The organism is Reyranella sp. (assembly GCF_052439685.1).
Lineage (GTDB): Bacteria > Pseudomonadota > Alphaproteobacteria > Reyranellales > Reyranellaceae > Reyranella.
On record NZ_JBQVQG010000002.1, the window covers coordinates 56,479 to 112,639 of the forward strand.

Sequence of the window (56,161 nt, forward strand, 5' to 3'; positions counted from 1 at the left end):
ATGTTGGTGCGGCTGTCGGGAAGCCTGCGGGGGACTCTGGGAGCGCGGCGGCGGCAGCCGGCCGATGACTGGTCTCCCGGCGCCAACGGAAGCGAAGCCGAGCATCTCTTCCTGCGCGCGTTGGCGCTCTGTCGCATGGGTGACAGCCAGGCTGCGATCAATCTGCTGCGCCAGGCGACAGCGGTCGCGCCGTCCTTTGCCGATGCCGTCGAAGCCGAAGGCGAGGTGCTCGACATGAGCGGGGACAGCGCCGCGGCCAGAGGCAGGTACGAGGAGGCGCGCCAGCTCCGGCAAAAAGGCCGTGCAGGGGCGCCGGACCGGCATTTCGTGCTGCGCCAGATCGGGTCGCATACGGCGGAAATCGTCTCCTACACGAGGGTGCTGAAATCCCTCAAGAAGTACGCTCTGCCCAATCTCGCGCGTGGGAATGCGTATCTGGCCGATCGGCAGCCCGAACTGGCACTGGCAGACTATGAGCGGACCCTGAAGCTCCATCCAGGCTCCATGGACGCTCTCGCTCTGAAGGCGGAGGCCCTGTCCGCGCTGGGCAAGTATGCAGCAGCCATCGAGGATCTCGACAAGGTCATCGCCGCCAATCCGAAGTCTTCAGACTCTTTGAGTGCGCGAGGCATCGCGCACATGGCCCTTGGGCATGTCGACCAGGCCAACACAGACTGGCGTCGACAGCTCGAGTTGCTGGGGGGGCGTCCGGCGGCGAGTGCTTATGTCGCGCTGCGTCTTGCGGACTACGAACTCGCGCTCCCGAATCTCGAGACGATGGTGCGGAACGACAGGCGCGATCCCTACTGGGAGCTGTACCTGCGCACGGCTCAACTGCGGCTTGGAAAGGCCCCGAGCGCGATGCAATCCGCTGTTGGCGACGAATGGGTCGCCTCCCTCCTGGCCCTGCAGTCCAAATCGGCCTCCCAGGAAGATGTGATGGCCCGGGCCAACACCGCCGGTCGTCGCGCCGAAGCGCTTTTCCAACTCGGCGTGGCAAGCCACGCCAGCGATCGAAACGCTGCTCGTGCCTATTGGCAGCAGGTCCTGGACCTCGGTCAGCCGACGTTGGTGGAACATGCGGCAGCCCGAAACGAGTTGTCGCGTTCTGCTTCCTGAATGATCGCCCCTCACGCGAGGTATCATGTTTTCCGTCATTCTGTACGGTCGTAACGACACCCACGGGTACAACCTGCACAAGCGGGCGGCCATCAGCTTCAACGCGCTGGCCGAGGTGATGTCGGATCCGGAAGACGAGATTCTCTTCGTCGATTACAACACCCCGGACGACCATCCGACGTTTCCCGAGGCGATCCACGACACGCTGACCGAGAAGGCCAAGAAGGTTCTGCGGGTGCTGAGGATTCGTCCCGAACAGCACGCGCATCTCAAGTCCAAGACTCATCTGGTCGCGCTCGAGGCGCAGTCGCGCAACGTTGCGCTGCGCCGGTCGAATCCCAGGAACCGCTGGGTCCTCTATACCAACACGGACATGCTGCTCGTGCCGCGGACGGACGGGGAATCGCTCAGCGACATCCTGGGCGCGGTGCCGGACGGCTTCTATCAGATACCGCGCTTCGAGTTGCCCGAGATGCTGTGGGAGGCGGCCTTCGACCGCCGCGATCCTGCCGGCAACCTCGCCAAGCTGCGGGACTGGTCGGTGCGCTATCACCTGAACCAGGTCGTCCACAATTTCATGCCGATGAAGTACGACGCCCTGGGCGATTTCCAGGCCGCCCTGCGCGAGGACATGTTCGCGATCCATGGTTTCGACGAATCGATGCTGCTGGGCTGGCATTGCGATTCGAACCTGGCCGCGCGTCTGGCTCTCTATCGTGGGCGTGTGGATACGCTGATCGACAAGCTGTTCGGTTATCATTGCGATCACACCCGCGTTGCCGCCGCCAACAACAAGGGCCGGCAGACCCGGATGAACAACCAGGACGACTACATCTGGAACGTGTCGACTCCCTATGTGCCGGCCCAGGCCGACAATTGGGGTTGGCCCGACGTCGAGATCGAGGAGATCAAGCTCGATCGCGAAACGTCCTACGAGCGTTTCACGGCGGGTCTCGACGCGGCCCTGAAGCCAGCCACGGCGCCCTACACGGCGACCAGTCTCGAATGGCATCTCTACGAAGACCTGACGTACGATCTCGACCATACACTGCCCTTCGTGACCGATCAGATGTTGACCTATCCGCGGTCGACCGCGGTCATGATCGTGGCGGCGCGGCGGACCTTCGTGGACCGATTCCTGACAGCCTGGAGGGCGATGGGATTCACCGGCCCCGTCCTGGTGCCGAACGAATGCGAAGGGCTCCCGACGGATTTGCCGGGGCTGGTGAGGGGCTCGTTCGAGGAACTGCTGCCGAAATCCGAGATGTTCATCTTCGAGTTCGGCCTAGCGACACAGCATGCGGACGAGCCCGTCAGGACGGGTCGTCTGGCCGGTCCGCTCGATAACAAGCGGCTCAAGGTGATCGCGAAGCTGTTCAAGCAGGCCGCCGCGACGGAGGCCGAAACGCGGCCGCCGGGACGGCGGACGGCGCGGCGCTTCGTCGGCGTGAACGTCATCTACAACAAGTTCTGGCCGCTCTTCACCGACTATGTCGGCGCCAACATCAACCCGTTCTGCAGCCAGGTGCTGGCGGGTTTGCCGCGCATCGATCCGAGCCTTCGCGGCAAGGTGCTGCGCTTCCGTGGACGGCGCGCGATCTGACGGGGCGTCACAGCCGCGTCCAGCCTCGGTTCACCTGCGGGAGACTTCAGGCGAGCCGGGGAAGAGGCGCGATGGAGAGCCGAGGGCAGGGACGGTCGTCGTTCCGGCGAAGTTGACATGAAAAAGCCCGCTCTTGGCGGGCTTGGTCACTTGGCGGATGCCGAAATCGGGCTCAGCGACCGGAGCCGAGATAAAGAAGGTCGGCGACCGCCTCGAACTTGTCGGCGGGAAGGGTCCGCCACAGGTCGAGAACGGTCAGGCGCTGGCCTTCGCGCTTGCACCAGTCCGGCGCGATCTCCTTGTACTCCGGCCAGCCGGTCGCGACGATCAGCAGGTCGCTTTCGCGCACCGCGCCCTCGATCGAGGAGGCGCCCACAACCTTGTCGCCCAGCACGGCCAGAGCCGCATCCTGGGCCAGCGGATCGTGGACCGTGACGACGTAGCCTGCGTCGGCGAGCTTGGCGGCGAGCTTCACGCTGTGGCTCTCTTCGACCACCGGCGTATGCGGCTTGTAGGAGAGACCGAGGATGGCGATGCGCGTCCCCGCCTTGGCGAACTTCGAAACGAGGGCGGAAAGACGCTCCACCTGGAAGTTGTTGATGCGGTCGGTCGCTTCGGCCACGTCGGCGCGGGCGCCGATCTTGCGAGCGAAGGCGGCGAACGCCACGTTGTCGCGCGGGAAGCAGGGGCCGCCATAGCCCATCGCTCCCTTGAGATACTTCGCACCGATGCGGGTGTCGGCGCCCAGCGCCTTTGTCACCGCGTCGACGTCGGCGCCCGGGATCCGGTCGCAGATGTCGGCCAGCATGTTGGCGTAGGAAATCTTCGTGGTGACGTAGGTGTTCACCGAGATCTTGGTGAGCTCGGCATTCACGAAGTTCATGCGCTGGACCGGCGGCTTCTTCTCGCACATCTGCAGGTAGATGGTCTGCAGCATGTCGCCGGCCTTGGTGTCGCTCTCGCCGATCAGGATCGAATCGGGGAAGAGCATGTCGCGCACGACGCTGCCCAGCGCGATGAATTCCGGATTGTAGCAGAGGCCGAGGTCGGGACCGACCTTGCGGCCCGAGGCGGCCTCGAGCGCGTCCTTGATCTCGGTGCCGGTCGTGCCTGGCATCACGGTGCTGGTGATGACGACCATGTGGTAGCCCTGCTTGTTCTTCAGGGCCTTGCCGAGGGTCTCCATCGCTTGGAGCACGAAACGGTTGGAAAAGAAGCCGGTGCTGTCGGACGGAGTCGGGACGATCACGAAGCTGGCGTCGCTCTTCTGGATCGCCTCGTTGGCGTCCATGGTCGCCGTGAGGCGCTCCTTGCTGGCGGCGATCAGCTCGTTCAGCTGCGGCTCGACGATCGGCATCTTGCCGGCGTTCATCGCGTCGACCAGCGTCTTGTTCACATCCAGGCCGATGACGGTGAAGCCGCGGCTGGCGAGAACGGCGGCCAGAGGGGCACCGAGTTTGCCGAGACCGACGACCGAGACGCGAGGCAATGTTCCTGTGGTCATTTCCATGTCCGTTTTGAAGGCCGGTACTGATACTGGCGCTTGCGTCCCGATGCCACCCCGATTTTGCAGGGGCTTGGCGGGCAAACACAGCTTGCGCGGTCCCGTCGCAGGGGCGAAATATCGGGTCAAATCAGGCGCCAGGCGCAGGGGATGTAGATGAAAGTGGAGTTTTTGGCCTTTCCGAAGGCCTTTGCCGGCAATGTCGCAGTGTTCGTCGGGGCCGAAAAGCAGCTCCTGGCGACGGCCGAGGCCGTCGACGCGGCGGCCGACGGGGCCGTGACCCGCGCCCTGGAGGCAGGGCGCTTCACCGGCGCCAAGGGCCAGACCCAGACCGTACTCGGCCACTCCGGTGATGTTGCACGTCTTCTGCTGATTGGTGTGGGCAAGGGACAGGACCTTGATGCGCGGGCAGCCGAGGAGTTGGGCGGTGTCGTCGCCGCCGAGGCCAATGCCGCCGGCCACACCGCGGTGACGGTGGTCGTCGATCCGGTCAAGGGAAGCCGCCTGTCGCCGGCGGAGATGGCTGCGCATCTGGCCCTGGGCGTTCGCCTGCGCAGCTACCGCTTCGACAAGTACAAGACCAAGGACAAGCCGGAGCAGAAACTGTCGCTGCAGCGGCTTACCGTCGTGCTGGCCGCGCCCGCCGACGCCCGCAAGGCCTATGGCCAGCTCGAGCCGGTGGTGGACGCTGTGTTCCTGACGCGCGATCTGGTGAGCGAGCCGCCGAACGTTCTCTTTCCGGTGGAATTCGCCCGCCGCGCCAAGGAGCTCACAAAGCTCGGCGTGAAGGTGGAGATCCTGGGCGAAGCCGAGATGAAGAAGCTCGGCATGGAGACGCTGCTGGCCGTCGGGCACGGCAGTGGGCGCGATTCGCAGCTCCTCGTCATGAAGTGGATGAACGGCCCGAAGGGGCAGGCGCCGGTCGCCCTGATCGGCAAGGGCGTGTGCTTCGATACCGGCGGAATCTCGCTGAAGCCGGCCGCCGGCATGGAAGACATGAAATGGGACATGGGCGGCGCCGGTGCCGTCACCGGGGCCATGAGGCTGATCGCCGGCCGCAAGGCCAAGGCGAACGTGGTGGCGGTGTGCGCGCTCGTCGAGAACATGCCCGACGGCAATGCCCAGCGTCCGGGCGACGTCGTGAAGTCGATGTCGGGACAGACGGTCGAGGTCATCAACACCGACGCCGAAGGCCGGCTGATCCTGTGCGACGCCATGTGGTACGCGCAGGAGAAGTTCAAGCCGCAGGCGATGGTCGAGCTTTCGACCCTCACGGGTGCAATCATCGTCGCACTCGGCCACGAGCGGGCGGGACTGTTCTGCAACGACACCGAGCTGTCCAACCGGCTCCGTGCGGCAGGTGCGGGAATCGGCGAGAAGCTGTGGCGCATGCCGCTCGGCCCGAAGTACGACAAGCTCATCGATTCCGAGATCGCGGACATGAAGAACGTGGGCGGCGGTCGCGATGGCGGCTCGATCACGGCCGCGCAGTTCCTGCAGCGGTTCGTGCAGGACGGCGTCGCCTGGGCGCATATCGACATCGCTGGCGTCGCCTGGTCGGGCAAGGGCGACACCATCACGCCCAAGGGTGCCACGGCTTTCGGCGTGCGCCTGCTCGACCGGCTGATCGCCGAGAATTACGAAGGCTGACCGAGCCGATGGCGACCGAGGTCAACTTCTATCATCTGACCCGATCGTCGCTGGAAGACACGCTGCCGCGCCTGCTGACCAAGACGTTGCAGGCGGGGGAGCGGGCGGTGGTGCTGCTCGGGTCGCCGGAGCGGGTGGATGCGTTGAACACCCATCTCTGGGTTTACGATCCCGACGGCTTCCTGCCGCATGGAGCCGCCCGGGACGGTGAGGCCGACCGCCAGCCCATCTGGCTGACGCATCTCGATGAGAATCCCAACGGCGCCGGCTTTCTCTTCGTCGCCGATCGGGCGAGATCGGGGAGAGTCGGGGACTACAAGCGCTGCTTCGAACTGTTCGACGGCCGCGATGAGACAGCGGTGGACGACGCGCGCGAGCGCTGGAAGGCCTACAAGACCGCAGGCCACGCCGTCGCCTATTGGCAGCAGACCGAGACCGGCGGCTGGGAGAAGAAGGCTTGAGCTAACGCCTGTCGCGGGGGCGCAGATAGGCACGCCAGGCGGCGGCCAGCCGCTCGCGCAACGGGATCGGCCCTTCCGGCCGGTAGAAGTCCGGCGGATCGGATTCGAAGCGGGCCATGTAGCGGCGATAGTCGAGCGGCCGGGCGCGATCGCCCTGCGCCTGGGCCGCGAGCAGATCGAGGCCGCGATCGACATCGATCACTGCGGTCAGCCTGTCTCGACAGCCGAGCAACAGTTCGGCCGCGGCATCGGGCACGTCCCAGCCCGAGAGGATCGCGGCAAGCTTTGCGACCTTCTCGGCGCTCAGCGGTGAGAGGAGGGCCGGACCGTTCGGGCCAAGCAGATCGAGGGCGTAGTAGGCCTCGCCCTGGAAGGGGCGACCGGAATGGGTCTCGGCAGGCGTCGGCCAGATGTAGCGGGCGGGTAGCGCCCGCGAGGAATAGTTGCGCACGTCCAGTCGGAACAGATCGAAGCCGTGACGGCGCATGAAGCGGTCGGTGTTGTGGAAGGAATGCTCGTCGGGGGTGCCGTCGCCCACGAAGTTCACTTCCATCTGCACGGCCAGCAGGTTCGCCGGCAGCCGTCCCTCGAAGCTCTGCAGGATCTGCCAGTCGATGCCGTCGGTATCGATCTTCATGTAGTCGAGATCCGTCCAGCCGCGCGCCGCGAGCAACTCTGGCACGACCACGGGCTTCGAGGGATCGGCGAGACCGGTCAGCTCCCAGGCATTGTGCCGGAGCTGCTCCTCGGTGGAGGCCATCCTGAGTTTGGCGTCGCGAATCTCGCGTGTGCGCATGAAACTCATGCGATCGCGCATCTTCATGATCAGCGGTGCCGCGGGGCCGGCCGACAGGTCGATCGGTGCATCGGCGCGAGGGCTCACGAACGCGGCCACGTAGGAGACGTCCGGGTTTTTCTCCTCCGAGGTGAGGCGTTGGCATTCGCTGGCGCTGGCGTCGATTCCCAGCGCCTTGAGCCTGTTGCCGAAGGCACGCCATTTCGGATCGAGGCCCCCGGAACAGCCGATGTCCAGCAACGCGAATCGCTCCGCCTTCAGCCCTTGGGCGACGAACGCCGTGAACGACATCGCGACGGCCGACCTCAGACCGTGGCGACGGGAGTCGCGGGCGAACCGACGGCGCCGGGCAGGCGGAGCGGTGGCGCCGTCAGCAGGAAGCGCGAGCGCTGCCTCTCGCGCAGCCAGAGTGCCAGGTCCTTCAGCCACCAGATCTCGCCGAGATTGAGCCCCAGCTTGAACAGGCAGTGATTGTGGAGCGGCAGCGACGGATGGTCGGCATCGTCGGGACCGGGCTTCGCCGGCACGGCCTCGACGCCGTAATTGTCGGCGATCAGCGCCGAGATCTGGCTGTCGGTGATCCACTGCAGCAGGCGCTTGTCGCGGCCGTCGAGCACGCAGCACATCGCATGTGCGCGGGCCGGGTCGACGTTCTTGTTCATCTTCATGATCTCGTCGGTGAAGCCCGTGTACAGCAGCATCATGTCGCCGGGCTCGACCACGACCTTGTCGGCGTCGAGTACGCGCTTGAAATCGTCGTAGCTCACATACTTGTGGTCGCGCCCATAGTGCTTCTCCAGATCGACCAGGACGGCACGGCCCTGGATCGCCTTGGCGGCCATGTTCTCGACGCCGAGCTTGTGGGCATAGCTGAGATGGCCGCAGCCATCGCGGCCGGCGTCGGGCAGCGGACCGACCACGTCGGAGCCGGCCTTGAAGCCATTGTAGTAGAGCGGCTCGGGCACGCCGTCGCCATCGGCATCGAACAAGCCGCCGACATGGGCCAGCGTGTCCCACTGGGTCGAATACTGCAGCGTCAGGATCACCCGGTCGTCGCTCGCCACATCGACGAACTGCGGGTTCAGACTGTTGGTCAGGAAGTTGAAGCGCCAGCCGTTCTCGTCGCCGGTGGGCGACAGGACGGGCGGCAGGCGGCGCGCGTTCAAGACGTTGCCGCCCGGAAAATCGAGCGGGAGACTAAGGCAGAAGGACAGGCCTTCCTTCACCTCGGCAATGCCCTCAAGCACCTTTTTCGGCGTGATCAGGTTGAGGCGGCCGAGTTGGTCCTCGTCGCCCCAGTCTCCCCAGGTCGAACCTTCGGGGCGATGCTTCCAGCGCTTCATTTGGTACTCCCTTTTGCGGCGGCGACACTAGCGCACGCGTGCCCGACGCGCCTAGTGTCGAGAAATGTCCGACGAATTCCTCAGTCTGTCGCGCGACAAGTGGCGCGAGTTGCCAGCGGGGGGTGAAACTCTCGGCCGCACCTATTCGGGCGATCTCCTGTCGCTCGACGGGGCCTCGCTGATGGCGCATTGGCGCCGGATGAACGAGGCGGCGGTGGTCCCCGATGTCCGCGGCTGGTTTCACTGTCTCTACGGCGATGTATTCGCCGGGCGGCGTGTGGTCGAAGTGGGCTCGGGCTTCGGCTTCGACGGCATCAGCTTTCTGGCGCGCGGGGCGCACTGGACGTTTTCGGACCTCGTCCTCGACAACTTGAACGTGGTTCGCCGTGTTGTGGAAAGTCTGGGTCTGGGCGAACGCGCCAGCTATCTTCACGTCGAGAACGAGCGGTCGTTCGCCGGACTGAAGGGCGGACCCTACGATGCGGTGTGGGCGATCGGTTCACTGCATCATGCGCCGTTCGACATCGCGCGAACCGAGACGCTCGACCTGCTGCGGCACCTGAAAGCCGGAGGGCGCTGGATCGAGCTCACCTATCCATACGAGCGGTGGCTCCGAGAGGGCTCGCTGCCCTTTTCCGAGTTTGGCAAGCGCACCGACGGTGAACGCACGCCGTGGGCCGAATGGTACGACCTCGAGAAGGTGAAGCGCCGGCTGTTTCCGTCCCGCACGACCACGATCCTGGACTTCACGACGGGCGGCGGCAATTTCGGGTGGGTCGATCTGCGGGTCGACGAACTCAATCCGGAGTCGGGGCAATCGCCCGAGGTATCGCTCATGGGATATCCTGCGACGGCGCTGAACCAGGCGTCGCTCAAGGCGCTGCCGGGCGAATGGCGACTGGTCTGCTCTCCCAACATCTGGTGGTATGCGATGTCGATCGGCCTCGAGCAGGCGACGCAGAAGCTTGGCTCGCTGCCGTTCCCCGGCCTCGGCTATGCCGTCGACCTGGAGATCGATGTCCAGAGCGGGAGTGTGGGCGTCGTCCTTGCCGATGAGAATCCGGACAGCTTCGTGGGACGCGAACGCATCCTGGATGCGAGGCCTTCGACGCATCGTGTCACCGTCTTGACCTACGACGCGACGAAGCCGGTACAGCTGCTGGTCCGCAACACAATTCATGGTGTGGCAAGCCAGATGCGCATACGGTCGGCGTCCCTGCGCTTCGCCGCATAGCTCGTCCACGCAATTCCGCCGCCGTTCGCGCTGCGGATCCCCTATGATGGGCATCACGAGGTGCCCATGTCCGCAGCCACCGCCACGCCGCTTCAGCATGATTTCCGGGTGATCAGCCTGATCGGCGTCGCCCACGGGGTGAGCCACTACTATCAGCTCGCCTTCGCGACCATGCTCCTGATCGTCCGCCAGGAAGCGGGATTGAGCTACGCCGATGTCGGCCTGCTGGCGGGAATGTTCTACGGCGTTTCCGGGGTGGCCCAGACCGCAGCGGGCTTTGCCGTGGACCGGTTCGGCGCCCGTCCGATCCTCGCCGGCGGCCTTTTCGTCGTCGGCCTCGGTCTTGCGTGCATCTCGGTCGCGCATTCCTTCCTGGGGTTCGCCTGCATCGCGGTCATTGCCGGGCTGGGCAACTCGGTCTTCCATCCCGCCGACTTCGCCCTGCTGAATTCGTCGGTGAACACGCACCGCCTCGGCCGCGCCTTCAGCATTCATGGGCTGGGCGGATCGCTGGGCTGGGCCGCAGCGCCCGTGATGTACTTCCTCGACAGCATGTTCGGCTGGGTCGGGGCGGCCCTGATCGGCGCGTTGCCCGGCATCGTGCTGTCGGGACTGGTGCTCGCCCATCGCGAGCAGCTGGTCGATCACAGGGTCAAGGTGCGTGCGGCCGCGGCGCAGGCCGGCGGCCGGCCGGGGCTGGCGCTGTTCCTGCAGCCCACGCTGCTGCTCTGCCTCGCGTACTTCGCGCTGATCGCCGCCAACACCGTCGGCATCCAGCAGTTCGCCGTGCCCGCCTGGAGCGGCATGTTCGGCGTCACCGAGAACTATGCCGCCTTCTGCCTGATCGTGTTCATCGCCGGTTCGGCCGCGGGCATTCTGGTCGGCGGCTATTTCGCCGACCGCGTCCGCCGGCACGATCTGGTGGCGGCGTTCGGCCTCCTGGCGGCGGCCGCGCTCACCGTGCCGATCGCGACCCAGACCGTGTCGTCCGCGGTGCTGCCGCTCCTGCTGGCGTTGGCGGGCGCCGCCGGCGGCATCACCAATCCGTCGCGCGACATGATCGTACGCGGTGCGACGCCTCCCGGCGCGTCGGGCAAGGTCTTCGGCTTCGTCTATTCGGGGCTCGACATCGGCTCGTTCGTGGCGCCGCCGCTGTACGGCGTGCTGATGACCAGCGGCCTGCCGGCCGTGATCTTCTGGATCGCCGTCGGGCTCTACACCTTCAACGCCGGGATGGTGATGCTGATCCGCAACAGCACCACCCGCAGGCCTGCCTATCCCGCGGCCGCCGAGTAGGACTCAGGCAGCGGCTTCCAGGGCTTCCTGGGCGGACAGCCAGCGCTTTTCGGCGTTTGCGACCTCACGCTCGAGACGCGCCTTTTCCTTCTGCAGATCGGTCACGACGCTGCCGGGCCCCGCATAGATCGCCGGATCGGCGAGCTTGGCCAGGACACCGTCCAGCTGTTCCGTGAGACGCGCCAGCATCTTCTCGGCGCTGTCGACCGCCTTCTTGAGCGGCGCCTTGTTGCTCCGGTTGTCGGCGGCGGCCTTGCGCTGGTCCTTCTTGCTGCCGGCGTCGGCCGGCTTCTCGGCCTTCGGCGGACGCGCGCCGCGCTCCTTCAGAAGCTTGGCCTGGTACTCGTCGATGTCGCCATCGAAGGCCTTCACCGTCCCGCCCTGGACCACCCACAGGGCGTCCGCAACCATCTTCACCAGATGCGTGTCATGGCTCACGAGCACGACCGCGCCCTCGAAGTCGTTGATGGCGTCGACCAGCGAGGCGCGCGCGTCCATGTCGAGATGGTTGGTCGGCTCGTCGAGCAGCAGCATGTGCGGCGCGGTGCGCGTGGCGAGCGCCAGTAGCAGGCGGGTCTTCTCGCCACCCGACATGACGCCGACCTTGAGGTTGGCGCGGTCGCGCGAGAAGCCGAAGCGGCCGAGCTGGGCACGCACCTTGGCCTCGCCGGCGCCGGGTCCGAGCGCACGAGCCATGTGGTCGAACGGGGTCGCCTCGAAGTCGAGGCCTTCCTCCTGATCCTGCGAGAAGTAACCGACCCGCAGCTTCGGCGTCTTCTTCAGCTGGCCTTCGCGCGCCTCGAGCCGCTGCGAGAGCAGGCGGATGAAGGTCGACTTGCCGTTGCCGTTCTGGCCGAGCAGGGCGATGCGGTCTTCCATGTCGATGCGCAGGTCTAGGTTGCGCAGCACCAGCGGCCCGTCGGGATAGCCCACGGAGACCTGGTCGAGCGTTTCGATCGGCGAGGCAAGAATCTCGGGTGAGGGGAAGTTGAACGAGATGCGCTCGTCGATCGGCACCGAGGCGACGGGCCCGAGCTTCTCGATCATCTTCATGCGCGACTGGGCCTGGCGCGCCTTGCTGGCCTTGGCCTTGAAGCGGTCGACGAAGGCCTGCATGTGCTTGCGCTGCGCGGCGACCTTGGCTTGTTGCGCGGCGTCATTGGCGAGGCGCTCGGCGCGCGTGCGCTCGAAGAAGTCGTAGTTGCCGGTGTAGGCGACGAGCTTCTGCTGGTCGATGTGGACGATGTGGTCGCACACGTCGTTCAGCAGGTCGCGGTCGTGGCTCACCATCAGGACGGTGTTGCGGAAGCGCTTCAGATACTCGGTGAGCCAGATCATCGCCTCGACGTCGAGGTGGTTCGACGGCTCGTCGAGGATGAGGAGGTCCGGGCTGCTGAACAGCGTTCCGGCCAAGGCCACGCGCATGCGCCAGCCACCCGAGAATTCGCCGCAGGGGCGGGATTGCTTCTCGTTGTCGAAGCCCAGGCCGTTCAGGATCGACGCCGCCCGGGAAGGCGCAGTCGCCGCGCCGATTTCCTCGAGACGGGCATGAATCTCGGCGAGGCGAACGCCGTCCTGGCAGGTCGCATCCTCGGCCAGCAACGCGCTGCGCTCGACGTCGGCCGCGAGCACCGCATCGATCACCCTGATGTCGCCTCCGGGCGGGTCCTGTGGGACCGAGCCGACGCGGGTGCGGCCCATCAGGTTGATCTCGCCGCTGTCGGCTTCGATCTGGCGCTGGATCAGGCGCAACAGGGTCGACTTGCCGGCGCCGTTGCGGCCGACGAGGCCGACCTTCCAGCCGTCGGAGAAGGCCGCGGAGGCGCGGTCGAAGAGCACCCGCTCGCCGTGGCGGAAGGAGATATCACTGATGTGGAGCATGGGCGCGGGCATTTACCATGCGATTTGGCCGCAAACCAAGCGTGTTGGGCCCGCTTGCCGGGTCCAAACCCCGCGTCTATAAGGCGCGCCCAAGTATTGAAAATCACTGCCTCCAAGAGGGAATTCATGGCCGTCGAACGTACTTTCTCGATTCTCAAGCCGGACGCGACTCGCCGGAACCTGACCGGCAAGATCAACGCCCGCTTCGAAGAGAAGGGCCTGCGCATCGTCGCCCAGAAGCGCATCCAGATGAGCCGCCAGCAGGCCGAGCAGTTCTACGGCGTCCACAAGGAGCGTCCGTTCTTCGGTGAACTCTGCGCGTTCATGACCTCCGGCCCGGTCGTGGTGCAGGTCCTCGAAGGCGAGAACGCCGTCGCGAAGAACCGCGAGATCATGGGCGCGACCAACCCGGCCAACGCCGATGCCGGCACGATCCGTAAGGACTTCGCCGAGTCGATCGAAGCCAACTCGGTGCACGGCTCGGACTCGCCCGAGAACGCGGCCATCGAGATCGCCTATTTCTTCGCGGGCTCCGAGATCGTCGGCTGACGCGGGGACGCCCAGCCAAACAAAAAGCGGCCCAACCGGGCCGCTTTTCTTTTGGAGCCGTGCCCCCGATGTCAGTCCAGGACGGCAAAGCCGATGAGGAGCGCGATCGAGCCGCCGACGCCGAGCACCACGCCCAGCAGCGGCAGGTGCGCGATCAAGCCGATGGCCATCGAGACCAGGAGAACGATGATCCAGAGGAGCGTGAACGTCACCAGCTTGCTGAACGCCGAGTAGGTCGCCGCGTGAGCCGGATAGTCATCCTTTGCTTCAGCCATATCTCATCCCCGCTTGAAATCGTTGGCGATCTTATATCGGACTAGGTTTCTCGGGAAAAGAGGAGCGTGGCGTCGCAGGTGACACCTTTGACCTCGATCTTTTCGCCATTGATCGCGATCCGGCCTTCGCCGAACCAGCGCACCACAAGCGGATACAGACGATGTTCCTGGCGCAGGATGCGCGCCGCAAGCGTCTCTTCCGTGTCGCCAGCCAGAACCGGCACCGCAGCCTGCGCAATGATCGGCCCCGAATCGAGATCCGGCGTCACCAGATGGGCGGTGCAGCCGCTCACGCGGACGCCGGCTTCCAGCGCCTGGCGCTGCACATGCAGGCCCTTGAAGGCCGGCAGAAGGGACGGGTGGATGTTGATCAGCCGGTCCGCCCAGCGCGCGGGAAACCACGGGCTGAATATGCGCATGAACCCTGCCAGCACGACCAGTTCGACCCGATGGCGCTCGAGTTCGGCCGAGACGGCCCGGTCGAAGGTCTCGCGATCGGGATGGTCGCGGTGGGAGACGGTGGCTGTCGGGATACCGGCCGCTGCGGCTATGGCGATGCCTGGCGCCTCCTGCCTGTTGCTCACGACGCAGCCGATCTCGGCCGGGTAGTCTTCGGCCTTCGCGGCCTCGATCAGCGCGGCGAGGTTGCTGCCGCGGCCGGAGATCAGAACCCCGACCTTCAGCTTCGCCATAGGCTTTCGGCATGGTCGACGACGCAGTCGGCCTCGTCGGTCTGCGCCTTCTCGATCACGCCGATCTCGCTTACCGTCTCGCCGGTCTCCGTCAGCGCGTGGACGACGCGAGCGGCGTCGTCGCTGGCGACGACCACGATCATGCCGAGACCGCAGTTGAAGGTCCGCAGCATGTCGTCGGTCGGGACCTGGCCAACCTCGCGCAGCCACTGGAAGACGCGCGGCGGCGTCCACTGGCGGGCGTCGAGGCGGGCACGCGTCCCGTCGGGCAGGCAGCGCGGCACGTTGCCGGGCAGGCCACCGCCGGTGATGTGCGCAATACCCTTGATCGCGCCGGTCGCCCGGATCACCTGCAGGAGCTGCTTCACATAGATGCGGGTCGGTTCGAGCAGGGCCTCGCCCAGCGTCGCGTCGGCGAACGGCGCGCGGTCGGCATATTTCAGGCCGCTGCGCTCGACGATCCGGCGCACCAGCGAATAGCCGTTGGAGTGCGGGCCGCTCGACGCGAGGCCAAGGACGACGTCGCCGGGCGCGATGTCGGTGCGCGGCAGCAGGGCGTTGCGCTCCGCCGCGCCGACGGTGAAGCCCGCGAGATCGTAGTCGCCGTCGGCATACATGCCGGGCATCTCTGCGGTCTCGCCACCGACCAGCGCGCATCCCGCACGGCGGCAGCCTTCGGCGATGCCGGCCACGAGGCGGCGCCCGACATCGACGTCGAGACGACCGCTGGCATAGTAATCGAGGAAGAACAGCGGCTCGGCGCCCTGGACCACGATGTCGTTGACGCACATCGCCACGAGGTCGATGCCGACCGTGTCGGGAACCGCGGCTTCGATGGCGACCTTCAGCTTGGTGCCGACGCCATCGGTTCCGGACACCAGGATCGGGTCGCTGAACCCGGCGGCCTTGAGATCGAACAGGCCGCCGAAGCCGCCGAGCCCGCCCATCACACCCGGCCGGTTGGTGCTCTTCGCCAACGGCTTGATGTGCTCGACGAGGTCGTCGCCCGCATCGATGTCGACGCCGGCGTCCTTGTAGGTGAGGGGGGGCCGATTGTGGCCGGGGGCGTCAGGCTTCAAGCCGGGCTCATTCATGCTAATACGGTGCGCGAACATAGCCAAAAACCGGACCCCCGCAATGCCGATAGGCCGCGTCTTTTCCACGATAGCTGCCGTGCTCCTGGCGGTGCTCGCCGCGAACGTCACCCTGGCGCAGTCCCCGGGAGGGACCGGCTACGATGTCACCGGCGTGGATGTCGACGTGAGCGGGGCCGATCCGGTGCAGGCCCGGGCACAGGGAATCCGCGAGGCGCGGCGCAAGGCCTTGGGCCTTCTCGTCGACCGGCTGGTGCCGGCTGAAGATCGTGCACGGCTACCGCAGATCGACGATGCGCAGCTCGAAAGCATGGTTCGCGGCATCGAATTCGTGCGCGAGCGCCCGGCGCCCGGCCGCTACAGCGCCACCCTGAACGTCGTTTTCGTGCCCGATGCCGTGAAGGGGTACCTGAGCGGGGCGGGCGCCCGGGTTGTGGAGACCGTGCCGCGGCCGGCGCTGGTGATCCCCTTGTGGAAGGGGCCCGCCGGGGTGGAGCCGCTCAACGACCGCAATGCCTGGCGCGAGGCCTGGCAGCAGCTCGACAGTGCCGGCAGCGCCGTGCCGGTCACGCTGGTTCGCGGCGATCCGACCGACCAGGGCGCTCTCTCGGCAGAACAGGCCTATGTCGGCGACGTCTCCGCGCTGGCGCGGCTCAACCAGCGCTATCGGGCGCCGACGATCATCGTGGCCACCGTCGAGGGCGACAAGGCGAGCGGCGGCCTCACGGTCGGCGGCCTGCGCTACGACACGCAAACGGGCGCCCGCAGCGAGATTCCGCCCATCCCGGTCGCCAGCGCGGCGGATCTCCCGGGGGCTGTGAAGGCGATCCATTCCAAGGCCGATCAGGACTGGCGCAGCATCGGCACCGTCCGCCGCGATTCGCAGGATTCGCTGGACGTCGTCGTGCCCATCCGCGCGCTCAGCGACTGGGTCCAGGTGCGGCAACGGCTCGGCGCCATTCCCGCCGTAAAATCGGTCACGGTGAAGACGCTGGAATCCGACCGTGCGGAACTCCGGCTCGACTTCTTCGGCTCGCCCGAGGAACTGCAGCGTACGCTGGCCCAGGCGGGGCTGAACCTGTCCCAGGACATGGGGCGCTGGCAATTGCAGCCGCGCTAGTGCGCGCTCGGGAGTCAGATCGAATGGGGCAGACCGCCACGGGACGCTGGATCTTCTGGGTCGCGGCCGCTGCAAGCTTCCTGCTGCTCATGTGGCTGTTGAACGACATTCTGCTACCGTTCGTCGTCGGCATGGTGGTCGCCTACTTCCTCGACCCGGTCGTCGTGCGGCTGCAGCGGGCTCGCCTGTCGCGCACCATGGCGACCGCCCTCGTGACGATCGTGGCGGTGCTGGTGGGCGTGGGTGTCGTGATGGCGATCCTGCCGCCCCTGTTCGGGCAGGTCCAGTCGCTGATCACCAGCGCCCCCGAGTACATCGTGAAGGCGCTCGGCCGTATCCAGCCCCTGCTCGAACCGCTGCGCGACAGGCTCGGGCTGGAGCCGATGAGCATGCACGATCTGCAGTCGGAGGCAACGCAGTGGGCGGGTAAGGGGCTTGCGGTCGCGGGTGGCATTGCCGGGGCGCTCGCCGAGCGCGGCGTGGCGATCATCAACCTCCTCGGCCTGCTCTTCATCACGCCTGTGGTGACCTTCTACATGCTTCGGGACTGGGAGAAGCTCGTCGCGGCAATCGACAACTCGCTGCCCCTCGAACACGCCGACACGATTCGCAAGCTGACGGCGGAATCGAATGCCGCCATCGCCGGTTTCGTGCGTGGCCAGGCCCTGGTCTGCCTCGCCCTCGGAACTTTCTACGGGATCGGCCTCACGCTGGTGGGATTGCAGTTCGGCCTCGTCATCGGACTGATCGCGGGCGCCATCTCCTTCATCCCGTTCGTGGGCACCTTCGTGGGCGGGGTCATGGCGCTGGGCATGGCGCTGGCGCAGTTCCCGCCGGACTGGATCGGCGTCGTGAAGGTCGCGGCGGTGTTCGTGGTGGGGCAGATGCTCGAGGGGAATTTTCTCTCGCCCAAGCTGGTCGGCGACCGCGTCGGCCTGCATCCGGTCTGGATCATGTTCGCGCTGCTGGCCGGCGGCTCGCTGTTCGGCTTCACCGGGGTGCTCATCGCCGTTCCCGTGGCGGCGATCCTCGGCGTGGTCGCCCGCCACTTCATCGCCCGCTATCGCGACAGCGATCTCTATCGCGGCGGCGCTCCCAGTTGAGCTGACCCATGGCAAACCAGCTCACCCTGGACCTCGCCCTGCCGCCGCCGACCTACGCCCGGGAAGATTTCGTCGTGGCGGACGGAAACCGCGAAGCCCTGGCCTGGATCGACCGCTGGCCGGACTGGCCGGCGCCCGCCCTGTCGCTCAGTGGCCCGACCGGTTGTGGAAAGACCCATCTCGGGCGCATCTGGGCCGCGCGCAGCGGCGCGACCCTGATGGCGGGTCGCGACTTCGAGGGCAGGAACGTCGCCGACCTCACAGACCTCGCGACGGCCTCGCCTGCCATCGTGATCGAGGAGGCGGATCGAGCCCCCGAGCGCGCGCTCTTCCATCTCTACAATCTCGTGCGCGAGCGCGGCGGCCACATGCTGTTGATCTCAGGCGAACCACCCGCCCGCTGGTCGATCGACTTGCCCGACCTCGCCTCGCGCCTCCGTGCCGCGCCCGCCGTGGCCGTGGCACCGCCGGATGACGAGCTTCTGGGCTCGATCATCCTGAAACAGCTGGCGGACCGGCAATTGCACGCGGGCGCCGGCGTCGTGCAGTATCTCGTCTCGCACATGGAGCGGTCGGCCGATGCGGCCCGCCGCGTCGTGGCGGGCCTCGACCGGCGCGCCCTGATCGAGCGGCGCGAGATCGACCGCCGCTTGGCGACGGACGTGCTGGCCGACCTCGCCGGTACCTTGTGAGAGGGAGGAAGTGATGAAGACGATCCTCGCCGTTTGCGCGCTCAGCCTCGTGGCGACGGCGGCCTCGGCACAGCAGGGTACGGTCATGGGAACCTGGCTCTCGGAGTCGGGCGTGGCCCAGATCAAGATCGGACCTTGCCCGGATGCGGCCAGCGGCCCGATCTGCGGCTATGTCGCCAATCTCATCGATCCCAAGGGGCCGGACGGCGCGGCGGTCGCACCGGCTTCCGCCACCGATTATCGCAACGAGAACCCCGCCCTGCGCACGCGGAAGGTGATCGGCATGCCGCTGATCTGGGGCTTCAAGCAGGCCGCCCAGCCCAATACGTACGAGGACGGCAAGATCTACAACGGCGAGGACGGTAAGACCTACAGCGCCAACATCAGCCTCCAGCCGGACGGCAAGCTGCGCCTGCGCGGTTTCGTCGGCACGCCGATGTTCGGCAAGACACAGATCTGGACACGCGTGAATTAGGAGAGGAAACGCAAATGGACATGGGCATCAAGGGCCGCAAGGCCATCGTCTGCGCGGCGAGCAAGGGATTGGGGCGCGGCTGCGCCGAGGCGCTGGCGGGTGAGGGCGTCGATCTCGTGATCAACGCGCGCACGAAATCCGAACTCGAGGCGACGGCCGAGGAAATCCGCAAGAAGTACGGCGTGAACGTCACGGCGGTCGCCGTCGATGTCACGACCGACGAGGGACGCAAGCAGGTGCTGGCCGCTTGTCCCGAGCCCGACATCATCGTGAACAACGCCGGCGGCCCGCCGCCGGGCAACTTCCGGGACTGGAACCGCGAGGACTGGATCAAGGCGCTCGACGCCAACATGCTGACGCCGATCGAGTTCATCAAGGCGAGCGTCGACGGCATGATGAAGCGCGGCTTCGGACGCATCGTGAACATCACGTCGAGCTCGGTGAAGGCGCCGATCGACATCCTGGGCCTCAGCAATGGCGCGCGCTCGGGTCTGACCGGCTTCGTGGCCGGCGTCGCGCGCACCACGATCCGTCATGGCGTGACGATCAACGGCCTGCTGCCGGGACCCTTCGACACCGACCGGCTGCGCGGCACGACCAAAGCGCGTGCGGCGAAGGCAGGGCGCAGCTTCGAGGAAGAGTACGCCGCCGGCGCCAAGGCGCATCCCGCCGGCCGCTTCGGCACGGCCGAGGAGTTCGGCATGATGTGCGCGTTCCTGTGCAGCGTCCACGCGGGCTACATGACCGGCCAGAACATCCTGATGGATGGCGGCCAGTATCCTGGTACCTACTGACGGAGTCGGCGTCGGTCGAGACGTACGAGCAGAGAGCCTCGCCCTCAGTCTATCCGTAAAGCTCCGAAGCGGATGGGGGCTCGACACCTCGGCGACAGGAATCATTATCCAAGGCCCTGTCGCCGGGGCTCCATTGCTTGCGCGCATCACCAACGAAGCGCCTCCGCAAATCTGGGCGGCGCCGGTTGGCGGTTGGAACGCTTTGACGATCGCATGAACGACTTCGTCGCCCAGGGGCGAGCACCTTTCACACCAATTACAGCTACAGCTACTGAGTAGGAGACAACTTATGGAACGTATCAAAGTCCGTGACTTCGACGATGGCGTCACGCTGTTCACGATCAATCGCCCGGAACGGCGCAATGCGATTTGTTCGAAAACGGCTATCGAGCTTCAACAGGCTTTCGCCAAGTTTGATAAGTCGACCCAGCGCGTTGCAGTCATCACGGGCGAGGGCAACGAAGCGTTCAGCGCGGGGGCCGACGTCAACGATGTCCCGGAGCTCTGGCGCTGTATTCCGACGGCAGGCGTGGGGACCGAAAAGCCCGTGATCTCCGCCGTGGCGGGTTGGTGTGTCGGCGGTGCGATCCTGCTGCCCATGATGAGCGACCTCGTCGTGGCGGCGGACAACGCGAAGTTCTCCTATCCCGAAGCAAAGCTCGGGTTGACGCAGGGAATGATCGTCGCAATGGCGGCCCGCATTCCTCATAAGATCGCAATGGAAGTGATCATGCTGGCGCGCATTCTCGATGCCAAGCGTGCAAAGGAAGTCGGTTTCATCAATGACGTCGTGCCTGTCGGGCAACACGTAGACGCGGCTTTGTCCATGGCGCGAGAGCTTGCTGGCATGGCGCCGCTCGTCTTGAAGACGCTCAAGCGCTTTGTGACCAACTCCATCCTGCCGCTGGGACCCAGCGAACAAATGGCGCGTGCCCGGCGGGACCTGGAGGTCGTCAGCAGCAGCCATGACTACCAGGAAGGATTCGCCTCCTACAAAGAGAAGCGTACTCCGGTCTTCGAGGGGCGGTAGCCGCCGCGAGTGACGACATCCCTTTAATGGGATGTCAGCGACTGTCGAAGTCGCGGGGCCGGACAAAGGCCAGTAGTTCGCAGGTTCCCGGACAGAGGTTGGTCCAGGGGCCCGAGGGTAGGCGGAGGGTGGCCAGGGCGCCGGTGGGATACTTCTCCCGCAGGCGCTCCAGCAGGTCCCGCGGGCCGTGTCCGGCAAGGGTGACTGCCAGTTCGCCGATGCCCTCGTTGTGGCCGATCAGCAGGACGGTTTCGACATCCTCGGGCAAGGCCTGCAGTCGCTCCAGCAGTTCGCTCTCGGAAGCGAGGTAGAGTTGCTTCTCGAGCGAGATCGGTGGCGCTGGACTGCCGAGAGGCTTCACCAGCGGCGCCAGGGTCTGGCGTGTCCGCGCTGCCGTGGAACACAGGATCAGATCGGGGCGGGGCGCCTTGGCCGCAATGTGGTCGGCCATGAGCCTGGCCGCGCGTTCGCCGCGATCGTTGAGCGGACGGTCGTGGTCGCTCTGGTTCGGCGTGTTCCAGGCGGATTTTGCGTGGCGAAGGAGGAGAATGTTCTTCACACTCGTCATTCCAATAAACGCAGTGAAAACAATGGTTTAGTTAAATGCCATGACAGGGTCATGTTGAGGCGCTACCGTTCCTGTGCATAATTTCAGGGAGAGTGCCCCTTCAGGGGTTCACATGGACGCGCTCAACTCCGCCGATCCGGCTTCGCTCGAAATACCACCCGACAGCCCGCGACGCTTCATCAATCGTGAACTGTCTTGGCTCGCCTTCAACACACGGGTGCTGGAGGAGGCGACCAACAAGCGCCATCCGTTGCTGGAGCGGGTGCGCTTCCTGTCGATCTCGGCGGCTAACCTCGACGAGTTCTATATGGTCCGGGTCGCGGGACTGGTCGACATGCTGCAGACCCGGTCCACGATGCTGAGCGATGATGGCATGACGCCGGCCGAACAACTCGTGGCGATCCGCGAGCGCGCCTCGATCCTGATGGCCCATCAGCAGGATGTCTGGGCGTCGCTGCAGGACGATCTCCGCGAAGCGGGGATCGCCGTGCTGGACGCGGGCGAACTCACGGAGGCGGAGCGGACCTGGCTCGACACCTATTTCATCGACCAGGTCTTCCCGATCCTCACGCCGCTGGCGATCGACCCGGCGCACCCGTTTCCGTTCATTCCCAATGGCGGCTTCTCGGCCATCCTAAAGCTGCAGCGGCGTGACGATCGCCGTCCGCTGATGGCCCTGCTGCCGTTGCCGCCGCAGGTCGACCGCTTCGTTCGGCTGCCGGGACCGGACATTCGCTTTCTTCCGCTCGAGGATCTGATCGACATCTACCTGCCGCGCCTGTTCCCCGGTTACGAGGTGATCGAACGGGCCTTCTTCCGCGTGATCCGCGACAGCGATGTCGAGATCAACGAGGAGGCCGAGGACCTTGTCCTGCTCTACGAGAGCGCGCTGAAGCGCCGCCGGCGGGGCGACCTGATTTCCATCTCGGTCAACAGCGCCATGCCCGCCGAGCTGCGCGACTTCCTGTTCGACCAGCTCGAGATTCCGGAGCAGACCCAGACCGTCCATGTCTTCCACCTCGACCGCATGCTGAACATCGGCGACGTGAAGGCGGTGATCGTCGACGACCGCGCCGATCTGAAGTTCGCGCCCTACAATGCCCGCTTTCCCGAGCGTATCCGCGATTTCGGGGGCGACTGCTTCGCCGCGATCCGTGCCAAGGATATCGTCGTCCATCATCCCTACGAGAGCTTCGACGTCGTGGTGCAGTTCCTGCGCCAGGCGGCGCGCGATCCCGCGGTCGTGGCGATCAAGCAGACGCTCTACCGAACGAGCGCCGATTCGCCGATCGTCAAGGAGCTGATCGCGGCGGCCGAGGCGGGCAAGACGGTTTCCGCGCTGGTCGAGCTCAAGGCCCGCTTCGACGAGGAGGCGAACATCCGCTGGGCGCGCGATCTCGAGCGCGCCGGCGTGCAGGTGGTCTATGGCTTCATCGACCTGAAGACGCACGCCAAGGTCTCGATGGTGGTCCGCCGCGAGGCGCAGTCGATCCGCACCTACGTGCATTTCGGGACCGGCAACTATCACCCGATCACCGCGCGCATCTACACCGACCTGTCGTTCTTCACCTGCGATCCCGCGATGTGCCGCGATGCGGCGCGCCTGTTCAATTACATGACCGGCTATGCGCGGCCCGAGCAGATGGAGAAGATCGCGTTCGCGCCGGTGACGCTGCGACCGACCCTCTACGGCCTGATCGATGCCGAGATCGCCAACGCCAAGGCGGGCAAGCCGGCGGCGATCTGGGCCAAGCTCAATTCCCTCGTCGATGGCGCCTTGATCGATCGCCTGTATGCGGCATCGAACGCCGGCGTGCAGATCGATCTGGTCGTGCGCGGCATCTGCTGCCTCAGGCCCGGCGTTCCGGGCCTCAGCGAGCATATCCGCGTCAAGAGCATGGTCGGCCGGTTCCTCGAGCATGCGCGGATCATCTGCTTCGGCAATGGCCGCGCTCTGCCGTCGATGGAGGCCAAGGTCTTCCTGTCGTCCGCCGACTGGATGCCGCGCAACCTCGACCGTCGCGTCGAACTGCTGTGTCCCGTGGAGAACCAGACCGTGCGCGAGCAGGTCCTCGACCAGATCATGGTCGCCAACCTCAAGGACGACGGCCAGAGCTGGCTGATGTCACAAGACGGTAACTATCATCGGCCGCCGACCGGCAAGGAACCGTTCATCGCGCACCACTATTTCATGACGAATCCGTCGCTCTCCGGGCGCGGCAGCGCGTTGAAGCTGAGCGGAGCCGTGCCACGGCTGGTTCTGAGCTCCTGAGCGGCCAGCGGCGTCGGGTCGCGGCCGAATTGGCGCTGTAATCCATCCCGGTTTCGGCTAGAGGGAGCGCGCATGGACGGCCACCCGACCGCAGGCGCCACCGCCTCGCGCACCCCTCTCCGGAAGGGCCGCGTTGGCATCATCGACGTCGGCTCGAATTCGATCCGGCTCGTGGTCTACGAGCGGGCGAGCCGCGCCCCGCTGCCGGTCTTCAACGAGAAGGTCCTGTGCGGGCTGGCGCGGGGCCTCGACGCCACCGGGCGCCTCAATCCGGAAGGCGTCGAAATGGCGCTGGCCAACATCGACCGCTTCGCGACCCTGGCGCACAACATGAAGGTGACGTCGCTCGACCTGCTGGCGACCGCCGCCGTGCGCGATGCCGCCGATGGTGCGGATTTCATGCGCGAGCTGGCCAGTCGGCCCGGCATCGTCGCCCATACGGTGAGCGGCCAGGACGAGGCGCGCTATTCGGGCTATGGCGTTATGTGCGGCATGCCCGGTGCCGAGGGCGTCATGGGCGACCTGGGCGGCGGCAGTCTCGAACTGGCCTCGCTCTCGCAGGGGCGTCTCGGCTCTTCCACCACCTTGCCGGTCGGTCCACTGCGGCTGATGTCGTCAGGCAAGGGCGACCCCCGCAAGGCCGTCGTCGATGCCATCGAGGGCGTGCGCTGGCTGCGCGAGGAGCAGGGCAAGACGTTCTACGCGGTCGGTGGCGCCTGGCGTGCCTTCGCCCGACTCCACATGGAACAGGCGGGTTACCCGCTGCACATCATCCATCAGTATGAGATTGCGGCCGACGAGGCGCGGGCGGTGGCCCGGCTGATTGCCGTTCAGAGTCCCAAGTCGCTGGAGAAGATGCCGGGGGTGTCGCGTCGCCGCGTCGACACGCTGCCGCTGGCCTGTCTGGCGCTCGACAGACTGCTGGCGGTCCTCAAGCCCAGGGCCGTGGTCTTCTCCGCCTTCGGCCTGCGCGAAGGGTTCTACTATTCGCGGCTGAGCGAGCAGGAGCGGGCGCGCCATCCGCTGATTGCCTTCGCCGAGGAGCAGGGCGAGAGCTGGCATCGCTTCGATCTCTCGCCGCGGGAAATCTTCGATTGGCTTTCGTCCGCCTTTGCCGACGAGAGCGAGAGCGAGCGGATCCTGCGCACGGCCGCCTGCCATCTCAGCGACATTTCATGGGACGACCATCCCGACTACCGCGCCGACCAAGCCTATTTCCGCGTCCTGCACCTGCCGGCGCCGGGGATGAGCCATCGCGAGCGCGCGATCCTCGCGATGACGCTGACCTACCGCTACAAGAGCGAGCCCAAGGCGGCGATGATCGATACGGCGCTGCGCCTGACCGACAGCAAGGGGCGCAGCTTCGCCCGGCGGCTCGGCGCCTGCCTGCGACTGGCCTACAATCTGAGCGGCGGTGCGCCCGGGCTGCTGCCGCAGCTGCAGCTGCGGCGGACCGAGCGCGAACTGCGCCTCCTGGTGCCGACGGCGCTGAAGCGGAGCCTGGGAGACGTGACCGCGCGGCGGCTCGAGACCGCCGCGCAGGCCTTCGACCTCAAGCCGATGATCGTGACTGCCTGAGGAAGGCCCTTACTCGTTCGGAGGGAGCTGGATCAGCTTGGGCTGGTCGCCATTGAGCGCCAGCGCCAGCCGGCCCTCGATCAGGTCCACCGCATCCGCCCCGAAAACTTCGTTTCGCCAACCCTTCAAGGCCGCGATGTCGCGCTTGCCGGCGGCCAGCCGGTCGAGTTCGTCAGCGCTGGCCACCAGCCGGCCCGCGACGCCGGCCTGTTCCGCCTTCAGCCGCAGGAGGGTGCGCAGCAAGTCGACGATGGCGCCGGGCGCGCGAAGTTGCTCGGGGGCCTTGTCGCGGACCGGTAGATCGGACTCCGGCAAGGCACGCGCACGCTCGATCGCTTCCATGAGCTCGCGTCCCTGCCAGCCCTCGGCGAAGCCTCGCCCCAGCCCGCGGGTCGCCGCCAGTTCGTCGATCGATTTCGGGGCGTGGCTCGCGATCTCGAGGAGCTGCTCGTCGCGCACCAGCCGCTGGCGCGGAATGTCGATCCGCTGTGCCGTCCGCTCGCGCCACGCCGCGATCTCCTTCAGCACGGCCATCATGCGCGGGGAGGCGCCCCGGGGCTTCAACCGGCGCCAGGCCTGTTCGGGATCGGCGCGATAGATGCCGGGATCGCTCAAGACGGCCATTTCCTCGGCGATCCAGGAGAAGCGGCCGGTCTTGTCGAGCTGCTTCTTGAGCTTCTCGTAGACCACCCGGAGATGGGTGACGTCCGACAGCGCGTACGTGATCTGGCGTTCGCTGAGCGGCCGGCGGCTCCAGTCGGTGAACCGGCTCGACTTGTCGATCTTGGCTTTGGCAAGACGCGTCGCGAGCGATTCATAGGAGGCCGCTTCGCCGTGGCCGCAGACCATGGCTGCGACCTGGGTGTCGAACAGGGGACCCGGCACCTTCTGCAGACGCAGATAGAAGATTTCTAGGTCCTGGCGGGCCGCATGGAAGACCTTGAGGACCTTGGGATTGAGCATCAGCTCGTCGAGCGGGGCGAGGTCGATGCCTTCGGCCAGCGTGTCAATCGCTGCCGCGTCGTCCGGACCGGCAACCTGGGCCAGGCAGAGCTTGGGCCAGTAGGTCCGCTCACGCATGAACTCGGTGTCGACGGCAATAAACTCGGTATCGGCGAGGGGCTTGCAGAATGCCGCCAACTCGTCGGTCGTTGTGATGAGCTTCATTGGGAACGATCTATAGACCCCACAGCGCGTTCGGCAAAGTTGTCGTGAACGGAAACCGGCCGTTCCCTTGACTTGCCTCGGCTTTCGGTGCCTTTTGCCGGGCCTCCAAACCCGGAAAATACGTCATGTCTTCAGTCTACCGAACCCATACGTGCGGCCAGCTTCGGCCCGAGCATGTCGGCCAGCAGGCCCGTCTTTCAGGCTGGGTGCAGCGCAAGCGCGACCATGGCAATCTGCTGTTCATCGACCTGCGCGACCATTATGGCGTGACCCAGGTGGTGGTGGACGTCTCGAGCCCGGTCTTCAAGTCAGCCGAGGCCGTTCGCACCGAGAGCGTGATCACGGTGACCGGCAAGGTTGTGGCCCGCGAGGCCTCGACGGTGAACGCGAGGCTGGCGACCGGTGCCGTCGAACTCGATGCCGCCGACCTGATCGTGCAGTCCATGGCCGATCCGCTGCCGATCCCGGTCTACCAGGAAAACGACACCACCCCTGAGGAACTGCGGCTCAAGTACCGCTTCCTCGACCTGCGCAAGGAAAAGCTGCACAAGAACATCATTCTGCGCAGCCAGGTGATCGCGAGCCTGCGCCGGCGGATGATCGACCAGGGCTTCACCGAGTTCCAGACGCCGATCCTGACGGCCGACAGTCCCGAAGGCGCGCGCTCCTATCTGGTGCCGAGCCGCCTCCACCCCGGCAAGTTCTACGCACTGCCGCAGGCGCCTCAGATGTTCAAGCAGTTGCTGATGGTGTCGGGCTTCGACCGCTACTTCCAGATCGCGCCCTGCTTCCGCGACGAGGATGCTCGCGCCGACCGTTCGCCAGGCGAGTTCTACCAGCTCGATTTCGAGATGAGCTTCGTCACCCAGGACGACGTGTTCGAGGCGATCGAGCCGGTGTTGGGCGGCGTCTTCCAGGAATTCGCTTCGTTCAACCGCGAGACGCCGCGCAAGGTCTCGGCCTTTCCGTTTCCGCGCATCCCGTTCGCCGAAGCCCTCCTGTCCTTCGGGACCGACAAGCCCGATCTGCGCAACCCGCTGCGCATTTTCGAGGTGGGCGAAGTGTTTGCCGGCTCGGAGTTCAAGGTCTTCGCAGGCATCGTCGCCAAGGGCGGCGTGGTCCGCGCCATCCGCGCACCGAAGGCCGCCAGCCAGCCGCGCAGCTTCTTCGACAAGCTGAACAGCTGGGCCCAGAGCGAGGGCAAGCCGGGCCTCGGATACATCACCCTGGAGAACGGGGCCGGGAAGGGGCCGATCGCCAAGTTCGTGGCCGACGAGCGTCTGGCCAAACTAAAGGAGCTGACCGGCGCCGAGGACGGCGATTCGGTTTTCTTCGTGGCCGACACGGCCGACACCGCGTGGAAGTTCGCCGGACAGGCGCGAACCAAGGTCGGCCAGGAGCTCGGCGTGATCGACGAAGACCAGTTCGCTCTGTGCTGGGTCGTCGACTTCCCGATGTTCGAGTACGACGACAAGCTGAAGAAGATCGACTTCAGCCACAACCCGTTCTCGATGCCGCAGGGCGGTCTCGAGGCGCTGGAGACGCAGGATCCGCTCACCATCAAGGCTTGGCAGTACGACATCGTCTGTAACGGCATCGAACTGTGCTCGGGCGCGATCCGGAACCACAAGCCGGAGATCATGTACAAGGCGTTCGGTATTGCCGGGTACAGCAAGGAAGAGGTCGAGGCGCGCTTCGGCGGCATGCTCAACGCCTTCAAGTTCGGCGCTCCGCCGCACGGCGGCGCCGCGCCGGGCGTGGATCGCATCGTGATGCTGCTGGCCGACGAACCAAACATCCGGGAGATCATCACCTTCCCGATGAACCAGTCGGCGGTCGACCTGATGATGGACGCACCTGCCGAGGTGCCGGCCGAGAAGCTGCGCGAATTGCATATCGGATTGCGCCTGCCGCCGCCGCGGAAGGACTAGATCCCGCAGGGAAGAGTGCAAATTGACTGAGCCGGCAAGGTTCAGTACAATCAATGAGTTATAGTCTTTTTATAAAGAAGATTATGAGCTCATTTCAGCTCTCTTCCCTGTTCCTGCTGCCTCTGGTGGCGGGAATGGCGCTCCTCACGAGCGCTTGCGGGGTGCCCGTCGCCGTTTCGGCGGCGAGCTACGCCGCCGATGGTGGACTGCTGGCAACTTCCAACAAGACCTCGACCGACCATATCGCTTCGGTGGTCACCAAGAAGGATTGCGCAATCTGGCGCGTCTTCCGTGGCCGTCAGATGTGTACCCAGCGCGCGGACGGCGAAGACCCTTACGATACCGACTATACCGAGCCTCAGCGCTCCGTCTCGGAAAGCGGCGTCTCCTATTCCTCGCCGCTGCGGCCGCAGTCCGACATGCCGGCCGTGAGCTGGGATGCGGCGACCTACGAGGCGCCGGCGGCCGCCCCGCCTGCACCGACGCCGGCCGCACGACAGGAACCCGTCGCGGCAACCGTCGAGCCGGTCCCGGCGCGGGTTACGCCTGCGCCAACCGTATCGTCGACTCCGAGCAAGTCCAAGAAGGCGAGGACAGCCCAGCGTTCGGCTAAGAAGCCTTCACGAGGTCCGGCGGCGCCTGCCCCCTGAGCAGGAAGGCCTCGAGATTGTCGAGCGCCTTGAAACCCATCGCGTTGCGGGTTTCGACGGTGGCCGAGCCCATGTGCGGCAGCAGGAACGCGTTCTCGAGCCCGTAATAGCCCTGATGGATGCGCGGCTCACCGTCGAACACGTCGAGACCGGCCGAGGCGAGATGACCGCTCTTGAGGGCCGCGATCAGCGCCTCGTCGTCGACCACGCCACCGCGAGCCGTGTTCACCACGATCGCGCCCTTCGGCAGCCTGGCGATGCGCTCGGCATTGACCCATTTTGTCGTCGCCGGCGTCATCGGAGCGTTGATCGAAAGGAAGTCGCAATGCGGCAGCATCTCGTCGGGATCGGCATGGAAGATCGCGCCCTTCTCGAGTTCGGGCGCCAGCCTGCTGCGATTGGAGTAGTGAATCTGCATGCGGAAGGCGCGGGCGCGGTCGGCCGTGGCCTGTCCGATACGGCCCATGCCGAGGATACCCAGTCTCTTGCCGGTGACATGGGTGCCCATGAGCTGCGTCGGCGTCCAACCGACCCAGTTGTGGGTCCGAAGCATCGTGGAACCCTCGTGCGCGCGGCGCGCGGCTCCCAGCAGGCAGAGCATGGTGATGTCGGCGGTGGCGTCGGTCAGCACGTCGGGCGTGTTGCTCACGACGATATTGCGCTTGGCCGCAGCCGCCACGTCGACATGCTCGTAGCCGACGGAGAAGGTGGCGATCATTCGGACCGAGGCGGGCAGGGCGGCGATGGTCGCGGCATTCAGGGCGTCGCCGGCGGCGCACATGATCCCGTCGAAACCGGCTGCAGCCTTGGCGAGTGCCGCCCCGTCATACAGCCGATCTTCCGGGTTGAGCTGCGCGTCGAAGTTCGCCGCCAGGCGCGCCTCCACCTCGGGTGGGAAGTGGCGTGTGGCGATGACCCTGGGCTTGCCCTTGCTCATTGACGATTTCCTCCCTGTGCAGCCCTGACGCAGGCGATCATTCTGGTGTTCCGCGCGCATGGATATTACGCTTGCCAGCCCGGCTACAAGGTCTGGCATTTCAAGCCATCGTCAGTTGACCACGTATAGTATTCGCCGTCCTCCCATCCAAACAGCGGTTGTCGTCGCCGCCGTCGGCGTTCTCCTGTTGCTGGGCCTGTGGATAAACCACGCCGATGCGCAACAGCAGGACCAGCCGCTGGTGCCGCATCGCGCGACTTACGACATGAAGCTAGCGGTGGCCCGACCCAACAGCGGCATCGTCGAGGTCAGCGGCCGGATGGTGCTGGAGACCGTCGAGGCTTGCGAAGGCTGGGAGGTCAAGCAGCGGATCAAGCTCACCTTCCTGCGCAATGACGGCGACGAGTTCACCACCGATTCGAGCTTTACCAGCTACGAAACGAAGGACGGTCTCTCGCTTCGCTTCAGCGTCCGCAATATTCAGGACAACGAGGTCGAGGAGGAGTTGCGCGGCCATGCCGATCTAGAGGCGCCCGGTGCGAAGGGGCGGGCGAGCTTCACCTTGCCGGAGGCCCGGAGCTTCGAACTGCCTGCCGGAACGCTCTTCCCGACGACGCATCTCATGCTGGTCCTTCGTCATGCCCGCGACGGTGACAAGTCGGCCTCCTATCTGGTGTTCGATGGGGCCCGCCTCGACGGCGCCTTCCAGGTGAATGCCGTGATCGGCCGGCCACCGCGCCAGACGGGTGCGCCGGTAGTGCGCGGTGATGTGGCGCTCCTGCGCAACCAACCCGCATGGAGCGTGCGGTTCGCCTTCTTCGCCACCGGTGACCAGGGGGCCCCGCCGGAGTACGAATTGGCCCTCGACTTGCTGGGCAACGGTATCGCCCGTTCGATGCTGCTGGACTACGGTGACTTCGCCGTGGATTCCCGTCTCGTTCAACTCCAAGCCCTGCCGAGGCCACGATGCTGATTCGCCGCCTGCTCGCGCCCGTTACCGGTTTCCTCGTTCTCGCGGCTCCGGCGATGGCGCAGGAGATGGTGCCTCATCGCGCCGTCTACGAAGTCGGCGCGATCGAGAACGGCAAGCCGACCGGCGGCGCGCCCGGCACCTATGCCTACGAGTTGAAGCTCACCTGTGACGGCTACGTCATCTATCAGCGTCTGCGCCTGGAGACCGCCGGCCAGCGGTCGACGGTGGTGAGCGAGCAGCAGACCCAGATGACTGAAAGCAAGGATGGCCGGAAGCTGACCTTCGAGCATCGCACCGTTACCGGCGGAAAGCAGACGAGCCTGATGAAGGGCGAGGCGACCATGTCCGACGACGGCACAGGGGAGGCGCGCTTCAGCGATCCGCCGAACCAGACGGTCGCGCTGCCGGCGGGGACGATGTTTCCGGTCGCGATCGCACGCGCGACCATCCGCGCCGCCAAGGCCGGCGAGAACGGCATCGATGCGCGCTTCTTCTTCGGCGACAAGGTGAAACCGCCCCAGCAGGTCAATGCCGTGATCGGCAAGGTGCCGAGGCGGCTCGCCGACGTGAAGATCCCGGAGGGAGCGGAGGAACTGGTCGACGGCCGTACTCGCATCTATTACCGCGCTGGCTTCTTCGACACCGAGGCGAAGGGACAGGGCGAACCCGCTTTCGAAATGAGCAGTGTCACGCTGGATAACGGCATCGAACTCTACGGCACACACGAGCAGGGCGAGGGTGGCATCGAATACCGTATCACCCGCCTGGAGCCGCTTCCCAAGCCGGAATGCAAGTAGGCTTTGCCTGGAGGCGCGCTACTCCAGTAGCGCGTTCAAATGATCGGCTGCGCCAGCCACTTCGAGTCCCGTAGTTCCGCGACGATCAATTCGTGACATCTCTCTGTCGCCCGCTGCACACGACGGGAAACCAGAGACGCGGCGGCATTGTCGACGTTAGATGACCTTCTTCAGGAACGGCAGTCCGTTTCCAATGGCATCAGTTTCTGGTCGTCCTTCATACGGCACAAAACGTCATCCGCCCGGTCGCCGTACCTGGCAAGCATTTCGGCGGTATCTCTCGTCAACGTGCGAAGCGTCCCCGGACGGGGCGCTGTCCGGGGCCGTCAGGATGGCCCTCGGATGGTGAGCGGCAGCACTATGCGGGATTCTATCGGGTAAGCCGGTCTCCGATCTCGGATTTGAAGGTGCGGTATCGGTCTACGTCCTGGTGGAGGTAGGTGCTCGTCTCTGCGGGAGAGGCCGGCTTGTAGACCTCGATGCCAGCCTGGAGCATCCGCTCCATGACGTCGGGCTCGGCGATGACCGCATTGATCGCATCGTTGAGTCGCTTGACGATCGGGGCGGGAATTCCCTTCGGCCCGATCATGATCACCCACGAAGTAATCTGCGAATCCTTCGATCCGGTGCCGCCACCCATGAGCGGAACATTGGCAACCGTCGGCGTGGCGCTTGGCGCCATGAGCATCAACGGTCGCACAGCCCCCGACGAGATCATGGGTATTGCGGACGCAAGCACGGCGACGCCGAAGTCGGCTTCCGCCTTCGAGAGGGCTTCCATCATAGGGGCGCCACCGCGATAGGGGACGTGCAGGGCGGACAGATCGCCGGCCTGCTTCAGGTAAACCTCGGCGCCGAACTGCGTGATGGATGCCGGCCCGGACTATGCATAGGTTGCACGCTCGCCGTTGGCCTTCAGAAAGGCATTCAAGTCCTGGATTGTCTTGAACGGCTTCGCAGACGGAACCGCAACGACAAGCGGCGACTGTCCTACCAGCGCAATCGCCGTGAAATCCTTCATCGGATCGTACTTCACATTTTGCGGCTGCATGATCGGATTGATCGAGAAGGCGCTGGGGTCGGCGAGCATGATCCGGTAGCCGTCGGGTGCGGCTGCCGCCGTGGCTGCTGCGGCGATCGAGCCGGCTGCACCGGGCTTATTGTCGACGATCACCGCCACGCCCAAGGACTTGGTCAGGCGCTCGGACAGAATACGGGCGGCGACGTCGCTTGTGCCGCCGGCCGCGAAGCCAACGGTGACAGTTACAGGACGTTCTGGATAGTCGGCGAGGGCCGGGCTCGAGAACGCGACAAGAGCGGCAAAAAAGGAAGCCGAACGGCGCATTAGTTGAACATCTCCGGGAGGGTTACGATCTGGCAGTCGGAAGCTTCGAGGCCTCGACGCACATGGCGGGCCAAGTCGACTGCAGTGGGCTCGTCGCCATGCACGCAGATCGATTCAACCTCGACCTTGATGACGTTGCCCTGGCGGGAGGTGAGACAGCGGTCCTTGACCATGCTGAGGCACTGGTTCAGGGCCTTCTCCGGGTCCTTGAAGACGGTTCCCGGAATGGAGCGAGGGCTTAGGTTGCCATCATCCTCGTAGTGACGATCCGCAAAGCCTTCGCGTGCGAGCCTCAGGTTGAGCTTGCGCGCTGCCCTCTCCATTTGGGAGCCGGCCAGGGCCACATAGATGATCTTGTCGTCGACGGTCTGGATGGCTCGACCGATGGCTAGCGCATAGTCTTCGCGAACGGCCGCCATATTATTGAGTGCGCCATGCGGCTTCAGATGGGTCACGGGAAGACCGGCGTACCGCGCCATGGCCTGCAGGGCACCGATCTGGTAGGCGACCATCAGTTCCAGGTCCTTGGGGTCCATCTCGATCTTGCGCCGGCCAAAGCCCCAGAGATCGTTGAAACCGGGGTGAACGCCGAGGCTGACACCATTCTGCCTGGCCAGCATGGCAAGGCTGTGCATTGTGTTTGCATCGCCCGCATGAAAGCCGCAGGCGACACTGGCCGAGCGGATGACCGTCATGAGATCGGCGTCATTGCCGATGTCATAGGCCCCGAAACCCTCGCCGATGTCGGCGTTTAGATTGATTTTGTAGCTCATGTCTGCCTCTCCACATGCGGCTGCTGGGGATCGCTGCTTGTCTAGATGGCCGGCTCGGCCAGTGCTGTTCCATGCGAAGACTGAGCCAAGTCATCGGCATCGCGTTCGGTGACGACGAGCAGAACTCGGGCCTCGGGCGGCAATGGTCGCATTGCCAGGGCACCCGCAAGCCCGGCGGCGCCCGATGATGTCGTGTTAATGCTGCACATTTTCCGAACGGTCGTTGCCGCTTCGTCGAGAGCTTGTTCCGAGACAAGAACGGAGGTGACGAGGTGCCGGCGAAGCACAACGATGGCTGGCGCACTTGCCTCACCGCAGGACAGCATTTCGGCCGTCGTTTGGAGATCGCCAGACACCCGAACGGGCCGGCCGCCTTTCAGAGCGGCAGCGACAGCGGGAGCTTTGTCGGGTTCAACCACATACAACCCGGCAGGCGCTGCGAGCCAGTCTGCAAGCCCCTCCGCCAGCGCGGCGGCAAGCCCGCCGACGCCGGCTTGGACAAACAGATGCGTTGGGCGCCGGTGTGCCCCGGCGAGCTGAGTGCGAATCTCTTCTGCAATTACCCCATAGCCCGCCATGACATCGCCAACGGTCGCATCGTCGGGATCATCGGTGGTATCGGCCACGAGGATCCCGCCGCCCTGCCGGGCGTCCGATGCCGCGGCGTCCACGGCGTCGTCGTAGGTCCCACGGACCCACTTGATGTGAGCTCCCTGCCTTTCAATGCGGCTAGCGCGAGCCCTTGGGACGGCGGTGTGCAGGTAAACCCTGGAGGGGGCGCCAGCCAGACGGGCTGCCATGGCAACTGCAAGGCCATGGTTGCCGTCACTTGCGCAGATCAGCGTCTGCTGGCTTCGTGGCTTTACCGCCACAAGCTCTTCGATACATTTCCCTGCTGCGAGCGCCAGCGCCCGGAGGCCGGCGTAACCGCCACCTAGCGACTTGAAACTGCCCAGCAAGCGATGGCCCTCGTTCTTCACCAGAACTTGGGACACACCGAGTTCGCGTGCCAATTCCGGCGAGGCCATCAAGGGAGTCGGAGCGTATTGCGGCGAGAGTCGGACAAGCTGGGCCGCGACGTCAGCGGTAGTCGGTATCGAGCCTGCTTCTTTCATGCCCGACATTATCTTCAGGGCTAGCGGCGGTTGGCGCCCAAATGCGGGCAATGTATGACTGTTTCCACTACTTCAATGGTCACAATGATGAAATCCGCCAAACTCGACGACTTTGATCGCGCGTTGCTTGATCGGCTGCAGGTGAGCAATCAGACCTCGGCGCGAATTCTCGCGGAGCAGGTAGGCCTTTCGGAAAGCGCTGTGCTTAGGCGCATCCGCGCCATGCGAAAGAACGGAGTGATAGTCGGCGATGTGTCGGTCGTGCATCCGGCTATTCTGGGAAAACCACTGACAATTCACGTCTTGGTGTCGCTCGAGCACGAGAGGACGTCCGATCTGGATGCATTCGAAAAGAAGCTTCGTTCCAGGCCCGAGATTCGCAGTTCGTGGTACGTCACAGGTGAGGTCGATTTCATATTGCTGCTTCAGGTCAGCAGTATGGAGTCGTACGAGACCTTCGCTCGGGAGGTCTTTCACGACGACTCGAATGTGAAATCCTTCCGGACGATTGTGACCCTCCGGGAGGCGGTGAACCCACGCCGCACATTTTCGGAGGGAAGGCGTCAGGCCGGCGCTCGGCGTCTTCGGCGTCCACGCTGAATGTGGTGCTGCGGAGGCTTCCCTCCGAGTGGTCGCCGCGTCATTCCGAGCGCAGCGAGGAATCCCTCTTCCAGTCTAGACTGGCCACAACCACGCGGCGCCGCGGACGCCGCTCGAGTCGCCGTGTTGGGGCGGGCGTAGCTGCGTGGCGATGCTGTCGCGTTCGGAGAAGATGTAGTCCTTCCATAGTTCCGGCACGCGTTCGTAAAGCTGGCCCATCTTCGAGAGCCCGCCGCCCAGGACGATGACGTGCGGGTCCAACAGGTTGACGACGTTGGCGAGCGAACGGGCGAGACGGTCGCAGTAGCGCTCGAAGCATTCAGCCGCTGCAGCGTCACCGGCCGCTGCGGCTTCGGCGATGTCCGTGGCGCGCAGTTCGCGGCCGGTCGCCCTCGCATATTGTGCCTGGAACGCCGGACCGCTGAGCCATGCCTCGACGCAGCCGTTGCGGCCGCAGTAGCATTGTGGGCCGGGGCGCTCGTCGTCGCGCGGCAGGGGCAGGGCGTTGTGGCCCCACTCACCGCCGATCGCCTGTGCGCCGACCAGCGGCCTGCCGTCGATCACAATGCCGCCGCCGACGCCGGTGCCGAGGATCACGCCAAACACCACCGGGGCGCCGGCGCCGGCGCCGTCGGATGCTTCCGAGACGGCGAAGCAGTTGGCATCGTTCGACAGGCGCACGTCGGCGCGGCCCAGCGCCTTCTTGAGGTCCACATCGAGAGGATGGCCGTTGAGCCGGGTCGAATTGGCATTCTTCACCAGGCCGGTTGCCGGAGAGACGGCCCCGGGGTGTCCGATGCCGACGCGGCAGCGCGCGCTCACTCGGGCTTCCAGCTCACGGACCACGCCGACCACGGCCTCGACCGTGGCTTCATAGCTCTCCCGCGGGGTCGGAACGCGCAACCGCCCCCGCTCCGAGCCGTCATCGCCGAGGACGATGCCTTCGATCTTCGTGCCGCCGAGGTCGATACCGATGCGCATTACATTACCGCGGAGTCGCTGGGAGGAACTTGAAGGGCTCGGCCGGCTTGAACTGGCCCGACGTCTCGCCCGAGAAAACCTCGCCGCCCTGGATGGTGAGCTTCTTCACGGGGGCGCCGGCCTTGAGGTCGATCTTGTCGAAGGACACCCAGAAGGTGTTGGGCCGTGTCGCAGAGTCGAAATAATAGACGAGGTTCTTCTGGTCCGAGACGGTGCGCCAGATCGTCGACGAGATGTTTGGCTGATCCGGTGTGGTGATTCCGAGCGGCACGCTGACGGCCCGCATCACGCTCAGGACGCTCGCGACCGCCTGATACGTGAACGACTGCTCCGGCACGCTCTGGATATAGTTCTTGTCCTTCTCTCTCGGGATCGCGCCGAGCAGGAAGGAGGCGCGGGCGAACCTGTCGGCCGCGCGGTTCGTACCGGGCAGGAAGGTCAGGCCGCCGATACCCTTCCAGTAAGCGTTGAGAGCAAGCTGCTCGCTGTAGATCGGCGAGTTGGTCATCACGACGTATTGCTTGCCGTGATGGATCACGAGCTTGCCGTTCACATACTCGAGGATCGCCGAATCGCCCGAGGCGTCCGACAGCGAAAGGTGCAGCGTCGACGGCGCGCCGTTCGGCAAGGCCGGGGCGAAGACATTGAATGGCTCGCGGCGTAGCGCCTCGACGGCTTCCGCAACTGTCGCGAAATTGTCGAGCGCGTACTGCAGCCAGGTCGAGAGTGAGAGGTCGGGCTTACCTTGAACCGGCTTGGGATACTGCGACTCCGCGAGATAGAGCAGGTTGGCGACCATACCTTTCTCGTTCATGCCGTCGGTGCTGCCGGCTTCGTAGCCCGACACGACGACGCTGCCGTACTTCGACGTCCATTCGGCCGAGTTCGGCCCTGCCGCGCCGTTGCGCGTCATGCCGGACGGAAGGATCCAGAGGTTCGAGGACATGTCCTCTTTCCAGTCCATGTTGCGGCCGGTGAGCACGAGGTTGCCGTCGCCGACATAAAGCGTTCTCGTGCACGCAAGTGCGGGCCCAGCAAGCAGAGCCGCGGCCACGGCGAGTGCGGATATCCCGGAGAGAAGACGCTTCATATTATTATTGTCCTTGTTTCCTCGATTCAGATCTCACAGGAAGCGCGCGCGTATGTCGATGCTGTTCTCGACGCCGACCTTATCGAACGTCGACGCCAGCCAGGCGGTTGCGGAGGTGCGACCGGCCTTGAACAGATGGTCGAGGAATTCCGGCTCGATGTTGAACTTGCTGACGGCCCCCAGCGGCGCCAGGGTCGCCGGATCGCCGATCGAGTGGATGAGCAGCTTCTTCAGGCGGTCGCCGAATTCACCGGTGAGAGCGCCGTTGTCGATGAGCTCCTGCACGAAGGCGATGGCGCGCATCTCCGCCATCAGCGCCCCGCCGAAGGTGATCTCGTTCAATCGATCGGCGATCTCTGCGTTGGAACGCGGAATGTCTTCGCGGTGCGGTGGGTCGACCTCGACGATCACCACGTCGGCGCTATCGCTGTTGTAGATGAACGGCCAGATCGGCGGGTTGCCGCGGAAGCCGCCATCCCAGTAGGGCTCCCCGTCGATCACAACGGCTTCGTGGATGCTGGGCAGGCAGGCCGAGGCCAGAAGCGCGTCGATCGACAGCTCCTCGCGCGTGAAGATGCGCACCTTGCCGGTCGCCACGTTGGTCGCGGCGATGAAGGCCTTGATCTGGTGACAGGCACGGACGCCTTCCTGATCGAAGTGCCGGCTCAGGAGCTCTCGCAACGGGTCGAACTTCAACGGATTGCGCTGCCACGGCGTGAGGGTGCGCTGGATCAGATCGGCCCAAAGCGCGCCGGGTGATTCATCGAGGTTCCAGTTACCCTGCAGCCGGTCGAGCGGGGTGCGCCGGATCGGACTCGCGATCGACATTTGCCCGAGTTCGCCCCAGAAGGCGGCGAGGGCTGCGCGTGCGCCGGCCGGACCGCCCTTGGCCCAGCCCTGCAGGAGAATGGCGGCGTTCATCGCGCCGGCGCTGGTGCCGCTCACCGCTTCGATCTCGAGGCGTCCATCTTCGATCAGTGCGTCGAGCACGCCCCAGGTGTAGGCGCCGTGGCTACCGCCGCCTTGCAGAGCGAGGTTGATGCGTTTGGTGTCGGTCATGCGCCTATCCTCGCGGCCCGTGCGGCGTTAGGGTCATCGTTCTGTAAAGAAGCGGACAGAGCTGGCGGCATTATGGCGAAGGATGAAATAGGCGGAGCGTGGCGAAAGCGCCCGTCGACGATCCTGTGGATGCTCTCGCTGGGTCAACTCGTGACGTGGGGCATCGTCTACTACACCTTTCCGCTGTTCGTCGTGCCGATGACCGAGGAGCTGGGCTGGACGCGCAGCGCGATGTTCGGTGCCCTGTCGGCAGGACTGCTCACCGCCGGTCTCTGTTCCATCGCCGTCGGCGCCTGGATCGACCGCGGCCATGGGCGGCTCCTGATGACGGCCGGGTCCTTGCTCGCGGCGTTGCTCCTGTTTCTCTGGTCGCGGGTCGAGTCATTGCCGGTTTTCTACGCCTTGTGGATCGGACTCGGCGCCTGCCAGGCGGTGACGCTCTACGAGCCCGCCTTCGCGGTGATCACCCGTGTCTATGGACCACGCTACAAGCAGGCGATCCTGCTGATGACCTTCCTCGGCGGTCTGGCCAGCACATTCGGCATTCCCTTCACGCAGTTTCTGGTGGAGCGGATCGGATGGCGGCCCGCCCTCGACGTGCTGGCGATCATCGTTCTCGGCGTCGCGTTGATGCACTGGCTGATCGTGCCGGGCCCGGAGGTCGAGCCGGTGCCCATCGCAGCCGCCAAGCCGCCGGCCGATGGCGTGGCGACGAGGAGTCCGCTGGCCATGGCCATCCGCGTGCCGGCTTTCTGGGGACTCGTCGTGGCTTTCGCGGGCTACGGGCTCGCCTTCTCGGCCATGAGCTTTCATCTCATCCCGTTGCTCGACGATCGCGGCGTGCCGACCGGGGTGGTCATGGCGATCATTGCGCTGATCGGACCCATGCAAGTGGTCGGACGGGTGCTGCTGATGGTTGGGCAGCGTCACATCACGACCATCCAGCTGGGCGCCCTGATCTATTTCGCCTTCCCGCTCGCGATGGGTTTCCTTGCGACCGGCATCACCGATGTCTATCCGCTGATCCTGTTCGCCGTGGTCTACGGCGTTGCCAACGGTCTCGTGACGATCCTGCGGGGCATGGCCGTCCCGGAGTTCATCGGTCCCGAGGGCTACGGCGTCGTCTCCGGGGCGCTCACCATGCCCACCAATGTCATGCGTGCCGCGGGGCCCGTGCTCGCGTCGCTCGCCTGGGGCGCGTTCGGTGGCTACACGCCCGTTCTCTGGGGATTGGCTGGAATCATGCTGGTCGCCGCCATCGGATTTGCGGCGGCGGCATTTCTTTCGGAACGAGCCTGAAAACGCCCGGTTTTGCCATAATTGCACATCATCTGACCTCGCAAGTTAACTACTAGGGCGAGGCGTCATGTTCGATGCGAAGCGTTTGCTGGAACAGTTTATGGGCGGGCAGGGCGGCGGCCAGGGTGTCGGCCCGGCCGGTAGCCAGGGCGGCGGTGGCGGCTTTCTGAGCGGGGCCGGCGGCGGAGTGCTCGCCGGTGGCCTGGCGGCCCTGCTGATGGGGAGCAAGACCGGCCGCAAGATCGGCGGTGAGGCTCTCAAACTGGGGGGCATGGCCGCGGTCGGGGCGCTTGCCTACAAGGCGTATAATGACTGGCAGGCCGGCAAGCAGGCGGCACCCGTCGGCCAGGCACCCCAGGCTCCGGTACCGATGTTGCCGGCGCCGAGCGGAACGCCGTTCAATCCCACGACCGAATCTGGTCAGCAGACGCTGGCGCGTCATCTGTTGCGCGCCATGATCGCCGCCGCCAAGGCGGACGGTCATGTCGATGCGCAGGAACAGGCGCGAATCTTCGCCGAGATGGACAAGCTGCCGCTCGGTGCCGACGACAAGGTGTTCGTGATGGACGAGCTTCGCGCCAAGCTCGATGTCGATGCGGTCGCGGGCGCGGCGGCGACGCCGGAGGAGGCGGCCGAGATCTACACCGCGTCCCTGCTGGCCATCGACGTCGACAATGCCGCCGAGCGCGGCTACCTCTCGATGCTGGCGGCTCGCCTCAAGCTGGACGACGCGCTCGTGGCGCATCTTCACAACAGTGTTGCCTCGGCGACCGGCAAGAGCGTGCCGGTCGCGGCCTGACGGGACGGCGGGCGGCAGAGCTACTCTGCCGCCAGTCTTTCCATCTTGGGCTTGAGGTGCTGGACCTTGGGCATCACTTCCTTCGACAGCAGCTCGAGGGAATGGCGCCAGGCCTGCGGATTCTCCACATAGTCGAAGCCGAAGACGAGAAGCTGGCCGAAGCCGCCGACCTCGTCGTAGATCTTCTCGATCTTTTCGACGACCGTTTTCGGCGAGCCGATGATCCAGTTGTGCTCGGCACAGTATTCCGGCGTCACATCGGAGTCGGCCGCGTTGGCATCGTGCTTCAGGTACTCGAAGAAGCCGAACTGTGAAAGCAGGGGCAGGAAGTACTCCCGCATCATGCGGCCCATGTGCGAGCCGACCGACAGGCGCATCGCCTCTTCGTCTGTGTCGGCCACGAAGACCTCGCGCACCAGGCGCCACTGGTTGCGGTCGGGTGTGCGACCCGACCTGGCGGCGCCGGTCTCAACCGACTCCCAATGGCTCTTCACGTAGGCCGGATTGAGATTGAGGCTCATCGGGATGTAGCCCTTCTCGCCCGCGAGCTTCAGCGTGTCGGATCCCTTGGACAGACCGGCGACGCCGATCGGCGGATGCGGGGTCTGCAATGGCTTGATGTGCGGCTTGAGGAAGCCGAACATCGTGTCGGGCTTGGTCACGTGCCAGTACTTGCCCTTGTAGTCGAAAGGCTCGGCCGAGGACCAGAGCTTCAGGATGATGTCGAGGGCCTCGCGCGTCATCTCGCGGTTCGTCCCCGACATGCCGTCGACGTTGAACATCGCCCAGTCGCTGGGCAGGCCGGACGCGGCAATGCCGAAGTTGAGCCGTCCGCCCGAAATGTGGTCGAGCATGGCGACCCGGTTCGCGAGCTCGGCCGGATGGTGATAGGGCAGCAGGAACCCGCCCGGCCCGAGGCGGATGTTCTTGGTCTGCATGAGCGCCTGCGCCACCAGCAGGTCGGGCGAGGGATGGGGCTCCCACGGTGCGGTGTGGTGCTCGCCGATCCAAGCCTCGGTGAAGCCCAACTCGTCGAGCCAGCGGATCACTTGGAGATCCCATTCGTGCCCGTCCTTCAAGGAGCGCTCGGGCGGATGCGAGGGCATGGTGAAATAGCCGAATTGCATCGTTTCCTCCTGTTTTCGTTAGGGCCAACTCCACTACCATTGCGGGCGAGGCGCAAGGGGGCACGCATGCATGGCTGAAGACGTCTTGATCGTGATCGACCAGCAGAAGGCCATGGATCACCCCAAGTGGGGACCACGCAACAATCCGGGTGCCGAGGCCAGTATCGCCCGGCTGTTGGCCGACTGGCGCCGCCGTGGAGCCGCCGTGGAGCCGATCGTGCATGTGAAGAACGATGGCACCAGCGCGGATTCACCGTTCCGGCCGGGCCAGGAAGGCAACGACCTTCTGCCTGATATGCCTAGATCACGACGGTCGGCGGGATTTTCGCCGGCATGCGGTGATGCGGCTCAGCCGAGTTCGTCGGTTATGACCTTGAAGCTCACCAGCGTGTTGGGGCCGAACGTGTGGGTGATCGGCACGTCGGCGGCGTCGCGGCCGCGGCCGATCAGGATGCGGCCGATGCGCGGCGCGTTGTTGCGCGCGTCGAACGGGTACCACTGACCGCCGAGATAGGCTTCGAAGGAGCCGGCGAAATCCATCGGCGCGTCGACCGCCGGCACCCCGATGTCGCCCAGATAGGCGGTGCAGTAACGTGCGGGAATGTTCATGCACCTGCAGAACGCAATGGCCAGGTGAGCGTAGTCGCGGCACACGCCATTGCCTTCGTTGAAAGCTTCCCAGGCCGTCTTGGTCGGCCGGGCATGCTCGTAGCCGAAGGCGATGTGATTGTGCACGTAGTCGCAGATCGCCTGGACCCGCGCCCAGCCCTGCGGCCCGTTGCTGAACAGGGTCCACGCAATCTCGGACAGGCGATCGGTGTCGCAGTAGCGGCTGCCGAGAAGATAGACCAGCGTATCGGCGGGCAGGTCCTCGATCGCATGCTGCGGTGCCGAGGGGACGACTTTTTCGGGTATGCCCGAATCGCGGACGACACCGTTGCCGAAGAGCCTGACGCGTCCGGCCGGCGCAACCAGGCGGCTGCACATATTGCCGAATCCGTCGCGATAGCGGGTGATCGGGACGGCCGGATCGGTTTTCAGCCTGTCGGGTTCGATGAGGTCGCCGGACCGTGTCGGGTGGACGCCCAGTATCGCGATCATCGGCGTGGGCTGAGGGAAGTTGTAGACGATCTCGTACCCAATGCGGATCTTCATCCGGACGCCCCTAGAATCGCAATCGGCGAAGATCGATCAGGCCGTCCCGGCCGGCTGGGGCGTGACGCTGACGTGGACCTCCATGCCAAGAGTGTCGGCCCAGGAGCCGACGAAGGTGCCGTGCAGCGGTAACGCCTGCTCGGGATCGCGCACGACCGCCACCGTAACGAGACTGGCCTTGCCGACGTTGCCGCTGGTCGGATCGAAATCGACCCATCCGGTGCCGGGCAGGTAGATTTGCGCCCAAGCATGCGTCGCGCCGTGCGCTTCCGTCGGCGCCACGTTCGGCATGGTGGCGAGATAGCCGGAGGCGAAGCGGGCCGCGAGGCCCAGCGAGCGCGCGGCATCGATCATCAGCAGCGCGAAGTCGCGGCAGCTGCCGTGGCCGAGTTCGAGCGTTTCGAGCGGCGCCTGCACGCCCTTGGCCTCCCGGCGGCGGTAGAGAAAGCCTTCATGGATGCCGTTGCAGAGACGCTTCAGGAGTTCGAGGGCAGGGATCCGGCCGTCCACGGGCAGGAACCGGCGAGCCCACTGGGCGACCGCGTCGTCGGACCCGCTATCGCGTCGATGGATGCAGTGGGCGAGGTCGGCCATCTCGTCGGCGTAGTCGACGGGAAAGATGGCGGCGGCATCGTCGAGATCGGGATGAGCGACACCGGCGGGTGAATGTTCGAGGCTGACGACGCTCGCGAAGGTCAGCTCGGTGGCGACACCGGCGAACTCGGCGATGGCGACGTGGTTGCCGAAATCGTCCTTCTCGTAGCGCAGGCTGGAGGGAGCAGGGTTGATATCGAGGCTAACCTCGATCACGCGCTGATCGTGCGAGTCGCGAGGCCGCAGCATCATGCGGTGTTCGCCGAAGGCAACCGGCTGCCGGTATCGGTAGGTCGTGACGTGCCGGATCGTCAGTGACGTCATGAAGCCTCCCTTGACCTCATCAAGAAGCACGTTTCGAGCCAGGCCGATACCGCAAACGAAACAAGGCGGCCCGAGGGCCGCCTTGCACGTATCCGATCGGAGACAGATCAGCCGAGCTGGATCCAGGTCGTCTTCATCTGCGTGAACTTGTCGAAGGCGTGCAGCGACTTGTCGCGACCGTTGCCCGACTGCTTGTAGCCGCCGAACGGCGTGGTGATGTCGCCGCCATCGTAGGTGTTCACCCACACCGAGCCGGCGCGCAGGGCCTTGGAAAACTTGAAGGCCTTGTTGATGTTGGAGGTGAAGATCGCCGAGGCGAGGCCGTAGATCGTGTCGTTGGCGACGGAGAGGGCCTGCTCGGCATCCTTGACCGGGATGACCGAGAGGACCGGCCCGAAGATCTCCTCCTGGGCGATCTTCATCGTGTTATCCACGTTGTCGAACACGGTCGGCTGGATGAAGGAGCCGGCATTGTCGATGTGCACCTGCTTGCCGCCCATGGCGAGCGTGGCGCCTTCCTTCTGGCCAGCGTCGATGTAGCCCATGACGCGCTTGGTCTGGGTCTCGTCGACCATGGCGCCCATCTGTGTCTTCGGGTCGAGCGGGTCACCCGGCATCATCTTCTGGCCGATCGCCATGACCTTGGCGAGGAACTCGTCCTTGATCTTGTCCTCGACGATGAGGCGCGAGCCGGCGGTGCAGACCTCGCCCTGGTTGAACCAGATGCCGAAGGCGGTGCGGCGGGCGGCGATGTCGAGGTTGGGCGCATCGGCCAGCACGATGTTCGGCGACTTGCCGCCGCACTCGAGCCAGACCTGCTTCATGTTGGATTCGCCGGAATAGCGGAGGAAGTACTTGCCGACCTCCGTCGAGCCGGTGAAGGCCAGCACGTCGACGTCCATGTGACGGCCGAGTGCCTGGCCCGCGGTCTCGCCGAAGCCGGGGAGCACGTTGAACACGCCCTCCGGAATGCCGGCCTCGGCCGCGAGTTCGGCGAGACGGAGCGCGGTGAGGGGAGACTGCTCGGCCGGCTTCAGGATGACCGAGTTGCCAGCGGCCAGCGCCGGCGAGATCTTCCAGCAGGCCATCAGCAGCGGGAAGTTCCACGGCACGACGCAGGCCACCACGCCGGCGGCTTCGCGGGTGATCATGGCGATGACGTTGCCGGGGGTCGGGGCGACCTCGTCGTAGATCTTGTCGATCGCTTCGCCGAACCACTGCACGGTGTTGGCCGAACCCGGGACGTCGACGGTGGTCGAGAAGGCAATCGGCTTGCCCATGTCGAGCGTCTCGAGCAGGGCCAGCTCCTCGCGGTTCTTCATCATGAGGTCGGCGAGCTTCAGCATGATGCGCTTGCGCTGGGCCGGCGCCATGTTGGCCCAGGTGCCCTTCTCGAAGGCGGCGCGCGCGGCCTTCACGGCGGCATCGACGTCGGCCTGCTCGCAGGCAGCGACCTTGGTCAGGACCTGGCCCGTCGCCGGGTTCACGCAATCGAAGGTCTTGCCGGTCAGCGACGCTACGAACTTGCCGCCGATGAAGGCCTGGTTCCGGTAGCTGAGGCCGCCGATGCGGCCTTTCCAGTCGTCGCGCGAAAGCTGGGCGCTCATGATTTCTTTCCTCCTCGTTGGATTGCGCGGGAGACTATCCCACGAAAAAGCCGCCCGGAAGGGCGGCTTGGTCGTCGAGCCTGCAGAGCGACAGGCTACTTGATCTTCGATTCCTTGAACACGACGTGCTTGCGCGCGACGGGGTCGTACTTCTTGAGTTCGAGCTTCTCCGTCTTGGTGCGCGGGTTCTTCTTGGTCACGTAGAAGAAGCCAGTGTCGGCGCTGGAAATCATCTTGATCAGGATCGAGGTCGGCTTGGCCATGGCAATTGTCCTTATGCCCTGGGGGGCGAATTCGCAGAGGCGCGCAAAGTAGTCGGCAGGGCCGCCGTGTCAAGCGCCCTGCCTCAGGAAAAGGCTAGGGCCGGGCGGCCGCCTGGAAGGTCGCCGACTGCACGGCATGGGCATAAAGAGGCCGGTCACGCAGAAGCCGGATGGCGAGGTCGATGTCCGCCTCAGGGGCGGCTTCGCCCGGCGGGCAGATCTTGCGCAGGTCGGACACTTCGTGCGGCGTCGGATTGCGCAGCGCGTGCCAGCGGATCAGCGAGTTGTGGTTCGAATCGACCGACGCGACGCCCAGCTTGTTCGCATCACCCACCTTGGAGGTGCAGATATTGGGAAGCACGCCGAGCTCGTTCCACGTGTACCCCGAGGGTGCCTGCAGGCGCGACCAGGTGAGGATCAGTTCGCCCTCGTTGGCCAGCCGGACGACGGTCTGGACGGTGCCCTTGCCGTAGCTGGTGGTGCCGATCACGACGGCGCGACCGCGATCCTGCAGCGCCGCCGCCACGATCTCGGCCGCCGACGCCGAACCGCCGTTCATCAGCACGACGATCGGAAGCTGGGTGCCGCCCGCGCGGCCATTGGAGCTGCGGTAGGTGCGCTTGCTGTCGGGATGGCGACCGTTGGTCGAAAAGATCGTGCCGTCGGCGATGAACACTTCCGAGACCGTCTGGGCCTGGTCGAGCAGGCCGCCGCGGTTGGAGCGCATGTCGATGATGAGGCCGGCGAGATCCTTGCCGATCTCGGCCTTGGCCTTGTCGAGGGCGGCGCGGAGATTGTCGGTCGTGGCCGTGTTGAAACCCGTCAGGTGGATCAGGGCCACGTCGCCGCGGCGTTCGTAGACCACCGTGGTCGGAACGATGCGGCCGCGCTTCATCGCCAGGGTCAGTTCGGCGCCCTGAGAGGGGCGGAGCACGGTCATGTTCACGGGGGCACCGACCGCGCCGCGCAGCTTCGCCACGACATCGGACAGGGGCCGGTCGATCATGGACTCGGAGTCGATCGCCAGGATCTGGTCGCCGATCTGGACACCCCCCTTGGCGGCTGGAGAACCCTCCTGGACGGCGCGGATCAGGATCTTCTTCTCGTCGGTGCGCTCGACGGTGATGCCGATGCCGCCGCCGCCGTCGCGCTGGAAGCGGTTGTCCTTGGCCTCGTCGGGGTCCGCGTAGCGGCTGTTGCGGTCGAGCTGCTTGGTGGTGGCCGTCATCGCCTGGCGGATGAGCACTTGGCGGTCGACTTGCTGCAGAGCGGGTGAAGCCTCGATCGAGCCGGCCATCAATTCGGTGAGCGTGCTGCCCCAGGCGCGGCCGTCGGTCGTGTCGGCGGGAGCGGGCCGGCTCACGACCTCCTTGCCATCGCGCTTCACGGTCAGGCTGCTGTCGCTGGCCTCCAGGACCAGAGTGGAATCGCTGCTGGCGAAGCCCCGGTATGCCTCGACCGACAGGTTGCGGAAATTCGGTTCGTAGAGATGGCGGTCGCCGATTGCCCGGTAGGCCTGAAGAACGACCCGTTCGATGCCGGCATCGGCAGCGGCGGCAGGCGGCCGAGCGTCGGCTTCGGCAGCCGGCGAGTCCGGCGCGGTGGCGCAGGACACGACGAGACACGCCGCCAACAGCGACAGGGCCGCGCGCGGCAGCATCAAGCGCAGAAAAGGGTATCGAGACACATCCATATCCGGCGGCAGCACAATAGCACAGGCCGTCGGCGGGCGGCCACGCCCATCAGGCCGAGCGATCGAGGCTTCCGGTCGCCGCAGCCTTGGGTGCCCCCATCTTCTGGACCCAAAGCAGCGCAATTACGGCGCCCTTGATGCGCGGCAGCAAAAAAAGCGCGAGCACGACCGACAGCGGGAGCCACAGGAGCGCGTGGACCCAGAGAGGCGGTTCGGTTCCCCAGCGCTCCACCAGGAGGACCAGCGGCACGACGATATGGCCCACCACGAAAATGGTGAAATAGGCCGGCGCGTCGTCGGCACGATAGGGTTCGAGCGGCAGGTCGCAGACCTCGCAATGGCTCTTCATCTTGAGGTAGCTGCTGAACAGGCGGCCTTGGTTGCACCGCGGGCAACGGCCGCGCCAGCCCCTCATGAGGGCGGTCCAGAAATCAACCGGAGCGTGTTCGTCATCCATGGTGAACAGGATGCGCTCCACGGCTACTTGCGTCGGCGTGACCCTTTGTCCCGTGGCGGGCCGCGATGCGCGACCGGACGCCGCGGCGGCCCCGTGCGCTCCTTGCCGTAGGCGGGGCGCGAATGACGCGGCGCCGGCTGCCGTTCGACCCGTTCGATCACGTCGACGATCTCGAACAGCAGGCCGCCGGTGGCCAGATCTGCCTCGATCAGCTTCAACTGCAGCCGATCGCCGAGGCCGAAGGTCTCGCCGGTCCGTTCGCCGATCAGGACCTGCCGTCCCTCGTCGTGGCGGAAGAATTCCTGGCCCAGCGAGCGGATGGGGATGAGCCCGTCGGCGCCGGTGCCTTCGAGCGTGGCGAACAGGCCGAAGCGGGTCACGCCGTTGACCCTGCCGGGGAAGACCGCACCGACATGGCCGGCCATGAACGCGGCGACGTAGCGGTCCATGGCGCCGCGCTCGGCGGCGACGGCGCGACGCTCGCACATCGACAGATGCTCGCCGAACTCGGTGAAGCGGCCCCTGTCCTCGGAGGAGAGGCCGCCGTCGCCCAGCCCGTAGGCGGCGATCAGCGCCCGGTGCACGATCAGGTCGGGGAAACGCCGGATCGGCGAGGTGAAGTGGGCATAGCGGGCGAGGGCGAGGCCGAAATGGCCGAGATTGTCCGGACTGTAGACTGCCTGGCTCTGGCTGCGCAGGACCGTCTGGCTGACGAGCTGGGAAACCGGCTTGTCGGCGACCTCGTGCAGGACCCGGTTGAGGTCGGCCGGGCGGAGCCGCTGGCCGGTCGGGACCTTGATGCCGAGCGTGCCGAGGAACTCGCGCAAGGCCTCGAGCTTGGCGAGGTCGGGCTGGTCGTGGACGCGATAAAGGCAGGGCATCTGGCGCTGCTCGAGGGCCTGCGCCGCTGCCACGTTGGCCAGCACCATGAATTCCTCGATCAGCTTATGGCTGTCGAGACGCTCGCGCACGCCGATCGTGGCGATATGGCCGTCCTTGCCCAGCGTCACCTGCCGTTCCGGCAGGTCGAGGTCGAGGGCGCCGCGGGCTTCGCGCGCCGCCAGCAGGACGCGATAGGCGCCGTAGAGCGGCCGCACCACCTCGTCCATCAAGGGCTCGATCTCAGCGTCCGGCGTGCCGTTCATGGCGCGCTGCACCCGGTTGTAGGTGAGGCGCGCGGCCGAGCGCATCATCGCGCGGTGGAATTTGTGACGCTTCAGATGGCCTTCGGCGTCGATCCACATCTCGGCCACCAGCACCGGCCGGTCCTCGTGCGGCACCAGCGAGCACCAGTGATTGGAGAGCTGCTCGGGCAGCATCGGCACGACGCGATCGGGGAAGTAGACCGAGGTGCCGCGCCGGTAGGCGGCGCGGTCGAGCGGCCGGTCGTGGCGCACGTACCAGGCGACGTCGGCGATCGCGACGAGGAGGCGCCAGCCACCAGGATGATCGGGATCGGGCTCGGCGAAGACGGCATCGTCGAAGTCGCGGGCATCCTCGCCGTCGATCGTGACCAGCGGCACGTCGCGCAGGTCGAGGCGGTGGCCCATCGGCGCGGCCTTGGCCCTGTCGGCTTCCTCGATCGCCGCTTCGGGAAAATCGACGGGGATGTCGTTGGTGGCGATCGAGATCAGGCTGACGGTGCGCGGGTCGCTCATCGGCCCGATGCGCTCGACGATGCGCGCGCGCCGCGCGAGAGCGCCTCCGATCTCCTCGATCCAGACGATATCGCCGGGCAGCGCGCCGTTCTTGTCGCTGGGGCGCACGTCGAACTCGCGGCGCAGCTTGCGATCAGTCGGCGTGACGAGGCCGAGCCCGTTGCGGCCGGGCGGTTCTTCGTAGAGCCCGAGGATCTTCTTCGGCCCGCTGCCCAGCCGGCGGACGACTTTCGCCTCGTAGGTGTTCTTGCCGCGGCGCTTCATGCTGGCCAGCACGCGGTCGCCGACCGCCGGGGCCGGCACGTTGCGCGAGGCCGGTGCGGTGACCTCGATGCGCGGCGGCGGACCGTCCTTATCGTCGTCGTGCCGCCGCGGCACGGCGAGCAGATGGCCGTCTGCGTCGACCGAGACGATCTCGAGCACGACCATGTCGCTCAGCGACTCGGGGTGACGGAAGGTCTTGGCGCGGTCCGGCGCGATCTCGCCCGTGTCGCGCAGGTCGCGCAGCAGTTCCTTGAGTTCGATGCGCTGGTCGCCCTTCAGCCCGTAGGCGCGGGCGATCTCGCGCTTGCCGACAGGCGTCTCGCTGTCGCGGATGAAGGCCAGCAGTTCGTCGCGGGTCGGGACCTTGCCCTTAACCATCGGTACCGGTGCGGGGCGGGGCGTCGTCCGTGTCCTTCGCCTTGCCCGCCTTCTTCTTCTTCTTCGCGGCGGGCTTCTTCTTTGCCGCCGCCTTCTTTGCCTTGGGCTTGGTGCCGGCGTCGTTGGCAGTCCCGGAGGCTGCTTTCTTCGTTCGGGCGGCCTTGGGTTTCTTGCCGCCGCCCTTTGCGGCGCGTTCGGCCAGCAGGGCGACCGCCTGGTCGAGGGTCAGTTCCTCCGGCTTCACGTCGCGTGGCACCGTGGCGTTGATGCTGCCGTGCTTCACATAGGGCCCGTAGCGGCCGTCGTAGAGTTCGACCGGCGCCTCATCGGACGGATGGTTGCCGATGCTGCGGATCGGCTTGACCGCGGCCCGACCGCGCGGAGTCTTGGCTTCGGCCAGCAGCGCCACGGCGCGGTTCATGCCGATGTCGAGCACGCTCTCGTCGGATGGGACGGATTTGTATTTCGGCCCGTGCTTCACATAGGGGCCGAAGCGGCCAACGCCCGCAAGGATGACCTCGCCGTCCTCGGGATGCGGCCCGAGTTCGCGCGGCAGGGACAGCAGCGCCAGCGCCTTCTCCAGAGTGAGGTCGCCCGGTGTCATGTCACGCAGCAGCGACTGGCGCTTGGGTTTCTCCTTGCCCTCCGGCTCGCCCAGCTGGACGTAGAGGCCGTAGGGACCCTTGCGCAGGGTGACCTGCTTTCCCGTGACCGGATCGATCCCGAGGATCTTGGGGCCGTCAAGATTCTCGCCGCTGGCCGCATCGGCGTCGGCATCGACGATGCCGAGCTTCCGCGTGAAGCGGCATTCCGGATAGTTGGAACAGCCGATGAAGGCGCCGAACTTGCCGAGCTTGAGGCCGAGGCGGCCGTTGGCGCATGAGGGGCAGTCGCGCGGGTTCTTGCCGCCATTGTCGTTGGCCGGGAAGAAGTGGGGGCCGAGCTCCTCGTCGAGTTTGTCGAGCACCGCACTGACGCGCAGGTCCTTGGTCTCGCCGACCGCGGCGGAGAAAGCCTTCCAGAACTCGCGCAGCACTTCGTGCCAGTCGATCTTGCCGCTGGAAATATCGTCGAGCTCTTCCTCGAGGTGAGCGGTGAAGCCGTATTCGACGTAGCGCGGGAAGTAGGTCTGCAGGAACGCCGTGACGATACGGCCGCGATCCTCCGGGATGAAGCGCTTGCGGTCGATGCGCACGTAGTTGCGACGCTGCAGCACCTCGATGATGCTGGCGTAGGTCGAGGGACGGCCGATGCCGAGTTCCTCGAGCTTCTTGACCAGGCTGGCTTCCGAATAGCGCGGCGGCGGCTCGGTGAAATGCTGCTCCGGCACGACCTCGCGCCGGTCCATCGCCTCGTTTTCGGCAACGTCGGGCAGGATGGCGCCGGTCTCTTCGTCGTCGCTCTTGTCGTCCTGGCCCTCGTCGTAGAGCGTGAGGAAGCCGTTGAATTTCACGACCGAGCCGGTGGCGCGAAGCTGGACAGTCTTGTCGCCGCTGGCGATGTCGACCGTCACCTGGTCCAGCACGGCGCTCTCCATCTGGCTGGCGACGGTGCGCTTCCAGATCAGCTCGTAGAGGCCGAGCTGGTCCTTGTCGAGATAGGCGGCGACGTCCTGCGGCGTCCGGAAAAGGTCGGTGGGACGGACCGCTTCGTGCGCTTCCTGGGCGTTCTTGGCCTTGGACGTGTAGACACGCGGGCTCGCCGGCACGTAGTCGGCGCCGTACTTGGTCTCGATCAGGCGCCGGGTCTGCCCGATCGCCTCCGGCGCGAGTTGCACGCCATCAGTACGCATGTAGGTAATGAGGCCGACCGTTTCGCCGCCGATGTCGACGCCCTCGTACAGGCGCTGGGCGATGCGCATGGCGGTCGCCGCTCCGAGACCCAGCTTGCGCGAGGCTTCCTGCTGCAGGGTCGAGGTGATGAAGGGCGGCGGCGGGTTGCGCCGGACCTGGCGGCGGTCGACCGAAGCGACGGCGAAGGCGCGGCGCTCGATCTCGTGCTTGGCCTGCTCGGCGCGCTCCTTGGTGTTGAGATCGAACTTGTCGAGCTTGCGGCCGTCGAGATGGGTCAGGCGGGCCTTCAGCACCTGCTTCTTGGCGGTGCCGAAATAGGCATCGACCGTCCAGTATTCGCGGGTCTTGAAGACCTCGATCTCCGATTCACGCTCGCAGATCAGGCGCAGCGCCACCGACTGGACGCGGCCGGCCGAGCGGCTGCCCGGAAGCTTGCGCCACAGGACGGGAGAGAGGGTGAAGCCCACGAGATAGTCGAGTGCGCGGCGCGCCAGATAGGCGTCGATCAGCGGCTGGTCGAGATCGCGCGGATTGGCCACCGCGTCGAGCACCGACTTCTTGGTGATGGCGTTGAAGGTGACGCGTTTGACGTCGACGCCGGCCAGCACCTTCTTGTGCTGCAGGATGTCGAGCACATGCCAGGAGATGGCTTCGCCTTCGCGATCCGGGTCGGTGGCGAGGTAGAGCTTGCCGCCCTTGCTGACGGCCTGGGCGATCGCATCGATGCGTTTCTGTGACTGGGCATCGACCTCCCAGTCCATGGCGAAGTCTTCCTCGGGCCGGACCGAACCGTCCTTGGGGGGGAGATCGCGGACATGACCGTACGAGGCCAGCACGGTGTAGCCGGGGCCAAGGTATTTCCCAATGGTCTTAGCCTTGGCCGGGGACTCGACGACCAGTACGTCCATCGCCGGAAAATGCTCCAGGTTCGACAACAAAGACCGGAGCTAAACCTCTGATTTATATCAGAGATACACGGTTTCCCCGGTGCCTCTCTAAGCGGCCCTCCAGCTCGAGAGCCATGAGAACCTCCGCTACGAAGGCGGCGGACACTTGGCACCGGCGTACCAGTTCGTCAACCGCAGTGGGGACGGCGCCCAGTTCTTGCACGATGCGTGCGGTATCTGTGTCATCCGAGATTCGAGCTGTTTTTTCAACGGGTTGCCGGTCAGTCGCGGGGCGACCCAGGACGCTCAGAATATCGTTGGCGTCGCGGACCAGAATGGCCCCATCTTTTATCAGGCTGTTCGATCCGGCATATCGCGGATCCATGGGCGAGCCCGGCACCACGAATACTTCGCGGCCTTGTTCTGCGGCGCGCTGGGCGGTGATCAGAGAGCCCGACCGTGCCGCTGCCTCGATGACCACGATGCCGGCCGAGAGTCCGCTCACGATGCGGTTGCGCCGGGGGAAAGCGCGTGCGACGGGCGGGGCGCCCAGCCCCGCCTCGCTCAGGATCAGGCCGCGTGCGCCGATGGCCTCCTGGAGGGCCGCGTTCTGCGGCGGGTAGACCTGATCCACGCCGCAGGCCAGGACGGCGACCGTGCCGGTGTCGAGCGCCGCCTCGTGGGCGGCCGCATCGATGCCTCGGGCAAGACCGGAGGCGACGACGAAGCCCGCGGCACCCAGGGCGGCAGAGAGGTCGGCGGCGAAGCGTCGTCCCGCCAGTGAGGCCTCGCGGGCACCCACGATCGCCAGGGTCGGACGGCCCAGCAGGGCGGGATCGCCGAGCATCGACAGGACCGGCGGCGCGTCGGGCAGAGCTGCCAGCGCCGCTGGATAGAGGGCGTCGCCGATCACGAGGAAGCGCCCTCCCAGCGCCGCGAGCGCCTGCTCTTCGCGTTCGGTCGTGGCCTCCGATACCGTCGCCAGGGTCGCGCAGGCCGCGCGGGCCGATCCGAAATGCGCCAGCGCCTCGTGAAAGGTGATGGGCCCCACCCGCGCGCTGCGCGCCAGCCTGAGCCGGGCCCGGCGCTCAGCCGAGGCGATGTCGCTAGGGTCAGAACCGTCGAACATGCGGCCGACCTTATGCGAGTGGTATTCGAGTGTAAAACAACCGATAGTAGAAATCGACCGGTCAGGAGCGGCTGCGCCGGCTGAGCAGGGCGCCCGCCGCGCCGAGCAGCGCCAGCAGGGCAATGAGCGGGCCGAAGCCTTCGAAGCCGCTCCATCCGATCATGACGGCGCCCAGGGCGGCCGCGCCGATCCAGCCCACGCTGGCCGAGGTGCCGTTGAGGCCGAGCACGGTGCCCCGGACATCCTCCGGGACCGAGGCGAGGGACGCCATGTACGAGGGCCGGCCGAGCGCATTGAGCAGCACATAGAAGAAGCCCACGGTGACCGAGACGAACGGGCCGGGATGCCAGGTGAAGAGAAGCAGCGCCGCGATGCCGGACAGCGCCATGGCGACGGCGAAGGTGAGCAATCGGTCGCGCAGCCGGTCGGCGAGCTGGCCTCCCAACACGGTGCCCGCGACATTGCCCAGCGCGAACACGACGAGGGGCAGCGCAAGTTCCAGCAGGGTCATGTGATAGGTGACCTGCATGAAGGTGGCGAAGTAGACGACGGCGAGCCCGTAGCAGATGCGCTCCGCCACTCCGGTGCCGAGCAGGCTCAGGACGCGCGGCGACAGGGCCGAGCGCATCGAAGGCCGTTTTGCCGCGCCGCGCGTATGACCGGCGCCGCCGCGTCCCAGGGTGAGAACCAGGCTCAGCACAGCGGCCACCGAGAGGCCGGCGACGCAGAGAAGCCAGCCGCGCCAGCCGATGACGGCGCCGACGGCCGCCGCCATGGGGATTCCGACGACGAGGGTCAGCGACTGGCCGCTCATGACCCATCCCAGGGCGCGGCCGCGCTGACTGTCGGGCACTCGCGCGGAGACCTCGGCGAAGACGACCCCGGTGAAGGCGCCGGCGCAGCCGCCCCCCGCGGCGGCCCATACGGCGACCCAGAAGAACGAACCGGCGGCAGCCTGCGCGACCAGAGTGAGGGCAAGCGCAAAGGGTGCAGCAATCAGAATCGACCGCCGACCGACGACGTCGGACATCCAGCCGCCCAGCGCCGAGGTGAGGCCCCAGGCCGTCGCCGTCAGGGAAACGAGGTTGGCGACGAGCGGCATCGCGACGCCGAGGTCATGCGACATTTCCAGAAGGAACGGCGCCCGCGTGGTCCCGCTCGACGTCGCGGCGAACGACCCCAGGCAGGCGGCGCCGATCAAGGCCCAGGGCAGGCTGCGGGACGGGGAAACGCTCATGCGCCGCTGCTATGACAGGAATGGCGGCGACCTGCACCGGCCGGATGGATATATGAGCCATGTGGCGCCGGGAGCTTCGAGGGAACGGACGATGACGAGATGGTGGGCGGCGATACTGGGCGTGCTGGCGGCTTCGGCGGCGACGGCGCAGGACCGCACGCGCCTCGATGTCTATTCGACCCTCGAGATCGAGAACCTCAACGATTTCAAGAAGACGTTCGAGGCGGAGAATCCCGATATCGAGATCCAGTGGAACCGTGATTCCACGGGCGTGGTCACGGCGAAGATCCTGGCCGAGCAAGGGCAGCAGCGCGGCGACGCGATCTGGGGACTGGCGGTCACCTCGATGCTGCTGCTGGACCGGCGCGGCCTGCTCGAACCCTATGCGCCGAAGAATCTTGCTGCCATCAAACCCGCCTTTCGCGATCCCTCCACTCCGCCTGCCTGGGTCGGGATGGAAGCGTGGGTGGCCGCCGTCTGCTTCAACACCATCGAGGCAGGGAAGCTCTCGCTGCCGAGGCCGCAATCCTGGTTCGATCTGCTGGACCCACGTTTCAAGGGCAAGCTCACCATGCCCCATCCGGCGTCCTCGGGGACGGGGTACTTCCACGTCTCGGCCTGGATCCAGATGTTCGGCGAGGCCAAGGCGTGGGACTTCATGGACAGGCTCAATGAAAACATCGCCGTCTACGAACATTCGGGCACGCGGCCCTGCCGGCAGGCGGCGTCGGGCGAGTTCCCCGTGGGCATCTCCTATGAACTCGCAGCGGCCAGCGCCCGTCAGAAGGGGGCGCCGATCGAAGGCCTGATGATGAAGGAGGGCGGTGGCTGGGACATGGATGCGGCCGCCATCCTGCGTGGCACGAAGAAGCCGGAGGCCGCCCGCCGGCTCATGGACTTCGCGGCCAGCCGGCGCGCCAACGAGCTTTATGCGTCGTTCGTCAGCCAGG

49 protein-coding genes and 1 pseudogene (1 of these 50 cut by a window edge) are annotated in these 56,161 nt (G+C 65.8%); 23 read left to right on the plus strand and 27 right to left on the minus strand.

All coding sequences use genetic code 11. The features are described from left to right. Positions 1–1,119, plus strand: coding sequence for a tetratricopeptide repeat protein (locus ACT6UX_RS03395; RefSeq protein ID WP_444773734.1), 1,119 nt, complete (start codon positions 1–3; stop codon positions 1,117–1,119). 25 nt (positions 1,120–1,144) lie between these two features. Continuing rightward, entirely contained in the window at positions 1,145–2,722 is a 1,578-nt protein-coding gene (locus ACT6UX_RS03400) for a hypothetical protein (RefSeq protein ID WP_444773735.1), read from the plus strand. Between the two features lie 172 nt (positions 2,723–2,894). On the opposite strand, the gene ACT6UX_RS03405 is transcribed toward ACT6UX_RS03400, so the two are convergent. Beyond that, complete coding sequence (locus tag ACT6UX_RS03405; RefSeq protein ID WP_444773736.1) at positions 2,895–4,226, minus strand: UDP-glucose dehydrogenase family protein; 1,332 nt, start codon at positions 4,224–4,226, stop codon at positions 2,895–2,897. 156 nt (positions 4,227–4,382) lie between these two features. Here ACT6UX_RS03405 and ACT6UX_RS03410 point away from each other — a divergent pair, with 156 nt between their 5' ends. Then, positions 4,383–5,876 carry a leucyl aminopeptidase gene (locus ACT6UX_RS03410; RefSeq protein ID WP_444773737.1) on the plus strand — a complete coding sequence of 498 codons (1,494 nt, stop codon included), beginning with the start codon at positions 4,383–4,385 and terminating at the stop codon, positions 5,874–5,876. Positions 5,877–5,884: 8 nt separating this feature from the next. Next, positions 5,885–6,337 (plus strand): DNA polymerase III subunit chi, encoded by a 453-nt coding sequence (locus ACT6UX_RS03415; protein ID WP_444773738.1) that lies wholly within the window; start codon positions 5,885–5,887, stop codon positions 6,335–6,337. Position 6,338: 1 nt separating this feature from the next. Here ACT6UX_RS03415 and ACT6UX_RS03420 read toward each other — a convergent pair whose 3' ends face one another. Both ACT6UX_RS03420 and ACT6UX_RS03425 read right to left on the minus strand, forming a co-directional pair. Then, the gene (locus ACT6UX_RS03420) at positions 6,339–7,424 is read right to left on the minus strand and encodes a hypothetical protein (RefSeq protein ID WP_444773739.1); all 1,086 of its coding nucleotides are present in this window, start codon (positions 7,422–7,424) and stop codon (positions 6,339–6,341) included. Between the two features lie 14 nt (positions 7,425–7,438). Beyond that, the gene (locus tag ACT6UX_RS03425) at positions 7,439–8,476 is read right to left on the minus strand and encodes a cyclase family protein (protein WP_444773740.1); all 1,038 of its coding nucleotides are present in this window, start codon (positions 8,474–8,476) and stop codon (positions 7,439–7,441) included. Positions 8,477–8,540: 64 nt separating this feature from the next. Here ACT6UX_RS03425 and ACT6UX_RS03430 point away from each other — a divergent pair, with 64 nt between their 5' ends. Both ACT6UX_RS03430 and ACT6UX_RS03435 read left to right on the plus strand, forming a co-directional pair. Further along, the gene (locus ACT6UX_RS03430; RefSeq protein WP_444773741.1) at positions 8,541–9,710 is read left to right on the plus strand and encodes a class I SAM-dependent methyltransferase; all 1,170 of its coding nucleotides are present in this window, start codon (positions 8,541–8,543) and stop codon (positions 9,708–9,710) included. A 66-nt stretch (positions 9,711–9,776) separates the two neighbouring features. Next, positions 9,777–11,006 carry an MFS transporter gene (locus tag ACT6UX_RS03435; protein ID WP_444773742.1) on the plus strand — a complete coding sequence of 410 codons (1,230 nt, stop codon included), beginning with the start codon at positions 9,777–9,779 and terminating at the stop codon, positions 11,004–11,006. A 3-nt stretch (positions 11,007–11,009) separates the two neighbouring features. Here the strand turns inward: ACT6UX_RS03435 and ACT6UX_RS03440 are convergent, their stop codons facing one another. Further along, the gene (locus ACT6UX_RS03440) at positions 11,010–12,887 is read right to left on the minus strand and encodes an ABC-F family ATP-binding cassette domain-containing protein (RefSeq protein WP_444773743.1); all 1,878 of its coding nucleotides are present in this window, start codon (positions 12,885–12,887) and stop codon (positions 11,010–11,012) included. Positions 12,888–13,013: 126 nt separating this feature from the next. Here ACT6UX_RS03440 and ndk point away from each other — a divergent pair, with 126 nt between their 5' ends. Then, complete coding sequence (gene ndk, locus ACT6UX_RS03445; RefSeq protein ID WP_444773744.1) at positions 13,014–13,436, plus strand: nucleoside-diphosphate kinase; 423 nt, start codon at positions 13,014–13,016, stop codon at positions 13,434–13,436. A 71-nt stretch (positions 13,437–13,507) separates the two neighbouring features. Here the strand turns inward: ndk and ACT6UX_RS03450 are convergent, their stop codons facing one another. Genes ACT6UX_RS03450 through purM form a run of 3 tightly spaced genes read right to left on the minus strand, consistent with a single transcriptional unit; the run spans position 13,508 to position 15,497 of the window. Next, positions 13,508–13,711, minus strand: coding sequence for an aa3-type cytochrome c oxidase subunit IV (locus tag ACT6UX_RS03450; RefSeq protein WP_444773745.1), 204 nt, complete (start codon positions 13,709–13,711; stop codon positions 13,508–13,510). 41 nt (positions 13,712–13,752) lie between these two features. Beyond that, on the minus strand, positions 13,753–14,403 hold the full coding sequence (gene purN / locus ACT6UX_RS03455; RefSeq protein WP_444773746.1) for a phosphoribosylglycinamide formyltransferase: 651 nt from the start codon (positions 14,401–14,403) through the stop codon (positions 13,753–13,755). Then, positions 14,391–15,497: a phosphoribosylformylglycinamidine cyclo-ligase gene (gene purM, locus ACT6UX_RS03460; protein ID WP_444773747.1), complete on the minus strand. Its 1,107-nt coding sequence runs from the start codon at positions 15,495–15,497 to the stop codon at positions 14,391–14,393. Before purM ends, purN begins: the two co-directional genes overlap by 13 nt. Before the next feature lie 79 nt (positions 15,498–15,576). Between purM and ACT6UX_RS03465 the strand changes: the two genes are divergently transcribed. The 6 genes from ACT6UX_RS03465 (at position 15,577) to ACT6UX_RS03490 (ending at position 20,711) form a co-directional block, all read left to right on the plus strand. Next, the gene (locus ACT6UX_RS03465) at positions 15,577–16,617 is read left to right on the plus strand and encodes a DUF2066 domain-containing protein (RefSeq protein WP_444773748.1); all 1,041 of its coding nucleotides are present in this window, start codon (positions 15,577–15,579) and stop codon (positions 16,615–16,617) included. Between the two features lie 23 nt (positions 16,618–16,640). Further along, positions 16,641–17,720 (plus strand): AI-2E family transporter, encoded by a 1,080-nt coding sequence (locus ACT6UX_RS03470; protein ID WP_444773749.1) that lies wholly within the window; start codon positions 16,641–16,643, stop codon positions 17,718–17,720. 8 nt (positions 17,721–17,728) lie between these two features. Continuing rightward, positions 17,729–18,412: a hypothetical protein gene (locus ACT6UX_RS03475; RefSeq protein WP_444773750.1), complete on the plus strand. Its 684-nt coding sequence runs from the start codon at positions 17,729–17,731 to the stop codon at positions 18,410–18,412. A gap of 13 nt (positions 18,413–18,425) precedes the next feature. After that, positions 18,426–18,887 carry a DUF2147 domain-containing protein gene (locus tag ACT6UX_RS03480; protein WP_444773751.1) on the plus strand — a complete coding sequence of 154 codons (462 nt, stop codon included), beginning with the start codon at positions 18,426–18,428 and terminating at the stop codon, positions 18,885–18,887. A 14-nt stretch (positions 18,888–18,901) separates the two neighbouring features. Further along, positions 18,902–19,681: an SDR family oxidoreductase gene (locus ACT6UX_RS03485; protein ID WP_444773752.1), complete on the plus strand. Its 780-nt coding sequence runs from the start codon at positions 18,902–18,904 to the stop codon at positions 19,679–19,681. 289 nt (positions 19,682–19,970) lie between these two features. Next, a complete protein-coding gene (locus tag ACT6UX_RS03490; RefSeq protein WP_444773753.1) occupies positions 19,971–20,711 on the plus strand; it encodes an enoyl-CoA hydratase/isomerase family protein in 741 nt (246 codons plus the stop codon). A gap of 34 nt (positions 20,712–20,745) precedes the next feature. Here ACT6UX_RS03490 and ACT6UX_RS03495 read toward each other — a convergent pair whose 3' ends face one another. After that, positions 20,746–21,270 carry a SixA phosphatase family protein gene (locus ACT6UX_RS03495; RefSeq protein ID WP_444773754.1) on the minus strand — a complete coding sequence of 175 codons (525 nt, stop codon included), beginning with the start codon at positions 21,268–21,270 and terminating at the stop codon, positions 20,746–20,748. 121 nt (positions 21,271–21,391) lie between these two features. Between ACT6UX_RS03495 and ACT6UX_RS03500 the strand changes: the two genes are divergently transcribed. Next, positions 21,392–23,551 (plus strand): RNA degradosome polyphosphate kinase, encoded by a 2,160-nt coding sequence (locus tag ACT6UX_RS03500; protein ID WP_444773755.1) that lies wholly within the window; start codon positions 21,392–21,394, stop codon positions 23,549–23,551. Between the two features lie 72 nt (positions 23,552–23,623). Then, the gene (locus tag ACT6UX_RS03505) at positions 23,624–25,129 is read left to right on the plus strand and encodes a Ppx/GppA phosphatase family protein (protein ID WP_444773756.1); all 1,506 of its coding nucleotides are present in this window, start codon (positions 23,624–23,626) and stop codon (positions 25,127–25,129) included. Between the two features lie 9 nt (positions 25,130–25,138). Here the strand turns inward: ACT6UX_RS03505 and rnd are convergent, their stop codons facing one another. After that, positions 25,139–26,296, minus strand: a complete 1,158-nt coding sequence (rnd, locus tag ACT6UX_RS03510; protein WP_444773757.1) for a ribonuclease D — start codon at positions 26,294–26,296, stop codon at positions 25,139–25,141. A gap of 125 nt (positions 26,297–26,421) precedes the next feature. On the opposite strand from rnd, the gene aspS reads away from it, so the two are divergent. Both aspS and ACT6UX_RS03520 read left to right on the plus strand, forming a co-directional pair. After that, entirely contained in the window at positions 26,422–28,227 is a 1,806-nt protein-coding gene (aspS, locus tag ACT6UX_RS03515) for an aspartate--tRNA ligase (RefSeq protein ID WP_444773758.1), read from the plus strand. Between the two features lie 83 nt (positions 28,228–28,310). Next, complete coding sequence (locus ACT6UX_RS03520; protein ID WP_444773759.1) at positions 28,311–28,877, plus strand: hypothetical protein; 567 nt, start codon at positions 28,311–28,313, stop codon at positions 28,875–28,877. Here the strand turns inward: ACT6UX_RS03520 and ACT6UX_RS03525 are convergent. Then, the gene (locus ACT6UX_RS03525; protein ID WP_444773760.1) at positions 28,837–29,814 is read right to left on the minus strand and encodes a 2-hydroxyacid dehydrogenase; all 978 of its coding nucleotides are present in this window, start codon (positions 29,812–29,814) and stop codon (positions 28,837–28,839) included. The genes ACT6UX_RS03520 and ACT6UX_RS03525 overlap by 41 nt on opposite strands. A gap of 187 nt (positions 29,815–30,001) precedes the next feature. On the opposite strand from ACT6UX_RS03525, the gene ACT6UX_RS03530 reads away from it, so the two are divergent. Both ACT6UX_RS03530 and ACT6UX_RS03535 read left to right on the plus strand, forming a co-directional pair. After that, complete coding sequence (locus ACT6UX_RS03530) at positions 30,002–30,787, plus strand: EipB family protein (RefSeq protein ID WP_444773761.1); 786 nt, start codon at positions 30,002–30,004, stop codon at positions 30,785–30,787. Beyond that, a complete protein-coding gene (locus ACT6UX_RS03535; protein WP_444773762.1) occupies positions 30,781–31,584 on the plus strand; it encodes an EipB family protein in 804 nt (267 codons plus the stop codon). The genes ACT6UX_RS03530 and ACT6UX_RS03535 overlap by 7 nt, the downstream gene beginning before the upstream one ends. Positions 31,585–31,954: 370 nt before the next feature. On the opposite strand, the pseudogene ACT6UX_RS03540 reads toward ACT6UX_RS03535, so the two are convergent. The 3 genes and pseudogenes from ACT6UX_RS03540 to ACT6UX_RS03550 all read right to left on the minus strand — a co-directional run bounded on the left by ACT6UX_RS03540 (position 31,955) and on the right by ACT6UX_RS03550 (position 34,817). After that, positions 31,955–32,929 (minus strand): annotated as a pseudogene (locus tag ACT6UX_RS03540) (Bug family tripartite tricarboxylate transporter substrate binding protein). Next, positions 32,929–33,702, minus strand: a complete 774-nt coding sequence (locus ACT6UX_RS03545; RefSeq protein ID WP_444773763.1) for a LamB/YcsF family protein — start codon at positions 33,700–33,702, stop codon at positions 32,929–32,931. Before ACT6UX_RS03545 ends, ACT6UX_RS03540 begins: the two are co-directional and overlap by 1 nt. A 41-nt stretch (positions 33,703–33,743) precedes the next feature. After that, on the minus strand, positions 33,744–34,817 hold the full coding sequence (locus ACT6UX_RS03550) for a pyridoxal-phosphate dependent enzyme (protein ID WP_444773764.1): 1,074 nt from the start codon (positions 34,815–34,817) through the stop codon (positions 33,744–33,746). 87 nt (positions 34,818–34,904) lie between these two features. On the opposite strand from ACT6UX_RS03550, the gene ACT6UX_RS03555 reads away from it, so the two are divergent. Further along, entirely contained in the window at positions 34,905–35,417 is a 513-nt protein-coding gene (locus ACT6UX_RS03555; protein ID WP_444773765.1) for an Lrp/AsnC family transcriptional regulator, read from the plus strand. Between the two features lie 75 nt (positions 35,418–35,492). Here the strand turns inward: ACT6UX_RS03555 and ACT6UX_RS03560 are convergent, their stop codons facing one another. From ACT6UX_RS03560 to ACT6UX_RS03570, 3 genes are read right to left on the minus strand one after another with little or no spacing between them, the layout of a single operon-like run. Beyond that, positions 35,493–36,398, minus strand: a complete 906-nt coding sequence (locus ACT6UX_RS03560; protein ID WP_444773766.1) for an ROK family protein — start codon at positions 36,396–36,398, stop codon at positions 35,493–35,495. Positions 36,399–36,402: 4 nt separating this feature from the next. Next, complete coding sequence (locus ACT6UX_RS03565) at positions 36,403–37,488, minus strand: linear amide C-N hydrolase (protein ID WP_444773767.1); 1,086 nt, start codon at positions 37,486–37,488, stop codon at positions 36,403–36,405. Between the two features lie 33 nt (positions 37,489–37,521). Then, complete coding sequence (locus ACT6UX_RS03570) at positions 37,522–38,547, minus strand: patatin-like phospholipase family protein (RefSeq protein WP_444773768.1); 1,026 nt, start codon at positions 38,545–38,547, stop codon at positions 37,522–37,524. A 129-nt stretch (positions 38,548–38,676) separates the two neighbouring features. Between ACT6UX_RS03570 and ACT6UX_RS03575 the strand changes: the two genes are divergently transcribed. Further along, positions 38,677–39,846: an MFS transporter gene (locus ACT6UX_RS03575; protein ID WP_444773769.1), complete on the plus strand. Its 1,170-nt coding sequence runs from the start codon at positions 38,677–38,679 to the stop codon at positions 39,844–39,846. A 67-nt stretch (positions 39,847–39,913) separates the two neighbouring features. Beyond that, positions 39,914–40,645, plus strand: a complete 732-nt coding sequence (locus tag ACT6UX_RS03580; RefSeq protein WP_444773770.1) for a tellurite resistance TerB family protein — start codon at positions 39,914–39,916, stop codon at positions 40,643–40,645. Between the two features lie 20 nt (positions 40,646–40,665). Here ACT6UX_RS03580 and ACT6UX_RS03585 read toward each other — a convergent pair whose 3' ends face one another. The 11 genes from ACT6UX_RS03585 to ACT6UX_RS03635 all read right to left on the minus strand — a co-directional run bounded on the left by ACT6UX_RS03585 (position 40,666) and on the right by ACT6UX_RS03635 (position 55,211). After that, positions 40,666–41,772, minus strand: coding sequence for an LLM class flavin-dependent oxidoreductase (locus tag ACT6UX_RS03585; protein ID WP_444773771.1), 1,107 nt, complete (start codon positions 41,770–41,772; stop codon positions 40,666–40,668). Positions 41,773–42,120: 348 nt separating this feature from the next. Beyond that, positions 42,121–42,927: a transglutaminase-like domain-containing protein gene (locus ACT6UX_RS03590; protein WP_444773772.1), complete on the minus strand. Its 807-nt coding sequence runs from the start codon at positions 42,925–42,927 to the stop codon at positions 42,121–42,123. Positions 42,928–42,963: 36 nt separating this feature from the next. Beyond that, a complete protein-coding gene (locus tag ACT6UX_RS03595) occupies positions 42,964–43,845 on the minus strand; it encodes a transglutaminase family protein (RefSeq protein ID WP_444773773.1) in 882 nt (293 codons plus the stop codon). A 107-nt stretch (positions 43,846–43,952) separates the two neighbouring features. Continuing rightward, on the minus strand, positions 43,953–45,452 hold the full coding sequence (locus tag ACT6UX_RS03600) for an aldehyde dehydrogenase (protein ID WP_444773774.1): 1,500 nt from the start codon (positions 45,450–45,452) through the stop codon (positions 43,953–43,955). Between the two features lie 95 nt (positions 45,453–45,547). Beyond that, on the minus strand, positions 45,548–45,715 hold the full coding sequence (gene rpmG, locus ACT6UX_RS03605; protein WP_020696277.1) for a 50S ribosomal protein L33: 168 nt from the start codon (positions 45,713–45,715) through the stop codon (positions 45,548–45,550). Positions 45,716–45,809: 94 nt separating this feature from the next. After that, positions 45,810–47,402, minus strand: a complete 1,593-nt coding sequence (locus ACT6UX_RS03610; protein WP_444773775.1) for a S41 family peptidase — start codon at positions 47,400–47,402, stop codon at positions 45,810–45,812. 55 nt (positions 47,403–47,457) lie between these two features. Then, a complete protein-coding gene (locus tag ACT6UX_RS03615) occupies positions 47,458–47,886 on the minus strand; it encodes a DUF983 domain-containing protein (RefSeq protein ID WP_444773776.1) in 429 nt (142 codons plus the stop codon). A 2-nt stretch (positions 47,887–47,888) separates the two neighbouring features. Next, the gene (gene rnr / locus ACT6UX_RS03620) at positions 47,889–50,165 is read right to left on the minus strand and encodes a ribonuclease R (protein WP_444773777.1); all 2,277 of its coding nucleotides are present in this window, start codon (positions 50,163–50,165) and stop codon (positions 47,889–47,891) included. Beyond that, positions 50,158–52,866 carry a type I DNA topoisomerase gene (gene topA, locus ACT6UX_RS03625; protein WP_444773778.1) on the minus strand — a complete coding sequence of 903 codons (2,709 nt, stop codon included), beginning with the start codon at positions 52,864–52,866 and terminating at the stop codon, positions 50,158–50,160. Before topA ends, rnr begins: the two co-directional genes overlap by 8 nt. Positions 52,867–52,918: 52 nt before the next feature. Next, a complete protein-coding gene (gene dprA / locus ACT6UX_RS03630) occupies positions 52,919–53,974 on the minus strand; it encodes a DNA-processing protein DprA (protein ID WP_444773779.1) in 1,056 nt (351 codons plus the stop codon). A 61-nt stretch (positions 53,975–54,035) separates the two neighbouring features. After that, positions 54,036–55,211 (minus strand): MFS transporter, encoded by a 1,176-nt coding sequence (locus tag ACT6UX_RS03635; protein ID WP_444773780.1) that lies wholly within the window; start codon positions 55,209–55,211, stop codon positions 54,036–54,038. A 91-nt stretch (positions 55,212–55,302) separates the two neighbouring features. Between ACT6UX_RS03635 and ACT6UX_RS03640 the strand changes: the two genes are divergently transcribed. After that, a protein-coding gene (locus ACT6UX_RS03640; RefSeq protein ID WP_444773781.1) for a putative 2-aminoethylphosphonate ABC transporter substrate-binding protein crosses the window boundary here: on the plus strand, positions 55,303–56,161 show its 5' portion. 155 nt of this gene lie beyond the right edge of the window; the window shows 859 of its 1,014 coding nt (coding positions 1–859); the start codon lies at positions 55,303–55,305; its stop codon lies beyond the right edge, outside the window.

Coding starts and splice junctions, on each gene's coding strand:
- ACT6UX_RS03570 (WP_444773768.1), bottom strand. CDS start 38,547: ATGACCGACACCAAACGCATCAACCTCGCTCTGCAAGGCGGCGGTAGC.
- ACT6UX_RS03550 (WP_444773764.1), bottom strand. CDS start 34,817: ATGAAAGAAGCAGGCTCGATACCGACTACCGCTGACGTCGCGGCCCAG.
- topA (WP_444773778.1), bottom strand. CDS start 52,866: ATGGACGTACTGGTCGTCGAGTCCCCGGCCAAGGCTAAGACCATTGGG.
- ACT6UX_RS03535 (WP_444773762.1), top strand. CDS start 30,781: ATGCTGATTCGCCGCCTGCTCGCGCCCGTTACCGGTTTCCTCGTTCTC.
- ACT6UX_RS03415 (WP_444773738.1), top strand. CDS start 5,885: ATGGCGACCGAGGTCAACTTCTATCATCTGACCCGATCGTCGCTGGAA.
- purM (WP_444773747.1), bottom strand. CDS start 15,497: ATGAATGAGCCCGGCTTGAAGCCTGACGCCCCCGGCCACAATCGGCCC.
- ACT6UX_RS03400 (WP_444773735.1), top strand. CDS start 1,145: ATGTTTTCCGTCATTCTGTACGGTCGTAACGACACCCACGGGTACAAC.
- ACT6UX_RS03395 (WP_444773734.1), top strand. CDS start 1: ATGTTGGTGCGGCTGTCGGGAAGCCTGCGGGGGACTCTGGGAGCGCGG.
- ACT6UX_RS03440 (WP_444773743.1), bottom strand. CDS start 12,887: ATGCTCCACATCAGTGATATCTCCTTCCGCCACGGCGAGCGGGTGCTC.
- ACT6UX_RS03475 (WP_444773750.1), top strand. CDS start 17,729: ATGGCAAACCAGCTCACCCTGGACCTCGCCCTGCCGCCGCCGACCTAC.
- ACT6UX_RS03485 (WP_444773752.1), top strand. CDS start 18,902: ATGGACATGGGCATCAAGGGCCGCAAGGCCATCGTCTGCGCGGCGAGC.
- ACT6UX_RS03425 (WP_444773740.1), bottom strand. CDS start 8,476: ATGAAGCGCTGGAAGCATCGCCCCGAAGGTTCGACCTGGGGAGACTGG.
- rnd (WP_444773757.1), bottom strand. CDS start 26,296: ATGAAGCTCATCACAACGACCGACGAGTTGGCGGCATTCTGCAAGCCC.
- ACT6UX_RS03450 (WP_444773745.1), bottom strand. CDS start 13,711: ATGGCTGAAGCAAAGGATGACTATCCGGCTCACGCGGCGACCTACTCG.
- ndk (WP_444773744.1), top strand. CDS start 13,014: ATGGCCGTCGAACGTACTTTCTCGATTCTCAAGCCGGACGCGACTCGC.
- ACT6UX_RS03545 (WP_444773763.1), bottom strand. CDS start 33,702: ATGAGCTACAAAATCAATCTAAACGCCGACATCGGCGAGGGTTTCGGG.
- ACT6UX_RS03595 (WP_444773773.1), bottom strand. CDS start 43,845: ATGACGTCACTGACGATCCGGCACGTCACGACCTACCGATACCGGCAG.
- ACT6UX_RS03420 (WP_444773739.1), bottom strand. CDS start 7,424: ATGTCGTTCACGGCGTTCGTCGCCCAAGGGCTGAAGGCGGAGCGATTC.
- ACT6UX_RS03505 (WP_444773756.1), top strand. CDS start 23,624: ATGGACGGCCACCCGACCGCAGGCGCCACCGCCTCGCGCACCCCTCTC.
- aspS (WP_444773758.1), top strand. CDS start 26,422: ATGTCTTCAGTCTACCGAACCCATACGTGCGGCCAGCTTCGGCCCGAG.
- ACT6UX_RS03565 (WP_444773767.1), bottom strand. CDS start 37,488: ATGAAGCGTCTTCTCTCCGGGATATCCGCACTCGCCGTGGCCGCGGCT.
- ACT6UX_RS03635 (WP_444773780.1), bottom strand. CDS start 55,211: ATGAGCGTTTCCCCGTCCCGCAGCCTGCCCTGGGCCTTGATCGGCGCC.
- ACT6UX_RS03405 (WP_444773736.1), bottom strand. CDS start 4,226: ATGACCACAGGAACATTGCCTCGCGTCTCGGTCGTCGGTCTCGGCAAA.
- ACT6UX_RS03490 (WP_444773753.1), top strand. CDS start 19,971: ATGGAACGTATCAAAGTCCGTGACTTCGACGATGGCGTCACGCTGTTC.
- ACT6UX_RS03580 (WP_444773770.1), top strand. CDS start 39,914: ATGTTCGATGCGAAGCGTTTGCTGGAACAGTTTATGGGCGGGCAGGGC.
- ACT6UX_RS03480 (WP_444773751.1), top strand. CDS start 18,426: ATGAAGACGATCCTCGCCGTTTGCGCGCTCAGCCTCGTGGCGACGGCG.
- ACT6UX_RS03435 (WP_444773742.1), top strand. CDS start 9,777: ATGTCCGCAGCCACCGCCACGCCGCTTCAGCATGATTTCCGGGTGATC.
- rpmG (WP_020696277.1), bottom strand. CDS start 45,715: ATGGCCAAGCCGACCTCGATCCTGATCAAGATGATTTCCAGCGCCGAC.
- ACT6UX_RS03430 (WP_444773741.1), top strand. CDS start 8,541: ATGTCCGACGAATTCCTCAGTCTGTCGCGCGACAAGTGGCGCGAGTTG.
- purN (WP_444773746.1), bottom strand. CDS start 14,403: ATGGCGAAGCTGAAGGTCGGGGTTCTGATCTCCGGCCGCGGCAGCAAC.
- ACT6UX_RS03575 (WP_444773769.1), top strand. CDS start 38,677: ATGCTCTCGCTGGGTCAACTCGTGACGTGGGGCATCGTCTACTACACC.
- ACT6UX_RS03560 (WP_444773766.1), bottom strand. CDS start 36,398: ATGCGCATCGGTATCGACCTCGGCGGCACGAAGATCGAAGGCATCGTC.
- ACT6UX_RS03470 (WP_444773749.1), top strand. CDS start 16,641: ATGGGGCAGACCGCCACGGGACGCTGGATCTTCTGGGTCGCGGCCGCT.
- dprA (WP_444773779.1), bottom strand. CDS start 53,974: ATGTTCGACGGTTCTGACCCTAGCGACATCGCCTCGGCTGAGCGCCGG.
- ACT6UX_RS03555 (WP_444773765.1), top strand. CDS start 34,905: ATGAAATCCGCCAAACTCGACGACTTTGATCGCGCGTTGCTTGATCGG.
- rnr (WP_444773777.1), bottom strand. CDS start 50,165: ATGGTTAAGGGCAAGGTCCCGACCCGCGACGAACTGCTGGCCTTCATC.
- ACT6UX_RS03585 (WP_444773771.1), bottom strand. CDS start 41,772: ATGCAATTCGGCTATTTCACCATGCCCTCGCATCCGCCCGAGCGCTCC.
- ACT6UX_RS03410 (WP_444773737.1), top strand. CDS start 4,383: ATGAAAGTGGAGTTTTTGGCCTTTCCGAAGGCCTTTGCCGGCAATGTC.
- ACT6UX_RS03600 (WP_444773774.1), bottom strand. CDS start 45,452: ATGAGCGCCCAGCTTTCGCGCGACGACTGGAAAGGCCGCATCGGCGGC.
- ACT6UX_RS03525 (WP_444773760.1), bottom strand. CDS start 29,814: ATGAGCAAGGGCAAGCCCAGGGTCATCGCCACACGCCACTTCCCACCC.
- ACT6UX_RS03590 (WP_444773772.1), bottom strand. CDS start 42,927: ATGAAGATCCGCATTGGGTACGAGATCGTCTACAACTTCCCTCAGCCC.
- ACT6UX_RS03500 (WP_444773755.1), top strand. CDS start 21,392: ATGGACGCGCTCAACTCCGCCGATCCGGCTTCGCTCGAAATACCACCC.
- ACT6UX_RS03520 (WP_444773759.1), top strand. CDS start 28,311: ATGAGCTCATTTCAGCTCTCTTCCCTGTTCCTGCTGCCTCTGGTGGCG.